The organism is Actinomadura chokoriensis (genome assembly GCF_041463665.1).
Lineage (GTDB): Bacteria > Actinomycetota > Actinomycetes > Streptosporangiales > Streptosporangiaceae > Spirillospora > Spirillospora chokoriensis_A.
On sequence record NZ_JAXCEJ010000001.1, the window covers coordinates 338,585 to 392,807 of the forward strand.

Genomic DNA, 54,223 nt, shown 5'->3' on the forward strand with positions numbered 1-54,223 from the left:
CCGTCTGCCTGGACGCTCCCGCAGCGGCGGCGCCGGCCGTGGCCGCCGAACACACCCATGACGGGAACTATCCAGAGGAAGTGGTGGGCGATCCGTTCCTGCGCTTCATCTGGGACGCACCGGAATCGCTCGCCGACGACGAGGACAAATGGGCGGCGGTGACGGGCGTCCTGCTCAAACGCATGCGTCCCGCGCCGAGGTCTCTTGACGAGCGGTCGGACGCTCAGCAGAAGGCCGACTCCCTATAGCGTCGGTGGCTGGATCGCAGGCGAATCTGCAATCCAGTGCTTCTGTCTGAGTGGTCGTACTGCCGGGGGCGCGGTCGACGCGGATGACGCGATCGGGAGACGTCATGGATTTTCCTGATGAACAGCGCCTCAAAGAGACCATCGAACGTCTGACCCGGGAGAACGCCAAACTGCGCACCCAACTGGCGGTCGCGCAGCAGTGGAACCCGCCCCTCGACCTGGAACAGGCGTTCCGGTCGGTCCGGGGCTGGCAGTGTCTCACGGTACCCCTCATGCCCGACCAATCGACGCTCATTCTGATCAGCGGGATCAGGCCCGGAAATGACCAGGAGGAGGACGGGCAGGCGGCCGGCGAAGTGTGGCGCCACCTGCAGACCGCGGCGGCGCCGGGCGGCCGGATCGGCCCGTTCGCGCGAGCCCGGATGCCGCAGCGCCTGCTCGGCTACCTGCGCGAACAGAGCGGCCGGAGCATCATCGTGCTCAACCGGGACCTGCGCCGCGGTCAGGTGTCGCGGGCCGCGCGAATGCTCCGGGAGAGTGCCAAGAGAGGACGTCCCACGACCCGGCTCCTGGAGCTTTCCGCCATTCCGCTGCTGAGCCTCTGCACACTGTTCCACGGAGACATCGCGAAAAGCGCGGTGGGAATCTCAGCCGCCGCGGCGGCACCGGCCGTCACCATCATCCTGCCGGCGGCGGTCGCGTCCGCGATAGGCCCGAACAACCTGGACACTCAGACGATAACCCTCCGGCAGCATCCTCCGTCTCACACGAGATCGGTCGACGTACCACCACCCACCTGGCCGCCCGGCCCCGTATCCACGCACGGTAAGAATCCGCTGCGCTGACGTAAAGAAGCCGTTCTGCCGGGGTGTTCGCTTCTTTCATTTGATGAGAAATCCGGGGCGGACACCCCATCACTCATTCGAAATCGTCGGGGCTCAGATCCTCCATCCGTCCGCCGCGCCCTTCGGGGGAGTCGGGCCGGAACCCCTCCGCCCTGCGCTGGTCCTCCGCGGCCGCCGGCATCGGCCAGGCGCCGCTCACCTGCTCGTCCGGCTCCCGCCGGCCTTCCTCGGCACTGCCCTCGTCAGGCATCCACTCGGTCATGTCCCGTCCCCCTTCCGGGATGTACAGGAAGCCCTACCCGGCCACACGACCCCCACACGAAACGTCACCAATGCGTGAAACGTGCGATTTCTCACCTACCGGCCCGGGCCAGACCGCGGACGCCCGGCAGGTCACTCGGCGGCGGCCTCCCCGGCTCCGGCCTGGGCGCGGGCCTCGATGATCTCCTGCTCGGCGCGGGTGTGGCCCTCGACGATGATCCGGACGACCTCCTCGGGGTCGTCGGTGAGATGGACGAGGTCGATGTCCTGCGAGGAGATCTTGGCGCTGGGCAGCATGGACGTCTTGACCCAGTCGAGCAGGCCGCCCCAGAACTGCGTCCCGACGAGGACGATCGGGAAGCGGGTGATCTTCCCGGTCTGGACGAGTGTGATCGCCTCGAACAGCTCGTCGAGGGTGCCGAACCCGCCCGGCAGCACCACGAAGGCCTGCGAGTACTTGACGAACATCGTCTTGCGGACGAAGAAGTAGCGGAACTCGATGCCGATGTCGACGTGGTCGTTGAGCCGCTGCTCGAACGGCAGCTCGATGCCGAGGCCGACGGACAGGCCGCCGCTCTCGTCGCAGCCCCGGTTGGCCGCCTCCATGATCCCCGGACCGCCGCCGGTGACGACGGCGTACCCCGCCTCGTGCAGGCGCGCGCCGATGTCGACGGCGAGCTCGTACTCCGCCGAGCCGGGCTTGGTGCGGGCGCTGCCGAACACGCTGACCGCCTTCGGCAGCTCGGCGAGGAGGCCGAACCCCTCGACGAACTCCGCCTGGATCCGCAGGACGCGCCACGGGTCGGCGTGGACCCAGTCGACCGGGCCGCGGCCGTCGAGCAGCCGCTGGTCGGTGGTGGTCTTCGGGACGGCCCGCCCGCGCAGCGTGGCCGGCCCCTGGCGCCGGGACGGGGAACTGGCATCCAAAGTCATGGGGACACGGTAGTGGGACCCGCCAGCCACGTCCGCATGCGTTGCTCGCACTCGCTGATCAGACGGGTCTCGACGTACTCGTCCCTGGTGTGCGCGAGGGTGGGCTCGCCGGGCCCGTAGTTGACGGCCGGGACGCCGAGCTCGGCGAAGCGGGCGACGTCCGTCCAGCCGAGCTTGGCGCGGACCGCGACCCCGCTGGAGGCGACGAACGCGGCGGCGGCCGGGTGCGTCAGCCCGGGCCGGGCGGCGGACGCGGCGTCGGTGACCGTCACGTCGAAGCCCGCGAAGAGCTCCCGGACGTAGGCCTCCGCGTCGGCCGGCGACTTGTCGGGCGCGAACCGGTAGTTCACGGTGACGACGCATTCGTCCGGGATGACGTTCCCGGCGACGCCGCCCGAGATGAACACCGCGTTCAGGCCCTCGTGGTATTCGAGGCCGTCCACGACCGGCCGCGCCGGCTCGTACGCGCGCAGGACGTCGAGGATCCGCCCGGCCGTGTGGATGGCGTTCGACCCCATCCAGGCGCGCGCGCTGTGCGCCCGCTCGCCCTTCGCCGTGACCTCCACCCGCAGCGTGCCCTGGCAGCCGCCCTCGATCTGCGCGCCCGTCGGCTCCATCAGCACCGCGAAGTCGCCGGCGAGCAGTTCGGGACGCGTCGCCGCGAGCTTGCGCAGCCCATTGCGCTCGGCCTCGATCTCCTCGCACTCGTAGAAGACGTAGGTGACGTCGCGGTTCGGCTCGGGGACGGTGGCGGCGAGCCGCAGCGCGACCGCGACGCCGCTCTTCATGTCCGTGGTGCCGCACCCGTAGAGCCGGTCGCCCTCCACGCGGGACGGGAGGTTGGCGTTCAGCGGGACGGTGTCGAGGTGCCCGGCCAGCACGACCCGCTCGGCGCGTCCCAGCTCGGTGCGGGCGACGACGTTGTTCCCTGCGCGCTCCACCGCCAGGTGCGGGAGCGCCCGCAGCGCCTCCTCGACGGCGTCGGCGAGGGCCTCCTCCGCGCCGCTCACCGACTCGACGTCGACGATCGCCGCCGTCAGCTCCACGACGTCCGAGAACAGATCAAGCCCCATGCTCAAGTCCTATCATCACGGTGTGGAGATGCTGGAATGCGCCGTCCGCTGGGCGGTCCCCGTGGACGAGCCCCAGATGCGCGCCCTGCTGGACGGCAGGGAACGCGACCGCTACGACCGGTTCCTGCGCCCCGAGGACAAGGCCCGCTTCGTCACCGGCCGCTTCCTCGCCCGCACCGTACTCGCCGAGGCGGCCGGCCTCGCCCCGGAGAGCATCCGCTTCACCACCGACTGCCCGCACTGCGGCGGCACGCACGGCAAGCCCCGCCTCCCTGGCAGCGACCTCGACTTCTCCCTCTCCCACTCCGGCGACCGCGTCGTCCTCGTCCTCGCCGAGGGCGCCGAGGTCGGGGTGGACGTGGAGCGGGAGAGCGACCGCGACATCGACAGCCTCGCCAAGATGGTGCTCACCGCCGCCGAGCGGGAGGCCCTCGCCGCCATGGACGACCGGAGACGCGGCTTCCACGCCTACTGGAGCCGCAAGGAGGCCCTCCTGAAGGCCACCGGCCACGGCCTCGCGGCCCCCATGACGTCCATCCACGTGTCCGCCCCCGACGATCCGGCGGCGGTGCTCGCCTGGGACGGCGAGGCGGCGGTCTCCCCCGTCCGCCTCGCCGACCTGACGCCGGGCCCCGGCTACGCCGCCTCCGCCGCCGTCCTCACCGACCGCCCACTCAAGATCACCGAGACCTTCTTCGAGTGACGGCGGGCGGACCGGGCTCAGGTGTTGATGCCGTGGTCGCGCAGGATGTCGTTCAGGGACGCCTTGTCGTGCCGCTGCCCCTCTTCCAGGCGCTTCAGGATGAGCACGGCCGGGAGGCCGAAGGTGCCGCCCTTGAACTCCTTGTAGCGGGTGCCGCCGACGGCGACGCACCAGTCGGGGATGCGGCCGCGGCTGATCTCCTCGCCGGTCTCGACGTCGATGACCGGCATGGACGCCGACAGGTTGGTGCCGGAGCCGACGACGGCGCCCTTCCCGACCCGGGCGCCCTCGACGATCATCGAGCGGCTGCCGATCATGGCCTCGTCCTCGATGACGACGGGCTTGGCGTTCGGGGGCTCCAGGACGCCGCCGATGCCGACGCCGCCGGACAGGTGGACGTTCTTGCCGACCTGCGCGCAGGAACCCACGGTGGCCCAGGTGTCGACCATGGTGCCGGAGTCGACGTAGGCGCCGATGTTGGTGAACGACGGCATGAGCACGACGCCCGGGGCCAGGTAGGCGCCCCAGCGGGCGATGGCGCCGGGGACGACGCGGACGCCGTCCAGCCGGCTCTTCAGCGGGATGCGGTCGTGGTAGCGGAAGTCGCCCACCTGCCCGCGCGCCATGCCGAGGACCTTGAAGCTCAGCAGGATCGCCCGCTTGGCCCGCTCGTCGACGACCACCTCGTCGGTCGCGGGGTCGATGCGGGCGACGCGGGCCTCGCCCGTGTCGATCTGGTCGACGGCGGCCACGATGGCGGCGCGGGCGTCGGCGTCGTCCGGGGTGAGGTCGGCGCGCCGCTCCCACAGCTCGTCGATGCCGCCGGAGATCGGGCTGGTGAACGTTTCGGTCATGCCTCATGAGCTTACTGGGACCCATCTCCCGGTACCTTCTTCGCGTGGCTGTTTGGGCGAGGTTGAAGGAGCGTCCCGAGGAGGGGGCGAACGGCGGCGGGCGCCGCCGGGGCCTGCGCTGGGCGGTGGGCCTGGCGGTCGTCGTCATGCTGCTGGCCGTGGGCGGGTTCGTGCTGCTGGACCGGGCGCGCCCGTACCTGCACGGGTCCGGGTGCGAGGTGCGGACGGCCCAGGGGACGATGCCGCTCGACCTGGAGCAGGGCGCGAACGCGGCGACCATCGCGGCGGTCGCGTTCCGCAAGCAGCTGCCCGAGCGGGCGGCGGTGATCGCCTACGCGACGGCGATCCAGGAGTCGCACATCCGCAACCTGCCGGGCGGCGACCGCGACTCGGTGGGCATGTTCCAGCAGCGTCCCTCGCAGGGCTGGGGCTCCCCGGACAAGCTCCGCGACCCCGTCCTCGCGACGAGCAAGTTCTTCGACGCCCTCGTGAAGGTCAGGGACTACCTCGACCGCGACCTGCACGACGCGGCGCAGCTCGTGCAGCGCAGCGCGGACGGCACCGCCTACGCCCAGCACGAGCCGGACGGCAAGCTCCTCGCGGCGGCGTTCACCGGCCGGGAGCCCGCCACGGCGCGCTGCTGGTTCCCGCCCGACAAGAAGACCGAGTCCCGCCGCCCGGCGGCGATCCGCGAGATGCGCCGCGCGTTCGGCGGCCGCCTGAAGGTCGGCGGCCCGAGCCCGCTGACCGACGGCGCGCCGTCCCGTCCGGACTCCTGGAACGCGGTGCAGGTGACGAACCCGCGGGCGGGCTGGGCGGTGGCGTCCTGGGCGGTGACCCACGCGCAGGCGTACGGCCTCACCGAGGTCCGCCACGCCGGCAAGCGCTGGGAGGCCGACGCGGGCCACGACGGCTGGACCGAGGACCGCGAAGCCCCGAAGGACGCCGTCATCGTCAGGTAGCCGCCGGGGCCATGGCAGGCCCGGGTGTTGGTTGGGGCGCGGCTGGGCGGGAATTCGTGCACATATGGACATCCCGCGGACCCTGGTGCTGACCGGGCATTTTCCCCCGGAGCCCGGCGGTGTGCAGACGTTCACCTGGGAGCTCGTGCGGCGGCTGCCCGCGGACCGGCTGGTCGTGGTGGCGCCGGCGCAGCCGGGGGCGGCGGAGTTCGACGCCGGGCTCGGCTTCCCAGTGGTGCGGCGGCACGGGTACCTGCTGTTCCGCGGGCTGCGGGGCCTCGTGGCGCGGCACCGCGCCGAGGCCGGGTGGGTCACGGCGGCGGCGCCGTTCGGGATGTACGCGCCGCTCGTGCGGGCGGCGGGGGTGCGGCGGCTCGTCGGGTCCGCCCACGGGCAGGAGCGGGGCTGGTTCCGGGTGCCGCCGACGCGGGCGGCGCTGGCGGCGGCGGCCCGGTCGTTCGACGCGCTGACCTACCTGTGCGAGGCGACGCTGCCGGAACTGGCGAGCGCGGTCGGGGACCGGACGCGGCTGGTCCGGCTCGCGGGAGCGGTCGACACGGTGCGGTTCCGGCCCGGCCTGGACGGGACGGCGGTCCGCCGGCGGCACGGGCTCGGCCAGGGGCCGGTGGTGCTGAGCGTGGCGCGGCTCGTCCGCCGCAAGGGCCACGACATGCTGATCCGCGCGTGGGGCGACGTGGTGCGGCGGAGCCCGGACGCGCGGCTCGTCATCGTCGGGGACGGCCCGATGCGGCAGCGGCTGGCCGAGCTGGCCGACCGGTTCGGACCGGGCACGGTCACGCTGACCGGGCCCGTCTCGGCGGCCGACCTGCCCCGCTACTACGCCGCCGCCGACGTGTTCGCGCTGCCGTGCCGCGACGACCGCCGGGGGCTCCAGACGGAGGGGCTCGGCCTGTCGGTGCTGGAGGCGTCCGCGGCGGGGCTGCCGGTCGTGGTCGGCCGGTCCGGCGGCAGCCCGGCGTCGCTGGTCGACGGGCGGACGGGCGTTCTGCTGGACGCGACCGCCCCGGACGAGCTGGCGCTCACCCTGCACCGGCTGCTCGCCTCCCCCGGGTGGGCCGCCGCGCTGGGCGCGGCCGGGCGCCGCTGGACGCGGGAGAACTGGAGCTGGGACGCGGCCGCCGCCCGGCTCGCCGGCCTGCTGTCGGACTCCCCCCGCCTCGACCCGCCGCCGCGGTCCGCGGTGCCGGGGATGGAGCCGGTATGGGACTCAAGGAGCAGCTGAGCCGCCGGGACTTCCGGCGGCTCATCGCCGGGCAGACCGTCTCCTCCTTCGGCGACTGGATGGGCACGCTAGCGCTGATGTACTTCGTCCTGGAGCTGAGCGGCTCCACGACGGCGGTGGGCGGGGTGCTGGTGCTGCGGCTGCTCCCGTCCGCGGTGGGCGCGCCGCTCGCGGCGCGGGTGGTGACGCGGTGGCGGCGGCGCAGCGTGATGCTGTGGTCGGACATGATCAGGACGGGCATGGCGTTCGCGCTGCCGCTCGTGCCGTGGCTGTGGTGGGTGTACGTCTGGGCCTTCCTCATCGAGGTCGTCGGGCTGATGTTCCTGCCGGCCCGGGACGCCGCGATCCCCTTCCTCATCGAGGACGAGGAGGACGAGCACGACACCGGCACGCTGGAGATGGCCAACGGCATCACGATGGCGACGTCCTACGGCATGATCCCGATCGGCGCGGGCGCCTTCGGGCTGCTGCTGTGGCTGTCGAACACGGCCGGCTGGGAGGGGCACTGGCGGTACGTCGTGGTGTTCTGGCTGAACGCGGCGACCTACGTGGTGTCCTACTTCGCCATCCGCTCGATTCCCGATCTCGGGCCGGGCCCGGTCGAGCGGCGGCGGATGGAGCACAGCGAGCGGGAGGTGCAGGGCGGCTTCTTCCGGGCGCTGCGGCTGCCGGTGGTGCGCGGCGTCCTGCCGGGGGTGGCGGTGGTCGCGCTCGGGCTGGGCGCGCTGTTCTCGCTGGGCGTGGTGTTCGTGCGGAACACCCTGAGCGCGGGCCCGGTCGGGTTCGGCGCCCTGGTGGTGCTGTTCGGGGTGGGCGCCCTCGCGGGCCTGCTGCTGATCCACCGCAAGGCGGGCCGGCTGATGACGCAGATCAAGGTGGGGACGGCCGTGCAGGGTCTGGTGATCGCGTCGATGGGCGCGGTGGGCTCGATCGCGTGGTCGCTCGCCGGGGCCATGGTGTTCGGCGCCGCCGCGACGAGTGCCCTGGTGGGCGGCATCACCTACCTCCAGGAGTCGCTGAGCGGGGTGGAGCGCAACCTGGCGCTGACCGCGTTCCACGCCGTGCTGAGGTTCGGGCTGGCGCTCGCGGCGCTGGTGTCGGGGGCGGCGGCCGACCTCCTGAAGGAGGCCGGCGCGTCCCCGTTCGGCCTGGAGCCGGGACAGTTCGTGCTGGCGGTGTCGGGCGTGGTGGTGCTGGCGGGCACGTTCCTGATCCGGCCGCCCGGCGGGGCGAGGGCGTCCCCGGGCTGAGCGGATCAGTCCTTCACGATGGTGATGCGGGTGTTCGGGCCGCCGGCGTCGCGCGCCATCCCGGCGAGGGCCTGCACATGGGCGGGCAGGCGGCGGCGGGTGAGGTCCTCCAGGGTCGTCTCGTCCAGCACCCAGCGGAGGGCGGTGTCGGCGGCGTGCCACAGCTCCTGGAGGTGCGGCGCGGCGTCGGCCGGCCGCCCGGCCTCCTCTCGCGGGGACGCGAAGCTCGTGTCCATGGCCCGGACGACCTCGCCGACGGTGATCTCGGTCGCCGGTCTGGCCAGCCGGTACCCGCCGTCGTTGCCCCGCTGGCTGACCACCAGCCGAGCCCGCCGCAGGTCGCCGAGCACGGTCTGCAGGAAGTTGAACGGCATCCGCTCGGCCTCGGCCAGCGCGGGGGCGCTGACCGTGGCCGGCCCGGCCGCCGCCATGGCGACCAGGGCGCGCATCGCATAGGTGGTGCGGGCGGTGACGTACATCAGGAGGCGGGAGCGGTGGCGGCCTCGACCGCGGGCCGGACGTGCACCTCGGCGCCCGCCTCGACCGCCAGCCGCCCGGCCGCCTCCCGGGTCATCTGCGCCCAGGAGACGTCCTCCTCGCCCGCGCCGCGTATCCGGAACTCGACCCGCACCTCGAACCCGAGCCGCACCACGCGGGTCACCTCGGCCGGGGTCGTCCCCGGCCCCGGCTCCGCCGAGACCTCGACGTCGTGGGGCCGCAGCAGCCGGCCGTCGATCTCGGTCACCGGCCCGAGAAAGCGCATCACGAAGGGGCTGGCCGGGTTGTCGTAGATGTCGCCGGGCGCCCCGACCTGCTGGACGGCGCCGTCGGCCAGCACCACGATCGAGTCGGCGACCTCGATCGCCTCCTCCTGGTCGTGGGTGACGAAGACGGTGGTGACGTGGACCTCGTCGTGCAGGCGGCGCAGCCAGGCCCGCAGTTCCTTGCGGACCTGGGCGTCGAGCGCGCCGAACGGCTCGTCCAGCAGCAGGACCTCGGGGTCGACGGCGAGGGCCCGGGCGAGGGCCATGCGCTGCCGCTGCCCGCCCGACAACTGCGCCGGGTACCGCTTGGCGAACTGGTCGAGGTGGACGAGTTCCAGCAGTTCCCCGACCCGCCGCCGGATCTCCTCCTTGGGCCGCTTGCGGATCTTCAGGCCGAACGCGACGTTGTCGAACACCGTCAGGTGCTTGAACGCGGCGTAGTGCTGGAAGACGAACCCGACGCCGCGGCGCTGCGGCGGGGTCAGCGTCGCGTCCTTGCCGGAGATCAGCACCTTCCCCGAGTCGGGCGTCTCCAGGCCCGCGATGACGCGGAGCAGGGTCGACTTGCCGCCGCCGCTCGGCCCGAGCAGCGCGGTCAGCGAGCCGGAGGCGATGTCGACCGACACGTCGCGCAGCACCGGCGCCTCACCGAACGATTTGTTCACACCACGGATCTCGATCGCCATCAGGAGCCGTCCTTGGGTCGCAGGAGCCGGGTCGCCAGCAGGCTGGCGACCGCGATCGCCGCCAGCGCGAGCGAGGCGGCGTACGAGGCGTGCACGTCGAAGTTCTCGAAGCGCTCCTCGACGAACAGGGTCAGGGTCTGGGTCTCGTCGACGGTCCGGCCGGAGACCACGGCGACCGCACCGTACTCGCCGAGCGCGCGGGCCAGCGAGAGGACGATGCCGTAGCCGAGGGCGGCGCGGATGCCGGGCAGGGTGATGCGGCGGAAGGTCTGCCAGCCGCCGGCGCCGAGGGTCCGCGCGGCCTGCTCCTGCTCGTCGCCCAGTTCCTCCAGGACGGGGACGATCGCCCGCACCACGAGCGGCAGGCACACGAACACCGTCGCCAGCACCATCCCGGGGGTGGAGAAGATGATCTGGATGCCGCGGCCTTCGAGCCAGCCGCCCACGGGGGTGAAGCTGCCGTACACGAGGACCAGCGCCAGCCCGACCACGACCGGAGAGACCGACAGCGGCAGGTCGATCAGCGCGCTGAGCAGCCGCCTGCCCGGGAACCGGTGCCGGACGAGCAGCAGCGCGGACAGGATCCCGAACAGGGTGTTGAGGACGATGGCCCAGCCCGCGACGATGAGCGTGACCTTGAAGGCGTGCAGGGCGGAGTGGGTCGTGAGGGCGTCCACGAACGGGCCGAGGCCGTCCTCGAACGTCCGCCAGCCGATCAGCCCCACCGGGATGATCAGCAGGAGGGCCAGATAGGCCAGCGCGGTCAGGCGCAGCGCGTACTTAGCCATGGCGGGCCCCCCAGCGGCGGACGAGGTCGATCCCGAGCAGGAACAGCAGCGACAGCGCCAGCAGCGCGGTGGACGTGGCGGCCGCGGCGGCGGTGTTGTCGCTCTCGATCTGGCCGAAGATGTGGACGGCGGCGACCTGCGTCTTGAACGGGACGTTCCCGGAGATCAGCACGGTCGACCCGAACTCGGAGATGGCGCGGGTGAAGGCCAGCGCCGTCCCCGCCAGCATCGCGGGCACGAGGTTCGGCAGGATGATCCGCCGGAAGATCGTCCAGTTGCCGGCGCCGAGCGAGGCGGCGGCCAGCTCCATCTCCCGGTCCAGTTCCAGCAGCACCGGCTGGACGGTCCGGACCACGAACGGCAGGGTCACGAACAGCAGCGCGACGACCACGCCGGCCCGGGTGTAGGCCAGCGAGACGCCGAGCGGGCTGTCGGTCCCGTACAGGGCGAGCAGGACCAGGCCCGCCACGATGGTCGGCAGCGCGAACGGGAGGTCGATCAGCAGGTCGACCAGGCGCTTGCCGGGGAAGTCGTCACGGACGAGCATCCAGGCGATCAGCGTGCCCATGACCAGGTTGATCAGCGCCACCACCAGCGAGGCGAGGACGGTCAGCTTCAGCGCGGCCCACGCGTCCGGGGTGGTGATCGCGTCCCAGAAGGCTGCGGGCCCCTGCGAGGTCCCCTTCCAGAGCACCGCGCCCAGCGGGATCAGCACCACCGCGCTCAGGAAGATGGTCGCCGTGCCCACGCCGACCGCCGTGCCACCCCACGTGGGCGGGGTGAAACGGCGGCCGGGCGCGGGGGACGGCGCGTCCCTCGTCTTCTCGATCGTCGGCAAGGGGCTAGCCGTCCACCGAGACGCCGATGCTCTTCTCGACGTCGGCCATGATGCTGCCCTTGGGGTCGAAGAACTCCTTCTTGACCTTGGGCCAGCCGCCGAGGTCGGTGATGGTGAAGAGCCCGGGCGGGTTCGGGAACTTCTCGGCGCCGGGGACGCCGTCCGTGGTGGGCCGGTACCCGTTCTTGACGAAGATCTCCTGCGCCTTCTTGCCGTGCAGGAACTTCAGGAACGCCTGGGCCTCCGCCTGGTTCTGGCTCTTCTTGGTCACCGCGACCGGGTTCTCGATCAGGATGGTCGAGTCGGGCACCGTGTAGTCGAGCGGCTGGTTGTTCTGCTGGGCGAAGATGGCCTCGTTCTCGTAGGCGAGGAGGACGTCGCCCTTGCCTCCGGAGAAGGTCTGCAGCGACTTGCGCGCGCTGGAGTCCTGCACGGGGACGTTCTTGAACAGCGAGCGCAGGTACGCGGTGCCGGCGGCCTTGTCGGCGCCCTTGTTCGCCTTGGCTCCGTAGCCCGCCATGATGTTCCACTGCGCCCCGCCGGAGGTGAACGGGTTCGGGGTGATGACCTGGACGCCGGGCTTGAGCAGGTCGTCCCAGGTCTTGACGTTCTTCGGGTTGCCCTTGCGGGTGGCGAGGACGACGACGGAGTCGGTGACCATCCCCTTCTCCGGCCCGGAGTTCCAGCTCGCGTCGACCAGGCCGGCGTCCACCAGCCGCGTCATGTCGGGCTCCAGGGAGAACGCGACGATGTCGGCCTTCAGGCCGGAGGCGACCGCCCGGCTCTGCTCGCCGGAGGCGCCGAAGGACTTGGTGAACGTGACGTTCTTGCCCTCGGACGTCTTCTGGTACTCCTTGATGATCGCCTCGTACGCGGCCTGGGGCGTGGAGTAGGCCACCAGCGAGAGCCGGACCTTGCCGCCGGAGTCCCCCGAGCCGCCGCAGGCCGCCGCCCCCAGGGTGACGGCGGCCAGTCCCAGCACGACCCCGGTCTTGCGTGCGCGCATCATCTCTCCCACACTTTCCCTATATGTTTGATCGACTTAGAATGTTACATCGGCGCGGTTACGTCAAGACCAGGTAAAGCTTTGGCCGGAACGTGACAAGCGCCTCGTCCGGCCGGCCGGGCAGGATCAGGCGGCGGGGCGGGGCAGGCCGTAGTGCTCGCGGAGCGTCCGGCCCGTGTACTCGGTGCGGAAGAGACCGCGGCGCTGCAGGATCGGCACGACGTGGTCGACGAAGTCCTCCAGCCCGGTCGGCAGGACGGGCGGCATGACGTTGAAGCCGTCGGCCGCGCCGCCCTCGAACCACTCCTGGAGCTGGTCGGCGACCTGCTCGGGAGTGCCGACGAAGACCCGGTGGCCGCGCCCCCCGCCGAGCCGGGCGATGATCTCCCGGACGGTGAGCCGCTCGCGCAGCGCCAGCTCCGCGACCAGCGTGAACCGGCTCTTGTTGCCGTTCACCTCGTCCTCGGCGGGCAGCAGCTCCGGCGGCAGCGGCTCGTCCAGCGGGAGGCGCGACACGTCCACGTCGAGCATCCCCGACAGCTGCGCGATGCCGTAGTCGACGACCTGGAGGTCGGTCAGCTCCCGGTCCAGCCGGCGCGCCTCGGCCTCGGTGCCGCCGAGGACCGGGCAGATGCCGGGCAGGATCTTCAGGCCGCCGGGATCCCGGCCGAGCCGCTCGGCACGGGTCTTGACGTCCTTGTAGAACGCCTGGCCGTCGGAGAGCGTCTGCTGCGCCGTGAAGACCGCCTCGGCGTAGCGGGCGGCGAACTCGCGGCCGTCCTCCGACGACCCCGCCTGGACGAGCAGCGGCCACCCCTGCGGCGAGCGCTGCACGTTCAGCGGCCCGCGGACCCTGAAGAACAGCCCCCGGTGCCCCAGCTCGCGGACCTTGCCGGGGTCGGCGTAGCGCCCGGCGGCGGCGTCCAGCAGCACCGCGTCGTCGGCCCAGCTGTCCCACAGCCCCCGGGCCACCTCGACGAACTCGGCCGCGCGCTCGTACCGGAGATGGTGGTCGAGGTGCTCGTCGAGACCGAAGTTGCGCGCCTCGGCGTCCGTCCCCGAGGTGACGATGTTCCAGCCGGCCCGCCCGCCGGAGATGTGGTCGAGGGAGGCGAAGGCGCGGGCCAGCGCGTACGGCTCGTTGAACGTGGTCGACGCCGTCGAGATCAGCCCGATGCGCTCGGTCGCGACGGCGATCGCCGCCAGCAGCGTGATCGGCTCCAGCCCGCCCGACAGATTGCCCTCGACCCGGTCGCCCCGGATCGCGAGCCCGTCGGCGAAGAAGATCGAGTCGAGTCTGCCGCGCTCGGCCGTCCGCGCCAGCTCCTGGAAGTATCCGACGTCCAGGGCGCGGTCGGGGCGGCTGAGCGGGTGCCGCCAGGCGGCGTCGTGGTGGCCGGGGGCCATCAGGAAGGCGTTGAGGTGGAGGCTGCGTGCAGTCATCTGGATGCTCCCGTCGGGTCAGCGTGCGTCGGTGCGCCAGCGGGTGAACCGGCGTTCGAGCAGGATGAGGAGGTAGTTGAACACCAGCCCGAGGGCCGAGATGGTGAGGATCCCCGCGTACATGTCGGTGATCGCGAAGTTCTGCTGCGCGGAGCCGATCAGGAAGCCGAGGCCCTCCTTGGCGCCCACCATCTCCGCGACGATCATCACCAGCACCGAGATCCCGCCGGCCAGCCGGATGCCGGTGAAGACCGACGGCACCGCGGCGGGCAGGATCACCTTCTGGAAGATGCGCACGGCGGGCAGCCCGAGCGACCGGGCGGACTTGACGAGCGTCGCGTCCACCGTGCGGACCGCGCTGATGGTGTTGAGCAGGATCGGCCACGTGCACGCGTACAGCACGATCGCGATCTTGGACGTCTCGCCGATGCCGAGGACCAGGATGAAGACCGGCAGCAGCGCGATCGCGGCGGTGTTGCGGAACAGCTCCAGCAGCGGGTTCAGCAGGTCCGAGACCGGCCGGTACCAGCCGATCAGCAGGCCGAGCGGGACGGCGAGGACGATCGCCAGCCCGAAGCCCGCCAGTGCCCTGATCAGGCTGGCCTCCGTGTTGGACCAGAGCTGACCGCTCCTGGCCAGGTCTCCGAGGGCCGGGAGGACCTCCGACACCGGCGGCAGGAAGACCGGGTCGACCAGCTGCGCGCGCGGGGCCAGCTCCCAGAGGGCGAAGAACGCGACGATCGCGATCGTCCGGCGGGCGGCGACGGCCGCGAGCGCGGCCGCCCGCCGGCCGGTGCGGCGCGGCGCGGACGCCGGCGCCTCGCGCCGGGCGAGCGCGGGCTCCTCCACGGTGCCGGGCGCCTCGGGGCTGGTCACGGTGCTGGTCACTGGGCTGGTCACTGAGCTGGTCACGGTGCTAGCCACGGCGGATCGCCTCCTTGCGCGGCGCCGGGACGGTCAGCCGCTGGGCCGCCTGCACCTCGTCCTTCAGCAGCGACCACACCCGGTGCCGGTGCGCCGCGAACTCGGGGCTGGAGCGCAGGTCCTCCCGCTCGTCGCGGTCGCCGAGGTCGATGTCGACGATCTCCTTCACCCGGCCGGGCCGCGAGGTCAGCACCGCCACGCGTTCGCCCAGGTAGACGGCCTCGTCGATGCCGTGGGTGATGAACACGACGGTCTTGCCGGTCCGCGCCCAGATGCGCAGCAGTTCGTCCTGGAGGGAGTCGCGGGTCTGCGCGTCGAGCGCCGCGAACGGCTCGTCCATGAGCAGCACGCCGGGGTCGTAGGCGAGGCTGCGGGCGATCGCGACGCGCTGCTTCATGCCGCCGGACAGCTCGTGCGGGTAGCGGTCCTCGAAGCCGGACAGGCCGACGAGGTCCAGGTGACGGCGGGCGATCTCGGCGCGCTCGCGGCGCCCGAGCCCCTTCGCCTCCAGCCCGAACTCGACGTTGCGCAGCGCCGTCCGCCACGGGAACAGGGCGTACTGCTGGAAGACGATGGCCCGGTCGAGGGCCGGGCCCCGCACCTCGGCCCCGTCGATCGCGACGCTGCCGGTGGTCGGCCGCGCCAGCCCGCCGATCAGGTCCAGCAGGGTCGACTTGCCGCAGCCGGACGGGCCGACCACGACGAGGAACTCGCCCTCCGCGACGTCCAGGTCGATGCCGCTGAGCGCGGTGAACTCGTCGCCGCCCCGGACCGGGAACGTCTTGCCGACACCGGAAAGGCTGATCTTGGCGTGCTCGGCGGGTCTGGCGGGATCGGCGTACTTGGCGGGGTGCTCTACGGAGTGCTCGGCGGGGTCGGGAGTCTTCTCGGTCATCGCGGGTTCCCTCCGTTCGCGTACGGGTTGAACTCGTTGGTGTAGAGATCCTTGGGCGCGACCTTGACCTCGCTGATCTGGCCGACGTCCTTCAGCCAGCGGCTCCAGACCGTGAACTCGCGGTCGGTCATCAGTCCGCCCTTGCCTGCGACGCCCGTCGACTTCCAGTACTTGAGGGCGTCGGCGTTCTCGTTGCGGCCCCGCGCCGTGAGGATCTTCGTCAGCCGGGCGATGACCTCCTCGCGCGGTGTGGTGCGCGACCACTCGATCGCCTTGGCGACCCCGGCGGTGAAGGCCCGCACGGTGCCCGGGTTCCGCTCGATGAAGTCGTCGCGGAAGACGTAGGAGCCGGCGGTGAAGGCGCCGAGGAAGTCGTAGTCGCGGAAGACCTGGCGGATCCCGCCGGCGGCGACCGCCTTGTCCTGGAAGATGCCGCTGAGCGCGGCGACCTCGATCTGCCCCTGGCGCAGCGACTGCTCCAGGGAGACCGGCGGCACGGCGAGGGCCTCGACCTTCGCGATGTCGTCCGCGCCGATCCCGTTGCGCCGCAGGTAGAGGTCCAGGACGGCCTGGGCGTGGCCGCCCAGCGTGTTCATCCCGATCTTCTTGCCGATGAGGTCCTTCGGCCCCCTGATCGGGCTGTCGTCCAGGACGAAGAAGCCGTTGTAGTACTTCTGGTCGGTGCCGTAGTAGCCGATCACGGACGTCAGCGGCGCGCCGGACTCCTGCAGCTTGACCGACGCGGCGTTGAAGGCGCCGCCGAACTCGATCTGGCCGGTCGCCGCGCTCTGCACGTCCTGGGGGCCGCTGGCGGTGTTGCCGATCCATTCCAGCTTGACCTCGCCGAGATAGCCGAGGTCCTGGGCGAGTTCCGGCAGGATCACCTGGCCGGTCCAGCCCTGGTAGCGCAGGGTGGCGGTGCGCTTCGCCCCGCCGCCGACCGCGCGGCCGCAGGACGCGGCGAGCGGCACCGCCGCCGCCGACACCGCGAGTGTGGAGAGGAACCGTCGTCTTGTGGTCGTCGTTCTGCTGATGCCCGTCGCGCTCAACGCGATCTCCCTGGGTCGATGTTCTGGACGCTGCCTGTCCTGCTGGACGCGGCCTGTTCGGGACGCTGTCTCAGACCTCAGGGGCGACACAGGGCGCTGGCCTGGCGACGAAGGTCGACGTGGAGGCGCGCCACGAGCGGGGGGACGGAGGACACGTCGGTGACTATGGCCGGAGATTCCCTACTAAGTCAATAGGAATAGTTGAATTCTCGCCGCGTCCGTGATTCGCTACGGCTCAGTGGCCTCCCCCCGAGAAGAGGTGGGCAATGACCGTGTTCGACATCCGCAAGATCGGCGGCCGCATCGGCGCCGAGGTCGTCGGCGTCGACGTGCGCGACCTGACCGACGGGCTCTTCCGCGAGATCCAGGACGCCCTGCTGGACCACAAGGTCCTGGGCTTTCGCGGCCAGGACCTGACCGACGACGACCAGATCGCGTTCGCCTCCCGGTTCGGCCCGCTCACCGGCGCGCACCCGACCGTCCCGTCCCTCGACGGGCGGCGGGAGGTCCTGCCGGTGGACAGCGAGTCGGGACGGGCCAACCACTGGCACACCGACGTCACCTTCGTCCGGACGCCGCCCAAGGTCAGCACCCTGCGCGGTCTCGTCATCCCGCCCTACGGCGGCGACACCCTGATCGCCAACACCGGCGCCGCGTACCGCGACCTGCCGGACGAGCTGCGCGAACTGGCCGACCGGCTGTGGGCCGTGCACACCAACGACTACGACTACGTCAAGCCGCGCAGCAGCGGGGCCGACCCGGAGAAGTCGGCCGAGCACCGCAGGGCGTTCGTGTCCCGCACGTGGAAGACCGCGCACCCGGTCGTGCGGGTGCACCCCGAGTCGGGCGAGCGCAACCTGTTCATCGGCGGGTTCGCGCAGAGCCTCGTCGGGCTGTCCCCGCGGGAGGGCCGCACCCTGCTCGACGTCTTCCAGGCGTACGTCACCCGGCCGGAGAACATCCTCCGCTGGTCCTGGGCGCCGGGCGACCTCGTCGTCTTCGACAACCGGATCACCCAGCACTACGCGTCGGACGACTACGGCGACCTGCCGCGGCTGCTGCACCGCGTCACCGTCGCCGGCGACGTCCCGGCCGGCGTGGACGGACGGGAGAGCTACCGCGTCGAGGGCGACGACGCCACGCACTACACGCCGTCCGCGGCCTGACCCGTCACCGACCAGGGCCCGGGGTTGGGGTGGCCCCGGGCCCTCCCCTACGGCTTCACAGCCCTACGGCTTCACAGCGCTACGGCTTCACAGCCCTACGGCTTCACAGCCCTACAGCTTCACGGCTTGGGCAGCACGCACATGGCGTCGAGGCCGAGGACGTGGTTGAGGCGGCCGAAGGCCAGCCAGGAGCCGATGCACATGCTCAGTTCGACGATCTCGCGCTGGGTGTAGTGCGCGGTCATCCGCTCCCAGAACTCCTCGTCCAGCCCGTGGTGGTCGAGGGCGTAGCGCTCGGCGTACTCGGCGGCGAGTCGGGTGCGGTCGTCGAAACGGCCGGTGGTGCGCCATTCGGCGACCGCGTCGGCGAACTCGTCCTCGACCTTCCGGCCGTCGCGCTCCGTCCGCCAGTCGAGGCAGAAGACGCACCCGTTGATCTGCGCGATGCGCAGCCGCGCCGCCTCGAACTCGCGGAGGCCGAGGGTGGTGTGCGCGTACACCGCGAGCGACAGGTTGGACGCGGCCGGGCCGATGCCGGGCACCAGCTCGCCCCACGCGTACTGGATCGGGTCCTTGCCGTCCGGGATGTCGAGGTTCATGAGCGAGTGCCTCCGAGCCTGCCCACGGCGGGGCGCAGCGGGACGTCGAGCGCGTCGTAGAGTCCCGGTTCGGCGTCGACGAGCCAGTCGACGGCGCCGACCAGGCGTCCGACGGCGGTCGCGTTGCCGCCCGCCGCCCGGTTGCCGTGCTCGTCGGTCGCCTCGACGGTGACCTCGATGCGTGGGACTCCCTCGATGATCACGCGGTGGGCGCCGTCGCCGTCCGGCGGCACGGGCCAGTCGGGCGCGCAGGACGGGTGGATGCGGGTGACGTGCTCGACGACGATGCGTGCCTCACCGCCGACGATGCCCTGGACCTCGAACCGGACCGCGCCCTGCGTGCCCTTCTCGAAGTCGCCCATGGACGCGGTGGTGATGGTGTCGTCCAGCGGACGCCGGTCCACGGTCTCGCGGATCTCGTCCAGCTCGGCGCCGAGCGCGCGCGCCATCAGCCGGACCTGCCCGCCCCACACCATGGTCGGGACGGTCGCCGCGAGCATGGGCGGCTCGTAGTCCATGGGCTGGCCCATGCCGACCAGGTAGCGGACCGAGTCGGGCTGGTCGTAGGTGGAGTAGTCGAAGATCTCCTGGCAGCGGACGGCGTCGATGACGCCGCCGAGCCCGCTGATCATCAGCGGCAGGACGTCGTTGCCCCAGCCGGGGTCGACGCCGGAGACGAACAGCGAGCCGCCTCCCTCGGCGATGGCGTCCAACACCGCCTCCCGCATCTCGGGGGGCGCGTTGAGCTGGTCGTACAGCGGATATAGCGCGGGCGTGACGACCACGGCCCCGGCGCGGACGGCTTTGAGGATGTCGGCGAGCGCCTCGTCCGGGCGGATGTCGCCGGACGCCGCGTAGACGACGGCCTGCGGGCCCGTGCCGAGGACGGCGTCGATGTCGGTGGTCGCCGCGACGCCGAGGTCGCGGCCGAGACCGGCGAGGTCGCCCGCGTCCCGTCCGGCCTTGCCCGGGTCGTGGACGATCACGCCGGTGAGGTCCAGCGCCGGATGGGCGTCGACGGCGCGGAGGGCGAGCCGGCCGACGTTGCCCGTGCCCCAGACGATCGCGGAGATCATGCGCGGAATGTAACAAAGGCCGGGCCCGCTTGCCAAGCAAGCACTTGGTCAAAGTTACTAATGAGTAGCTAGTGACTTCCCTCCCTGCTCCAGATAGAACCTGTTCCAATCTCAATGAGAGTGAGGGAGGTCACATGACGGACTCTATCAAGGCCATCGGGGGACCTGGCGGTCTATCCCGCCGCGGGTTCATCGTTGGAACCGGTTCCATTCTGGGGATGGGGCTGATGGGCGGCACCGGCGCGTCCGCCGCCCCCGCGGCCGGTCCGATCGGCGACGGCGCGCACGTCCCCGTCCTGATCATCGGCACCGGCTACGGCGGCTCCGTCGCCGCCCTGCGGCTCGCCCAGGCGGGCGTCGACGTGCACATGGTCGAGATGGGCATGGCCTGGGACACCCCCGGCTCGGACGGCAAGATCTTCGCCAACACGAAGTCGCCCGACGTCCGGTCCTACTGGACGCGGACCCGGACGAAGCAGCCGCTCAGCAACTTCCTCGGCTTCCCGCTCGACAAGGACGTCCCCCGCTACACCGGCATCCTGGACGCCGAGGAGTTCGCCGGCATCACCGTGTACCAGGGTCGCGGCGTCGGCGGCGGGTCGCTCGTCAACGGCGGCATGGCGGTGACGCCGAAGCGGTCGCGGTTCAGCGGCGTCCTCCCGTCGGTGAACGCCGACGAGATGTACGACGTGTACTACCCGCGCGCCAACGCCGGTCTCGGCGTCAACGAGATCGACCGGGCCTGGTTCGACACGACCGCCTGCTACCAGTTCGCGCGGGTCGGGCGGAAGCACGCGGAGCGCTCCGGGTTCGAGTTCGTCTACGTCCCCAACGTGTACGACTTCGAGTACATGAAGCAGGAGGCCGCGGGCACGGTGCCGAAGTCGGCGCTCGCGGCGGAGATCCTCTACGGGAACAACTACGGCAAGAAGTCCCTGCAGAAGACCTACCTCGCGCAGGCCAAGGCCACCGGCAGGGTCTCCATCTCGCCGCTGCACCGGGTGACCTCGGTGTCGCCCGCGTCCGGCGGCGGCTACACGATCGTCATCGAGCAGCTCAACACGTCCGGCGACACGACCGGGACCAAGACGGTGAAGGCCGATCGGGTGTTCTTCGCGGCCGGGAGCGTCGGCACCAGCAAGCTCCTGGTCAAGCTCAAGGCGACCGGCGCGCTGCCCGGCCTGAACGGCGAGATCGGCAAGGGCTGGGGCGACAACGGCAACGTCATGTGCGGCCGGGCCAACCACATGTGGGACGCGACCGGCGCCCTCCAGTCGTCGATGCCCACCGGCGGCATCGACAACTGGGACGCCGGCGGGGCGTTCGCCGAGGTCGCGCCGCTGCCCACCGGGATCGAGACGTACGCCTCGTTCTACCTGTCGATCACCAACACCCCGAAGCGGGCCGAGTTCTCCTGGAACGCGGCGACCGGACGGGTCGACCTGAGCTGGCAGACCGCCTGGAAGCAGACCAGCATCGACATGGCCAAGACGATCTTCGACAAGATCAACAGCATGGAGGGGACGGTCTACCGGTCCGACCTCTTCGGCGCCTACAAGATCTGGGGCGACCACCTGACCTACCACCCGCTCGGCGGCGCCGTCCTGAACAAGGCGACCGACAACTACGGCCGGCTGCGCGGCTACTCCGGCCTGTACGCCATCGACGGCTCGCTCATCCCCGGCAACACCAGCGTCAACCCGTTCGTCACCATCACGGCCCTCGCCGAACGGAACATCGAGAAGATCATCGCCACCGACCTGTAGCGGCGCGCCGACGGGATCCGGCCACGGGCGCGTGTGGCCGGACTTCACTATTTACCGAACTTTCACGATTTCCGACTTCGCAGACGGACCTCGCTTTTCCCACGAACGCGCCTTCCCGCACGGATTGGACTTTCGGCGGCGGTGACCGAAAAGCCCATCCGATTGCGTGCGTCCGCCCTGGGTAGGTGCGGTCCGGACGAATCGGTCGGGGGGAAAACGTGGATTCGGATGAACATTCTCGGCATGGGCATCGCCGTGGTGGCGGCGGCCTTCATCGGGCTCGGGTTCGTGGCGCAGCAGCACGCGGCCTACCGGGAGCCGCTGGAGGAGATCCTGCACCCGCGGCTCCTGCTGGACCTGCTGCGCAGCCGGCTGTGGCTGGCCGGCATCGGCTCCATGATCACCGGCCAGCTCATCTTCGCGGTCGCGCTGGACATGGCCGACGTCGCCCAGGTCACGCCGGTCCTCACCGTCAACCTCATCTTCGCGCTGGTCGCCGCGCACGTGATCTACCGGGAGCCGCTCGGCCGCCACGAATGGCTGGGTTCGCTGCTGCTGACCGGCGGTGTCGCCCTCTTCCTCGGGGTGGGGCTCCCGCACGGCGGCTCCGCGCCCGGCGCGTACTCGCTGCGCTGGCTGGCCGGGGCCGCCGTGCTGGCGCTCGTCGGCCTGTGCGCCTTCGGCGGCCTGCACCGGGACCTGCGCGTCCGCGCGATGCTGCTCGCCTGCGGCGCCGGGCTGCTCTACGGGCTCCAGGACACGATGACCCGCAGCGTCCTGCTGCACGCCGACTTCGGCATCAAGCACTCGCTGGCGACCTGGCAGCCCTACGGCCTGGTCTTCGTCGGGGCGCTCGGGCTGCTGTTCGCGCAGAGCGCGTTCGACGCGGCGCCGCTGCGGATCTCGCTGCCCGCCACCACGGCGGCCGAGCCGCTCACCGGCATCGCGCTGAGCATCCTGATCTTCGGGGAGGAGGTGCAGCTGTCGGTCGCCGGCCTCGCCCTGGAGTCGCTCGGGCTCGCGGCGATGGTCGGCGGGATCATCCTGCTCGGCCAGTCCCCCTACCTCGGCAAGCCCGGCGAGCACCCGTCGGTGCCCTCTGACGGGGTGAAGTACCCTTGATCGCCGTCGCGCTCGGGTTGCTGGCCGCCGCCGCCAACGCCCTCGCTTCCGTGCTCCAGCGGCGCGCCAGCAAGAACGCGCCCGCCGGGACGTTCGGCCCGACCCTCATCCTGGACATGGTCCGCCAGCCGCTGTGGCTCGGCGGCATCGCCGCCCTCATCGCCGCGTTCGGACTCCAGGCGGCGGCGCTGTCGGAGGCGGGGCTCGCGCTGATCCAGCCGATCCTGGCGGCCGAGTTGCCGTTCACCATGATCCTCATCGCCTGGCTGCCGCCGCGCGGGTTCCGGCGCGTGCCGTGGACGGCGGTCACCCTGCTCAGCGTGGGGCTGGCCGTGCTGCTGATCGCCGCCTCGCCGGCCCAGGGCGGCGGCAAGCCCGCACCCAGCGACTGGGTCTTCGCGGTGATCGCGACGGTGGGCTGCGCAGCCGGGCTGGTGACGATCGCCTGGCTCATCGGCGGGCCCGTCCGCGCCGTCCTGCTGGGCGTGACCACCTCCCTCGGGTTCGCGCTGACCGCCGCGTTCATGAAGGAGGTCACCGAGGACTTCGCGGACGGGGTCCTCGCAGTCCTGACGACCTGGTCGCTGTACGCCATGGCCCTGACGGGCCTCGCCAGCCTCCTGCTGCTGCAGGGCGCGCTGCACGCCGGCAGCCTCGTCGTGGTGCAGCCCGCGCTCACGGTGACCGACCCCGTGGCCAGCATCCTGCTCGGCGTCGCCCTGTTCGACGAACGCCTCCGCGGCGGCTCGTGGATCGTGCTGGAGATCGCCGGCGTCGCGCTGATCCTCGCCGGCAGCATCGGCATCGCCCGGTCCCCGCTGCTGCACGAGGAGCACATCGCCACCCGAGGCGACGGCGTCACCCGAGCACCGAACCGATGACCCGCTCGGCGGGGACGGCGTCGAACAGCGCGGCCGCCCTGCGCGCCCGGACCCGCCGCGCCGCCTCGTCCTTCAGCCGGTCGAGGGCCCGGATCAGCTCGCCGGGCGTCCGCGCGTAGCAGCTCAGCCCGGCGCTCTCCATCGCCGCGGCGCCGTCGCGGCCGTGCCCCGGGATGGGCCGGTAGGAGATCACCGGCAGGCCGCACGCGAACGCCTCCCGGCAGGTCAGCCCCGCCGCGTTGTCGATCAGCGCGTAGGCGCCCGCCATCAGCTTCGGCATGTCGTCCCGCCAGCCGAGGGCGGGCCCGTACACCCGTTCCCGGAGCCGCTCGTTCCGCCCGCACAGCACCACGGGCACGTACCGGCCGGACGCCGCGAGGCCCTGCGCCGTCTCCTCGACCCGCCCGACCCCCCAGGCGCCCGCCGAGATCAGCACGATCCGGTCGTCCGGCCGCGCCCCGGCCGCGTCCCGCAGCACGCTCCCCGGAACCCGCCTCCTGCGGAACTCGGGCCGGACCACGGGCGCGTGCCCGGACGCGGGACGTCCCGTCCGCTCCATCACGGTCCGCGCGGCCCGGTCGTCCGGGCACAGGTAGCGGTCGTTGCCCGCGTGCAACCACATCCGGTGGACGGCGAAGTCGGTCACCAGCACCACCGACGGCACGATCAGCCGCCCCGAGTCGCGCAGCCTCCCGGTGGCCTGCGCCGCGATGTGGAACGTCGACACGACCGCGTCCGGCGGCAGCTCCCGCATCCGCGCGTCCAGCCGGTTCGCGAGCAGCTCCGTGAGCGGCGACGAGGGCGGCGGGCGGCGGGACACGAAGAACGCCTGGTAGATCCCCTCGTACAGCCACGGCGCGGACCGGACCATCTCCTCGTACATCCGCCGCATCCCGTGCCCGAGCCGCAGCGGAAGCAGGTCCAGCACGTCCACGACGGACGTCTCCACGTCCCGCCGCGCCATCCGGCGCGCCAGCTCCGCCGCGACCGCGTCATGCCCGGCCCCCATGCCCGCCGTCAGAATTAAGAGTCGCTTGCCCATGCCTTGAGCTCCCCCCGGTGAAACTGTCTGCATGTCCCGCCGCGCCGTCCTGACCGCCGCCCTGCTGGGCCCCGCCTTGCTCGGCCACGCCCTGCCCGCGGCGACCTGGCTGGCCCCGGTCCGCCGCCTGACCCCCCGCATCGCCGGCCGCGGCGGCCCCCGCCACGTCGCGCTCACCTTCGACGACGGCCCGGGCGCCCGCTCCACACCCCGGTTCCTGGACGAACTCGCCCGCCTGGACTGCCGCGCGACCTTCTTCGTCCTCGGGACGATGCTCCACCGCAACCCCTCGCTCGGCCGCCGCATCGTCGCCGACGGCCACGAGATCGCCGTCCACGGCTGGCACCACGACAACACCCTGACGACCCGCCCCGGCCGCACCTTCACCGGCATACGGGACACGGTGCGCCTCATCGAGGACGTCTGCGACGTGACCCCGTCCTGGTACCGCCCGCCATACGGCGCCCTGAGCGCCGAGGCCCTCCTAGGGGCCCGCCACAACAAACTGAACCCCGTCCTGTGGACGGCCTGGGGCAAGGACTGGACGACGACGTCCACCCCTGAATCCGTCCTGGCCGCCCTCACCCCGGACCTCAAAGGCGGCGCGACACTCCTCCTGCACGACAGCGATGTCACTTCGGCACCCGGCGCCTGGGAGTCGACCCTCGGCGCCCTGCCCGAGGTCGTCCGCGAATGCCGCGCAGCCGACCTGGCCGTGGGTCCCCTACGCGACCACGGGTTCCCCCCGTAACGCCCCCTGTCACACGCCTACTACTCCCCCACCATCCGCCCTCTATGTAGAACCGCCTCAAGGTTCACAGGGTGCGTTGACTTGCGGCATGTTGTTGTTATGAGCACGTCAGAAGCAACAACACGCCGCAAGTCAACGAACAGCGCGGAGGAACGTCTGATCGCGGAGCGTGCCGGCACGCAGGAGCTCATCGCGTCGCTGAGCGGCGATTGGGACGGTGTCGTCGATGCGTCGGCGCACACGGGGGTGGACGACGAGCACGATCCGGAGGGCGCCACCATCGCGTTCGAACGCGCCCGGATTGAGGCGTCCCTGAGCCGGGCCCGCGCGCGTCTGGCCGACATCGACGACGCGCTGCGCCGGCTCGGCGAAGGCACCTACGGCGTCTGCGAGCAGTGCGGCGGCCCAGTCGGGGACGACCGCCTGGCCGCACGTCCGGCCGCCCGTACCTGCATCGCCTGCGCCGGCACCTGACCCACCCCGCACACCGGGTCCAGGGTTGTCACGGGCGTGGCGCTGGTCCTGTCGGCCTGCGGAGCGGAGCATGGAGCCATGCGGATTTCCGACAACCCGAGCGACGTTCCTGATGAGAAGCCGGAGCCTCCAGCCGCCACACCGGAGGTGGATGAGAGCTTGGTGGAGGAGCATCCCGGTGCCGAACCCGTCGAGGAGCTTGCCGAGTTCGTGCCGTTGGACGAGGTCCCGGACGAGGAGCCGGAGACCGAACCCGGAGGCACACCACCGCCCGACGATGTCTTCCCGGCTGAGGACGGCGAAGACGACCTGACAACAAACAAGCTGGTCATGCCTACCGAGGCGGCCGAGGACGAGGTCATCGGCGGTGAACCCGGTGTCACCCGCGAAGGCGCGCCTTCGCCCGTCGTGGTGCCCGCAGAGCCGCGCGAGGAGCCTCTTGACGCCCCCGAGGAGCCCCCTGGACCGCCCGACGCCCCGACCCGGACACCGCCGCCGGTCGAAGATGATCCGCTGACGGCTCAGGACACCGAGGACGAAGGCAAACCGACACCCGGTGACGTGAAGCCAGCGGATGAGGAGACGCCCGAGGACGCGGCTGGCGAGGAGTGGGCGGAAGAAGAGACGCCCGACGACGCGCCGACGGTGCACGTGGAACAGGAACCCGAGCGTGAGCTGTCCATCCCGCAGGACGTGCCGGCGGAGCGGGTGGTGCCTATCGAGTCAGTGATTCACCAGAGCCTCATCAACGAGATCGCCTTTCAGGTGGACGGCCTGATCGGTTCATCGGAGGCCCTGGAGGCCACGGGCTTCGACTTCTTCGTCGTACTGGTCAAGGGACGGCTCGACCCGCATTGGGTCACCGTCAAGCTGATCAAGTTGACGGTGACCGGCCTCGCGGCCGGTGCGGGCATGCCCTTTCCGCACCTGGTCGGCGAACTCGCCGGCAATCTGACCCGCGAACTCCTGCCAACCGAAGACTGGAAGGCCGCCACCGTAAGCACCATCCAGCTCGCCGACATCGGGCTCGACGCCCGCGACGGCCGCCTCGATTCTCCGATCTCCCGGGCTTTCGTTATCGAAGAGGCCCAGAATGCGGGCGGCAGGCTCACCGATCCGGAGAACCCCCACCCGCCGATGCGGTAGGCCGCGTGGGCAGCCCGAAACCGGCACATGTGGAGTGCGAAGACGCTGGGGCGGCCACGGCCTCGCACGCTGCCGAGGGACGTCTACCGGTCGAATCTTCCTGCACGGATGTCGTTGGCCAGCGTGCTGAACGCCGCGCGCCCGAACGCCAGCTTCGGCCCCTCCGGGTCCTTCGAGTCCCGGACGGCGACTCCCGAGATGAGGTTGGCCACCTCCACGCAGTTGCCACCTTCTTGATCGCTGTGAGAGCTCTTGCGCCAAGACGCAGGCGACAGGTCGGACATGCTCACGCGCCTTCCATGTGGGTCCGGATGAGGGCCATGGACTCCTCAGCGGACAGTGCCTCGGATCTTGCCAAGTTGAAGAGTACGGCAAGCTTGCGCACTGCCTCCGGGATTGTGAGCGTCTGACCATGCTCGCCTGTTCCTTCCATGTACGCGATGGAACCTTCCCGGGGGAAGCCCAGAATCTGGAACCCCGCCGGGTGGAACAAGCGAGCCCTCGTCGGGACGATCTGAACTGAGATCGTGGGCCGTTCTGCCAGGTCAAGTAGCCGCTTGCATTGCCCGAGAATGACATCCGGGTGTAGATCGCGGATGACGGCCTCCCGGATCAAAAGGAAGATCAACGGCGGGGAAGCTTTGTCGAGGACGGCCTGGCGTTCGAGGCGAATCGAAACCAGCTCTTCCAGCTTGTCCGGGCGCCTGTTAGCACTGAGCACGAGTCGGGCATAGTCCTCTGTCTGGAACAGACCCGGGATTAGAAGCGGCTCGTAAATGTTGACTTGGTCTGTCTCCTTCTCAGCCTCGATGAGCGGTCGGAATCCGCTGGGGATCAAACCACGCTTCCGCACCTCGGCGTGCTTCTCCCACATGCGGCGGAACGTGCCGTCCGCCTGGAAGTAGGTGTCAAGGTCGTCGGCGAGGCCCTCGGACGGGGGCTTCTCGAAGCTCTCGACCTTGGAGATCCACTGGGGAGTGCAACCCAGCGCCGCCGCGAGCTTGTTCCGGGAGAGGCCGGACGACTCCCGCCGCGCACGCAGCTCCGTGACGAACATTTCCTGGTAGGCGGAGGGGTTGGTGTCACGCGAGGGTGTCATCGGGTGTCTCCCGGGTGTCAGATGTGCGCTCGGGGGGGTCGCCTGACGCGGTCGGGTGCCTGTCGGGGGGTGAGTGGTTCGTAGCTCACGGTAACCGTTCCCTGCTTGGCTCTCTCTCGAAACGCCGAACCAAGTCCGTAGGGAACCCCGACCGTGAACGATCAAGAACGCGAACGACTCCAGGAGCAATATCCCGCGTGGCACATCCGCCGGCCCCGGACGATGGAATGCCTCGTGGCCACCCGCCTCGGGCGGCCGTTGACGCAGCGGGAGATCTACTACGGCCTGTGCGCCACCCTCGTCGAGGACACCTTCCAGTCGCTCAGCGAAGCCCTCGCCGAACAGCGCGAGATCGAGGGCACGCTGTGATCTCCGCGTTGGTGATCACGAGCACCGCACTTCTGGCGATCTTCGCGGTATGGATGCTGATCCTCTTCATCAGCATGGCGATCGCCGACCACGGCTACGTCGGCAAACACCGATGAACTCCCGGAGCGGCCGACGGGCAGGTGTCTGCGCTCCCCCGGCTCTACGCGCAGACCACCGACGATCCCCCGGGTCCGGCGGCCGCTCCGGGTCACCGTCCGCCACGAGCATCCGCGCACTCGCGGGCCACGGACGCCCCCGCCCAGGCGGTGGACGCCTGGGCGGGATACGGCACTCGGTCAGAGGCGCTGCTTGAGGAGTTCCTTGCCCTGCTCGGCGCCCTTGCGGCTCTCTCCCTGCGCACGGCGGAAGAAGTCGGCCAACTGGACGTCGCCGTCGCGCTCGGCGTCCTGGATGTAGGTGTCCAGTCTGAGGGCGTTGCTCAGGCACTGCTCGACGAACCAGGTGATGTCGTACGCCTTGTCCTTGGTCCCCGTGACGTGACCGGTCTCTTGAGGCATGAGTCCTCCCCCCGATGATGCTTACTTTTCCGGCGAATACCCATAAGTCCGCAGATGAACCCCGGTCCGGGCCCGCACACCCTCTCGACACTTAGCCCTTGCGCTAACCATCGCGCGAGCGCAATACTTAGCCGCATGGCACAGTATTCGGCGGAGCTGGACGGCGTGTTCGTGGCCCTCGCCGACCCCACCCGCCGGGCCGTCGTCCGGCGGCTCGGCCGCGGTCCCACGAGCGTCGGCGACCTCGCCCGCGAGTTCCCGATGACCCTCCCCTCGTTCATGAAGCACGTGCGGACGCTCGAATCGAACGGGCTCATCCGCACGGTCAAGTCCGGCCGGGTGCGCACCTGCGCGCTCAACCGCGAACGGCTCGCCCTCGTGGACGACTGGCTCGCCGAGCAGCGCCGGATCTGGGAGGAGCGCACCGACCGCCTCGAGCAGTTCGTCACCGACCCGGAGGAGGACAGGCAGTGAATCCCGATCTCGATCTCGCCCTGGAGCGGATCATCCGCGCCCCGCGCGCCACCGTCTGGAGCGCGTGGACCGACCCTTCACGGCTGGAGCGGTGGTGGGTCCCGGCTCCGTCCCGCTGCCGGGTGGACCGCCTCGACCTGCGGCCCGGCGGAGCGTTCGTCACGCGGCTGAGCGACGACGGGGCCGAGTTCGTCCCGCACCTGGACGCGTGCTTCCTCGACGTCGACGAGCAACGGCGGATCGTGTTCACCAACGCGGTCGACAGCACGTGGCGTCCGGCGCGGCCCGCCCCGGTCGCGATGACGGCGACGATCACGCTGGACGACCACCCGGACGGCACGGACTACCGGATGCTCGTCCGGCACGGCGACCCGGACGCCCGAGCCCGGCACGACAAGCTCGGCTTCGCCGACGGCTGGGGCACGGTCTCCGCCCAGCTGGCCGACCTCGCCGAGGGGATGGCGCCACGATGAAGATCACCCTTACCGAGTTCGTCACGCTCGACGGGGTCAGCCAGGGGCCCGGCTCGCCGGACGAGGACACCAGCGACGGTTTCACCCGCGGCGGATGGCTCGTCCCCCACATCGAGGGGACGTTCGTCCAGCGCGTCTCCGGCTGGCTCGACCTCGCCGACGGCCTGCTCCTCGGCAGGCGCACCTACGAGGCGTTCGCGCGGGACTGGCCGCGGATCACCGACCCGGCCGACCCGTTCGCCGAACGGATGAACACGCTGCCGAAGTACGTCGTGTCGAACACCCTCACCGAGGGAGCCTGGCACCCGACGACCGTCCTCAAGGGCGACCCGGTCCAGACGATCGGCGAGCTCAAGGCGCGGCCGGGACGGGAACTCCAGGTGCACGGCAGCGCGCGCCTGGGCGGCGCACTCCTGGAGGCGGGCCTGGTCGACACGCTCCGCCTCGTGGTCGCGCCCACCGTGCTCCGGACCGGCCGGCGCCTGCTGTCCGGCCCGGGCGCGCCGTCCGGTCTCCGCCTGACCCACCACGAGGCGACGCCGAACGGCCTGCTCCTGCTCGAATACGAAGCGGCGGGCCGGGCGCTCCACGCCGAGTACGAGGGCGTCACCGCGTTCATCTGATCTCCTCGCGGGTCAGGCGTCGCGGTCGGGGAGGTCGGCCTCGTCCCGGGGATCGGACGTGGGGCCGGACGGGGGCCGGGGGCCGCGGTCGCGGGTGAGCCATACCGTCAGCAACGCCGCCACGAGCGGCATCGCGTCTCTGATGATCGTGTGGGCGAGATGCGCGTTCATCGGGGGCTCCCTCAGGGGCTCGGGATCTGGCACCTCCGACGATCCCCGCTGCACTGCGTCGTGTGCCGCACCGGGAACGCCCAGGATCGGGAAAAGTCGTCGACATGCGTCAAGGGCCGCACTTCGGGCGCGGAGCCGTACGTAGCATCGCGGCGAGGCGATTGCGAGACGACGATGAGTGCTGCCGCGACCCCTGACCCCCCGGAACGCTGGATCAAGGCCCTGAAGGCGCTGATCACTCCCGGGCTCTACGGAGCGAACCTGGAGGACTCCCCACTGCTCGACCATCCCGTGGTGCGCGAACGCGCCGGGGACGGAGCCACGACCGCCGCCCGCGTCCAGGCCCTCATCGCGGTCCTCGAGGACGCCGTCGAGAACCGGCTGCGGCACGACGACCAGGCCGTCGCGCGGATGCTGCTCGGCATCGGCCGGTATTCGGGCCGTCCGGTCACCGACCGGCACTGGGACGCCGCCAAGCGCCGGAACCCGAGCTGGACCTGGGAGCGGCACTACCGCAAGGAACCGCTGAACCGCGACCTCAAGAAGATCGCGCTGGCGCTCATGCGGAGCGGCTCCGAGCGCGCGGCGGAGCCCGCCCCAACGGCACCCGCCCCAACGGCGGCGGGCGGGGCTGCGGCGCTGTCCGGGACGCTGGTGCGCGACCTCGGGCGCCGGCGCACGGCCTACCCCCTCGACATGAGCCTGCACCAGCTCCACAACGCTTCGGTGCTCATCGGGACGCGGGTCGTCCGCTACCACGAGCGCGGGCGCGGCGGGCAGGAGCTCACCCTGGAACCCGTCCTGCGGGGACTCGGCGAGGGGCGGTCGGCGCTGCTGCTCGGCGAACCCGGCGGGGGCAAGAGCGTCGCGCTGTACGACGCCGTCCAGCAGAGCCTGGACATGGGCCTGCTGCCCTTCCCCGTGCGGGCCCGCGACCGCGCCGAGCTGCTCGGCGACCCGGCCTGGCCGGAGCTGAAGGACCTGCCGGAGGCGGTGCTGTTCCTGGACGGCCTGGACGAGGCCGCGGGCGACGGCAAGGACCTGGCGGACGACCTCACCGAGCTTCTCCGGGCACGTCCCGCCCTCGTCACGTCGCGGCTGCGCGAGTACGAGCACGCCTTGTCGCCGCTGCTGGCCGACGCGGGGTTCGACGAGGTGTACGTCGTCCTCCCCTGGCGGCAGGAGGTCGAGTTCCCGGCCTTCCTCGGACGGCTGCACGGCACCGGGCTCCTGGACGAGCCGAACCTGCTGTTCACCACGGTCTCCGACAGGGAGGACCTGCGCCGCATCGTGGAGCGGCCGCTCTACGCGCGCATGCTGACGTTCATCGGCGAGCAGGGCGCCCACAACGTGGACGATCCCGTGACCCTGTACGGGGAGTACCTGTCCAAGCTGGCGCGCGTCGCCGAGTCGTCCGCCGGTGGCGGCGCGGGCGATGCGCAGGACGCGCTCGGGCTCTGGCAGGCGGCGGCCTGGGCGGCGCACTCGTCGGGGGCCCGCGCCGGGGACAGCGTCGTCCTCGCCGACCTCGTGGGCGCGCTGCCCGCCGGCCTCGACCCCCGGCCCGTCCGCCGGATGCTCGACCTCATCCTCAACATCCGGACCGTCCGGAACCGCGAGGTCGGCGAGTTCATCCACTACACGTTCTTCGAGTACCTGGTCGCCACGCACGTCTACGACGCGCTCCTCGCGCGACCGGACGCCAGGAGCATCCACGAGCTGTTCCGCCGCGACCTCACCCGCGAGATCCGGCACCACCTGGCCGCGCTGCTCAGGTCGACGCCGCCGCCCGGCCTGCGGGAGAGCCTGGCGGAGGCGTACCGGGCGGCCCAGGCCGAGGGCCGCACCCCCGAGGTGCTGGCCATCTGCAACCTGCTCGTCTACCTGCTGTCGCGGACGGTCGAGCAGAGCGCTCCGGTGCTCAAGGACATGCTGGCGCGGGAGGACGATCCGTTCCTGTCGGCCGCCCTCCTGTCGGCGCTCTGCCACCGCGGGATGCGCGGCGTCGACCGCCGGTTCCTGGAGCGGCTGGACGCGGAGCCGACCTTCCGGGCCCTTTGCCGCGGTTATGTGCTGTATTACTACGGCGACATCGACCGCGACGACGGCCCGCCTTATCTGGACAATCCTCCCTACCGTCCATGCACGAACACGCTTCGCACGATTTTGGACGCATTCGAGCGTTCCACATCGACCGAGAAGGTCGCCGCACTGCGCCGCGGAATCGATCTCCTAATCTTCCTCGACATCCTGGCGGTGCGCGATCAGGCCATCCCGAAAGAGGGGATCGACCGGCTGCGGAAACTCCACGAGGCACTCCAGGGCGAACAGATCGATGCTAGGCTGTTGGCTCGCTTGGCGGAGATGCTGGAAATGCTCCGCTCGCGGTGACGATCCGCTGCGCACCGACCCGAGGTGGTCCTCATGGGGAAGCTGTTCGTCTGGGATCTGCATGGGACGCTTGAACGGGGCAATCACCGAGCGGTCATCAATATCTCCAACCAGATCCTGGAACGCTTCGGGCACTCTGAACGCTTCAGTCACGCGGACGGCATCACCCTCTATGGCAAGAAGTGGTACGAGTACTTCACCTGGCTCCTCGGTGATGACGCGTACGCGCGGGCGATGGAACTCCAGGAAGCCTGCTTCGAATTATCGGAGAGCAACCCCAACACGCAGTGCAACGGCATCGAGCCGACCCCGCACGCGCCCGAGGTGCTGTCCGCCGTGCGGCGCCGGCACGACCAGATCCTGATCTCCAACACCCGGCCCGCCACGCTGGCGATCTTTCTGAAGGTGCTGCGGCTGGAGGAGTTCTTTCCGGGCGGCACCGCGTTCGCGGTCGACCAGCACGTCCGGGACGCCGAGCGCACCAAGGCGCACGTCCTGGCCGAGTACCTCGCCGGCCGGGGGCGCTACGAGGAGATAGTGATCATCGGCGACTCGCCCGGCGACATGCGGCTCGCGGAGGTCGGCGGCGGCAGCCGATACCTGTTCACCCATCCGGGTTTCCGGTTCCGCGACTGCGAGGCCGACCACCGGATCAGGGATCTCAGGAAACTGCTGCCGGCCCTGTGAGCGCGCTCGTCCGCAGTTCCTCGTCCCGGACGCGCCGCGCGAACTCCGGCCGCCACGCCGGCGCGTTCCAGTCGTAGCAGTAGGCCCACGGAGCGATGCCGCGCAGCTCGACCTCGGGCGGCGGGCGCAGTGCCAGCGGTGAACCGCGGACGATCTCCAGCAGGTTCAGCGACCCGTCCACCATGCCGGGCGCCCGGTCGCGCCGCGCCGCGAACCATTCGAGCTGGCGCTCGGCGTCGTCCGGCGTCTCCCCCGGAAGCCCGAAGATCAGGTTGAGCACGACCGCGATGCCGCTGTCCGTGCAGGCCGCGATGACCTCCTCGACGATCTCGGGGTCGGTCACCTTGTCGAACAGCCGCTGCCCCCGCCGGTGGATGGTCTCCACCCCGAACTCCAGTGTCGCGAGGCCCGCGTCCGCCAGCGTGCGCGCGTGGACGGCCAGGCTCCGGGTGACCTTCGTCGTCGCGCTCCACCGGGCCCGGACGCCGGCCGCCTCCAGCGCCGCGGCGAGGTCCAGCATCATCGGGACCGTGAGCAGCGAGTCCTTCACCGAGAACCGGGTGGCCCCGTGCTCGCGCGAGAGCGCGCCCATCGCCGCCGCGGCGCGCGCCGCGTCCAGCCGCGTCGCGACCGGCTCCACCACCGGATACGTGCAGTAGGTGCAGCGTCCGTAGGAGCAGCCGCGGGTGAACTGCAGCGGCAGGGTCAGCGTTGACGGCTCGTAGAGGGCGAGCTGCCGGGGCGCCGCCAGCGGGTGGTAGTCGAAGCGTTCCCCGGCGGGCGGGGCCGCCGCGATGCGCGGCACGGACGGGTGCCCGGCGCGGGCCCGCCCCACCAGCTCCGCGAAGCCCTCCTCGGCGTGTCCGGGCATGACGTGGTCGACGAACTCCAGGTACCGCGGCTCGGCGGCCATCTCCGCCGCCAGCAGCGTGACGTGGCTGCCGCCGAGCACGGTGACCGACTCCGGCCAGTACCGCCGGACGAGCCGCGCGATGACCAGGGCGAGAAAGACCTGGGACGGCCCCATGATGGAGATCCCGACGACGGGCGGCGGTTCCGGAAGCGTCCCGAAGACCCGTTCTTCCAGCCATTTCCCCCAGAAGGCGCCCGGTGCGGCGGCGCGTGCGGTGGCCCGGCGCAGCGTCTCGAAATCGAAATGCATTCCCGCCCGCGCGTCGGCGGTGTCCGGAAGGTGCACGGCCTCGCCGGGGCACAGCCCGGTGCTCGCGAAGAACCGTCCCGCCGCGGTGGCGAGCAGCGCGCGGTTCTTTCCGTGGTCACCGAGAACGCCGCCGGGAACGCCGCCGGCCGGGGCTCGCGCGATCCCGGTGAATTGCCGGATATATTCGATGTTGAGGTCGCGGACCTCGATGTTCAGGCCGTGCCGGGCCGCGGCCCTGGCCAGGATCATCGGGCCGAGCGGGGGATTGGTCTCCGACGGAGAGGGCGGCGGCACAAGGACCAGTGCGTCGGTCACCTCGTCGAAAGCCATGATCTCCCGACCCCGCTCGTAGGGGAGGGATTCCTCCCGCTCCCCGGCACTGTAACCCAGCGGGCGAGTCGCGACCATACGCCATTCACGAGCACTTTTTGGATGTTTGCAACTTGGAATTGATCAAAGCCATAACTCGCACGGTCAAGGCGCGTCCGGCCGCCCACGCCCGGTGTCAGCGCCCCGGCCCGCGCCGGCGGCCGTTCACCTTCGCCTTATCACCGGTGTGCGGGAATGGGAGGATGCGGATTCTTGTGGCCGAGGACGAGCGGTTCCTCGCCGATCTGGTGGCCGAGGGGCTGCGGAAGCGGGCGATGGCCGTGGACGTGGCCTATGCCGGGGACGGGGCGCTGGAGCGGCTCTCGGTCAACGACTATGACGTCCTCGTGCTGGACCGAGATCTGCCGGGCGTGCACGGCGACGACATCTGCCGGGAGCTGGCGCGGCAGGGCGCGGCGGTGCGGATCCTGATGCTGACCGCGTCGGGCGCGGTGCACGAGCGCGTCGACGGGCTGAACCTCGGGGCCGACGACTACCTGGCCAAGCCCTTCGCGTTCGACGAGCTGGTGGCGCGGGTCATGGCGCTGGCCCGGCGGAACGTCCCGCCGCTGCCGCCGGTGCTGGAGCACGGCGGGATCACCCTGGACGCGGCACGGCGCAAGGTCTTCCGGGAGGGCCGTCCAGTGCCGCTGTCCCCCAAGGAGTACGCGGTGCTGGAGGTGCTGATGCAGGCACGGGGCATGATCGTCAGCACCGAGACGCTCCTGGAGCGGGCCTGGGACGAGAACACCGACCCGTTCACCACGGTCGTCAAGGTGACCATGAGCAAGCTGCGGGCCAAGCTCGGTGAACCGGCCGTCATCGTCACCGTGCCCGGAAGCGGATACCGGCTGTGAAGCCGATGACGGTCCGGGCGCGGATGACGCTGCTGTACGGCGGGCTCTTCACCGTGATCACGCTGGGGGTTCTCGGCGCGGTCCTGTGGATCCAGAAGCGGATCGTGGACGACAAGGTGCAGGACGTGACCTTCCCCGCCGACAGCGACCCCATGGTGTTCACCCCGAATGACCCCCGGAAGCGGGTCGTAGGGCCGGAGCACCTTCAGGAGAGCCTGGCGGGGTCGCAGCGGCTCGTCATCCTGGCCGCCATCGTGGTGATCGTGGTGCTGGCGTTCGCGGTGTCGTGGTGGCTGACCGGGCGGCTGCTGCGGCCGCTGCACCGGATCACCGGAACCGCACGCCGGTTGTCGCTGTCCACCCTGCACGAGCGCATCGCCCTGGACGGCCCGCAGGACGAGTTGAAGCAGCTCGCCGACACCTTCGACGCCATGCTCGACCGGCTGGAGCGGGCGCTCGCCAGCCAGCGCCGGTTCGTCGCCAACGCCTCGCATGAGCTGCGCACACCGCTCGCCGTCCAGCGGACCGCCATCGAGGTCGGCCTGGCGGATCCGTCGCCCGAGCGGCTCGCCGTGGTCCGGGACGAGATGCTGCGCAACACCCACCGGTCCGAGCGGCTCATCGAGGGGCTGCTCGTCCTCGCGCAGGGTGAGCGCGGCCTCGACGTCCGGGCCCCGGTCGATCTCGAAGCCGTCGTCGAGCAGGTCGTCGACGACCACCTGCCGCTCGCCGAACGCGGAAAGGTCGCCGTGAAGACCGCCACGGAACCCGTCACCGTCACCGGGGACGAGGTTCTGCTCACCCGGATGGTCGCGAACCTGGTGCAGAACGCGATCCGGCACAACCACTCCGGCGGGCACGTCGTGGTCGAGCTGTCGGGAGGAGGACTGGTCGTCCGCAACACCGGCCCGATCGTCCCGCCCGGAGTGGTGGACGAGCTGTTCGAGCCGTTCCGGAGGCTGGCCGGCGAGCGGACGGGGTCGAGTGACGGCGCGGGGCTCGGCCTGTCGATCGTCACCGCCATCGTCCACGCCCATGACGGCGCCGTGAGGGCCACGGCCGATCCGGACGGCGGGCTGTCCGTGGCCGTGGCCCTCACCTGATCATTCGCTGCGGAGCACGGTCGCGGTGCGGGTGGCGGCGGCGCGGACGGCGGGCCCCCACGCGCCGAGGACCGCGACGAGCAGCCCGGCGCAGGCGGGCGGCAGCAGCAGGGTCCAGGTGTAGACGTGGATCCACGACTGCGCCATCCCGCTGTTGAGCATCTCTCCGGTCAGCGCCATGACGCCGCGGTGGGCCAGGACGCCCAGCGGGGCCCCGAGCGCGCCGGCGACGACGCCGAGGGCGGCCATCGACGTCACCATCATGAGGACGACCTGCCGCGGCGCCATGCCGATCGCCTTGAGGACGCCCAGGTCCCGGCTGCGTTCCCGGGCGCTGAGCAGCACGCTGTTGAGCACGCCGAGACCCGCGGCCGTGCAGATGATCAGCGAGAACAGCGCGGACAGGCCCCCGAAGACGGCGCCGTTGGAGAGATCGGGCTCGGTGGCCTCGGCGAACAGCCCGCTGGACGCGGCGGACGCGTTGATCCGGCCGGCGTAGGCGGCCGGGTCGGTGCCCGGCTTCACGATCACCGAGAACGGCCGCTGATCGAGCCCGCCCGCGCTACTCGGCAGGCTCGCGGCGTCCAGCATCAGCCTGGTGGTGTCGGAGTGCGCGAACGCGCCCACGATCCGGACGGTGGCCTGTCCCCCGTCCGTCTGGAGGGTGAGGGTGGCGCCCACGTCCAGGCTGTTGCGCCGCAGGAACGCCTCCGTCACCACCAGCTCGCCGCGACCCGCGAACCAGCGCCCGCGGACGAGGTTGTCGCCGAGGAACGGCCGGTAGTCCCCGCTGTAGGTCTCGGCTGACAGCCCCGAGGGGAGCCCGGAGATCCGCACGGGCAGCGAACGGAACGACATCACGTGCGCGGTGCCCGGCTGGGCGCGCAGCAACGCCAGCATCTGCTGCTCTGACAGGCCCGATCCCTGGCTGCGCGGGTCGATGCCCACGTTGACGGACGTATGGCCCTCGGTGTCCGCCGTGAGGATCTTCGAGACCGTCTGCTGGAGGCCGAACCCCATGGTCACCGCGGTCACGCCGAGGCAGAGCCCCGCGAGGGTGAGCGCCGTCCTGGCCGGCCGGGCGATGGGCAGGCTCAGCCCGAGGAAAGCCGGGACGGGCAGCCGGGTGCGGGCCAGCCACCGCTGCACCCGCCGGCCGCGGCCCCGGCGCGACACGGTCCCGGCGCTGATCGCCTGGACCGCTGGCAGCCGTCCGGCCCGCAGCGCGGGGACGAGCGCGGCCAGTGCCACGAGCACGAGGACGCAGCCGCCCGCCAGGACTTCCAGCCCGAGGCCGGTCCCGCCGGCGGAGGGCAGCTCGAATCCGGCGGCCAGGCCCGCCGCCACCCGCCCGGCGAGCAGGTGCCCGGCGAGCAGGCCCGCCGCGCAGCCGAGGAGCGCGGGCGGCGCGATCATCCCGACGAACACGGCGACGACCTGCGTCGGGGTGAAGCCGAGCGCCTTCATCACGCCGATGCGCCGGAACCCGGAGACCACCGCGCCGCTGACCACGTTGCCGATGATGAACGCCGAGACGGTTATGGCGAGCGCCCCGAAGACCGTGACGAACGGGATCAGCGCGTTGAAGTCCTCCTCGAATGACTTCTTGACGTCGACGTAGGAGGCGTAGTCCCGCGTCGGCAGCCCGGCCGTCGCCGCGGACAGGCTCGCGCGCACGTCGGACGCGTCGCCCGCGCGGGCGAAACGGTAGAGCATCCGCAGTCCGTCCGGCCGGAGCGCACCGATCTGGCCCGGCGTCACCCAGCCGTCCGTCCCGCCGGTCACGGAGGCGGCGAAGCCCACGATCTTGAGGGTCGGGAGTCCCGGGGACGTCACGGTGCCGCCCAGCCTCACCGGCCCGGCCGGGAGCGGGTCACCCCGGAGCACGATCTCACCCGGCGCGCGGACCCAGCGTCCGGAGGTGACCGTCAGCCTGTCCACCGGGCCGCCGGGGTCGGCCCGCCCGGCGACGAGGAGGCCGTCGCCGCCGACCAGTTTCGGGCCCATCCCCGGCTCGCGGGGCAGCACGGCCGTCTGGAACGGGCCCGCGGCGGCGGTGACCCCGGAGGCGTGCGCGGTGGCCGCGGCCTGCGCGGCGGTCACCTTGCCGGAGTCGAAGGACACCGTCGCGTGCGCCCCGCGCGCCTTGGCGAACGCGTCGTCGAACAGCGAGTTCGAGGCGGCCAGCAGGCCGAGCCCGAACACGAGGGTGGCCGTGGACAGCGCCACGACGACGGCGATGCTGACCGCCTGCACCCGGCGCCGCCGCACCCCGGCCCGCGACGCCGCCCAGACCGCGCTCAGCGGGCGATCCACGGCTCGCTCCTCTCCCGCGCGGTCTCGCCGACGATGCCGCCGTCCCGGAACTCGATCAGCCGGGTCGCGCACCGGGCCGCCAGCCGCTCGTCGTGAGTGACGAGCAGCAGGGTCTGGCCCTTCCGGTTGAGGTCGAGCAGCAGGTCGATGACCTGCTCGCCGGTCGCGCTGTCGAGGGCGCCGGTCGGCTCGTCCGCGAGCAGCAGCGCCGGGCGGTTCATCAGCGCCCGCGCCACGCCGACCCGCTGGCGCTCGCCCCCGCTCAGCACCGCCGGGTAGGCGTCGCCGCGGTCGGCGATGCCCAGCTCGTCCAGCAGCTCCAGCGCGCGGGCCCGCGCCTTGCGGGCCGGGACGCCGACGAGCCGACCGGCCAGCGCCACGTTCTCCAGCGCCGGCAGGTCGTCGAGGAGGTTGAAGAACTGGAAGACCATCCCGATCCGGCGGCGCCGGAACCGGGCCAGCGCCGCCTCGCCCATCCCGCTGATGTCCTCGCCGTCCACCTCCACCTTCCCGGACGCCGGACGGTCCAGGCCCGCGACCATGTTGAGCAGCGTCGACTTGCCGCTGCCGGAAGGGCCCATCACCGCGACGGCCTCCCCTTCGCGGATCTCCAGGCTCACCCCGTCCAGCGCGGTGAGATCACCGAATGTCTTGCGTACGGAGCCGAGCCGTACGACCTTCTTCTCAGATGCGTTCACGCGGCCAACGTGGCAGCCGGGAGGTTTCCGCGAGGTGAGCGCCGGCGCCCGCCGCTGGAGAACCGCTCGGCTGGGCGTGGCCTTCACGCCTCCATGGGCCCCTGATCGTTCCCTTCCTGCGCCTGCGCCCAGGTGATCGCCCATTCGTCGAGCGGGCGGAGGGCCTGACAGAGTGCCGTCCCCAGCCGAGTGAGCTCGTAGCCATCGGCCGAGCGGGCGATGATCCCGCTCGAGGTGAGTTCGCGGAGCCGCTGGTAGAGGACGCTGGACGACAGACCTTCGCTCCGTGCCAGGAGCGCGCGGGCGCCGAGCGGGCCCGCACGCAGCTCCCAGAGAATCCGCAGCGCCCACCGGCGGCCGAGCAGGTCCAGCGCGGCCATGATGGGACGCCCGGTCGTCGAACCGCGAACCGGTGTTCCTGGGCGCGGTGTCGGCATGCCTCTCCTTGCGTTTCGTTATTCGAAACACTAGCATCTACCAGCGTTTCTAATTTCGAAACAACCTGACGGGAGGCCCGATGCCGCGGATAGCCCTGCTGGAACCGCCTTACACCGACGAGGCCGGCGCATTGCTCGCGCACATGATGCCCGGGAAAGCCCCGCCGATCGGGCTGTTCCGGATGTTCGCCAGAAACCTCCCGATGGCCAGCGCCATGCACGGGTGGGGTCGCTACGAGCTGGGCAGGCAGCTGACCCTGTCCATGAGGGAACGCGAAATCGTCATCGACCGGACGTGCGCGCTGTGCGGCTGTGAGTACGAATGGGCCGTGCACATGATGACGTTCGCCGAGCGGGTCGGCCTCACCCACGAGCAGGCGACGTCCCTGGTGCACGGCGGCTCCGCCGACGAGTGCTGGACGTCCGAGCCGGAACGGCTGCTGATCCTCGCCGTCGACGCGCTGCACGAGCGTTCCGACATCGATGACGCGCTGTGGGCACGGCTCGCTTCGGTCTTCGACGACGTCCAACTACTCGACGTGCTTCTGCTGTGCGGGTGGTACCACGCCGTCAGCTTCGCCGCGCGTGCCGCACGCGTGCCGCACGAACCCGGCGCGCCGCGCTTCGCCGACTTCCTTCCCCGCGTTCCATGACTCTCCCCTCCTCCTCCGGCCGACCACGACGGCCTACCCGCCACGATCGTTCACGCGCGCCTGCGCGAGGGTCGTGGAGGCCGTCCGACAGCGGTCGTGGACGAGGCGTCCTGGGGCCGGGGCCGGCAGCCCGTTGACCGATGACGAGCGCCGCCTCGTGCCCGCCCTGGTCGGCGCCTCGCGCGCCGTCCGCCTGTCGGAGGATCGGGATCCGGCCCGCGAGGGGGAACGAACGGGCCGTGCTCTCGGTGTGCTTCTTCGCCGACGCACCTGGACGAATCGAACACGCATGCAACGACGGCACAGCACCAACTCCGCGGAGGAGTGCTGCCGACCCATCGCTGAAGGGATCAGTGCCAGACCAGGCCCTTGCCATCGGGCCCGTCACAGTACAAGATCGATTTTTCCCTGCGTTGCGGTGTAGCACCATCAAGAGATGAGGCTTACCGGTAAAGATCCTTATCGTTGGTCTTCACACGAGCCAGCAACCCGGCGAATGCCTCCCGCTCGAACGCCAGCCGATCACCGTCCGGATCTTTTGAGTCCCGCACCCAAACGCTATTGACCGACCTCGCCAACTCCACGCAGGCGGGATCACTGTCACCGCCGCTGCGGGAACTCTTACGCCACTGGGTCACTGGTGTACGTCCTCATCGTTTGCTCGATCAGGCTCCGGGAGTCGTTCTTCGAGAGTGCGACGGCTCCGATCTTCGCGAATCGAAGCGCGAGAGCGGCAGTCTCGTCACCACCCTCGATGAGCCGCCCGCCGAGCTGCGCTCCGACATATGCCACATATCGAGAGCCTACCCGTAGGATCTGAATCGCCCCATCATGTCCGGGATGCCGTCCCACCGACCTGGGAACAACACGTACAGCCGCCCTTGAAAGCCTGCCGACCTGGACCAGGTAACCGAGCTGCTCGCGCATCACGCCGGGGCCACCAACAGTGCACTCAAGAACCTCCTGGTCAAGAAGAACCCAGAGGTGCGGCGGGTCGGGCTTGGCAAGTATCTCCTGCCGCTTCAGCCGTGCCTCAGCCTCAGCGGAAACGTCCAACTCGTGCTCGCTGTCAGCGACCAGAGCCCGCATGTACGACTCGGTTTGCAGGAGAGCCGGGACGGTCTTCCCGTGGTACACCTCGATGTTTCTCGCTGCCTGCTCGTACTGCAGATACTGCTTGTACCAGTCCGGATCGTGCCCGTTACAGGCGAACATGTACAGCCGCTCGAAGTGACCACCGGTGTTCCACGCCTCGTCCAGACGCTTCAGGTAGCTATCGCGGGGTCGCAAACGCCCCGCTTCCCAGTTGGATACAGTCCCTCGCGTCACTCGGACGATCATGGCGGTCTGAGCCAGCGAAAGACCTCGCCGAGTACGGTAAAACCACAGGTCAAAGGCCAACCAAGCCCACAGCGAAGAACTCGGGTCGATCGACTCGCGGACGCTCATCGCTCACCTACAAGTGTATTTTCCCGACCTATATCCACGGTAGGTTAACGAGCAGGCGCAGAGAGTGAGGGCAAGTTTCGACAACTCGCAGGACGGCCCTCCATGAACGATCAAGACATGACCATTCCCGCTCCGCCCACCCCCGAGATCCGGCTGACGGTCCTGGCCGTGCCGTCCTCGGTCGTCCTGGCCCGCGAACTGGTCCGCTACGCTCTCACCAACTGGGGCTTTGAGCGCAATCTCATCCACGACTCCATGCTCGTGATGAGCGAGATCGTGTCCAATGCCGTCACCGCCGCCCCAGGCCACCACATCCGCCTCCGCTGCACGCTCCAGGAGGAGGCCCCGCTTCTGGAGTGCTGGGATCCCTCCCCTGCACTCCCAAGGTCACGCAACATCTCCGGGACCGCCGAAAACGGACGCGGTCTCATGATCATCACTGCTTTCGCTGAAGGGGCCGGAACCCGCCCTTCTGCCACGGGCGAGGGCAAAATCGTCTGGGCCCTGATGCCCGCGTGACCGGTATTGGCCTGATGTATTGATCAGGTAAGAACCACTCTCAGCCTTGCGAGGACACGCCTAACGTTGACGTCGAGAGTCGGGTCGTCATCGACGGGTGGGATAAATGGCGAGAAGTCAGGGTTTGATGGCCACGGTCGCGCGGATGCAGCGCGAAGCCGAGCGGGCGGCAGCGGCAAGACAACGGGCTGACGCGGCCGCGCAGCGTGAGGCGGCGCGGGCCCAAGCCGCTTACGCGCGGGCGCGGGCCGCTGACGAGAAGGAACGCAAGCGCCTTTACGCCGAGTCTCGATCAGCTGAGGTCGCCGCGATGAACGAGAACCTCGCTCAGCGGCTGGAGGACCTGGATTCCATCCTGGTCTCTGGGCTTCGCATCGATACCCGGTTCAAGCTTCATCGACTCCAGGAGAAGGCGGATGTCACGCCTTTCGATCCCGGCCCGGCAGGCCGCCCGGAACCAGCGCCCCGTGCCGAAGCGTTTCTGCCTCCCCCGCCGACCGGCCTGTCCAGGCTGGTCGGCGGGGCGCGGCATGAGGAGCAGGTCCGCCAGGGGCAGTTGAACTACCAGCAGGCGTGCGCAGAGCACGCGCAGCGGGAGCAGGCCCGGCAAGCAACGTTGAATCGCCTCCAGCATGAGCACGCGCAGCGGACGAGCGAAGCAGAGGAACAGGCCCGGCGACAGAACGCCGAGATCGAGTCATTCAAGCGGGAACTCGCCGAGGGGCGGCCCGACGCTGTCGTCACGTATTTCGACCTGGTCCTGAACGCCATCTCCTATCCTGACGGCTTCCCCTCGAAGTGGCGGATGGCATACGTACCCGAGTCCGCACAACTGGTGGTCGAGTACGAGCTGCCGACAATAAGCGTCGTCCCCACGGTCAAGACCTACAGGTACCTCAAGACATCTGACTCGATCACCGAGACCAAGCGTCCGGTCACGCAGGTCAAGGGCCAATACACATCCGTCGTCGGCCAGATGGCGTTGCGAGTGGTGCGGGACCTGTTCGAAGGCGATGCCGCCAGTCACATCTCGGCCATCGTCTTCAATGGCATGGTCGACACCGTCGACGCGGCCACGGGACGGCCCGTCCGCCCGTGCCTGCTGACGCTGCGGACGACCAAGGAGACGTTCGCCGAACTCGACCTCGCCCGGGTCGACCCCGCCGCGTGCTTGAAGCATCTGGGCGCGGGCGTCTCCCGAAACACCGCCGAACTCTCGCCCGTGCGCCCGGTACTGGAGTTCAGCATGGTCGACCCGCGGTTCGTCGAGGAGACCGACATCCTCGGCGACCTGGACGACCGGCCGAACCTGCTCGACATGAGCCCGACAGAGTTCGAGGGGCTGATCCAGAACTTGTTCACCCGGATGGGGTTGGAGGCCCGGCAGACCAGGCCGTCCAGGGACGGCGGCGTCGACTGTGTCGCCTACGACCCACGGCCGATCATGGGCGGCAAGGTCGTCATCCAGGCGAAGCGCTACCGCAACACCGTTGGGGTCTCGGCGGTCCGCGACCTTTACGGGACGCTGCAGAACGAGGGCGCGTCCAAGGGCATCCTCGTCACGACCAGCGGCTACGGCCAGGCTTCCTTCGACTTCGCGAAGAACAAGCCCATCGAACTTCTCGACGGCGCGAACCTGCTCTTCCTCCTTAAGGAACACGCGGGAGTGGACGCCCGTATCGAGGCGCCGGACGGCTGGCGCGACCCTGGCCTCGACCGGGCCGACTCCGATGCCCCCGCGTCCCCGCTCCGCATGGGTGAGAACGTCAGACTCTCCTCGCCGACGCTCCTTTGCGCCTTCGCGCTGCCCTCCACCGAGCACGATCCGTGCGCCCTGCTTCTGGGAGCCGACCGCAAGGTCCGGTCCGACGCCGACTTCGTCTTTTACAACCAGCCGGTCTCTGCGGACGGGGCGATCAATCTGGATACCGCGACGCACCAGGTCAAGGTGAACCTCGCCCGACTGGCCACCGACGTGTCGACCGTCCTGCTAGTGGCGAGCGGGCCGCCGGGGGCCATCGGGCTCACCGTGACCGAGCAGAACGGCACTGCCCACTCCCTGACACTGGACACCACGACCGAGACCGTCTTGATCTGCACTGAGATCTACCGCCGCCAAGGCGGCTGGAGAATGCGCGCTGTGGGTCAGGGGTATGCGGACGGCCTTGCCGGTCTGGCTCGGGACCACGGCGTCGTCATCGAATAGCCCTGCCGCCGGCACGGTCGGCTCGTCCTGCTCTCGCCGAACGTCTTGCGCACGGAGCCGAGCCGTACGACCTTCTTCTCAGATGCGTTCACGCGGCCAACGTGGCAGCCGGGAGGTTTCCGCGAGGTGAGCGCCGGGACTTTCGGCCCGCAAGTCGAGGCCGGAGGTCACACGCCGCCGGTGCGCGGCGGCGTCAGACTTGCCGGACCGGGCCCCTGGGAGGAAAGCCATGGCAGATGTTGCGACGGCGCTGGCGAACGTCGTCGGCGAGGAGCATGTGCTGGCGGGCGACGAGGTGCCCCCCGAGTACGGGCGGGACGAGTCGCTCGGCGTCGCGGCGGAGCGGCCGGGCATGGTGGTGCGGCCCGCGGACGTCGAGCAGGTCGCGGCGGTCCTCGGGGTCGCCGCCGAGCACGGGCTGCCGGTCACGGCGCGCGGTTCGGGGACGGGCCTGTCCGGTGCGGCGGTGCCGCGTCCGGGCGGGCTGGTGGTGTCGTTCGAGCGGATGAACCGGATCCTGGAGATCGACACGGACGGCCAGGTCGCCGTGGTCCAGCCGGGCGTCACCCTCGCCGAGCTCGACCAGGCGACCGCCGGGAAGGGGCTCGTGTACCCGATCTTCCCGGGCGAGGACGGCGCCAGCATCGGTGGGACGGTCGCCACCAACGCGGGCGGCATGCACGCGGTGAAGGAAGGGGTCACCCGGCATCACGTCCTCGGGCTGGAGGCGGTGCTGGCCACCGGCGAGATCATCCGGACGGGCGGCCGGTACGTGAAGACGTCCACCGGCTACGACCTGACGCAGCTCATCGTGGGGTCGGAGGGCACGCTCGCGCTGGTGACGGAGGTGACGCTGCGGCTGCGGCCCCGCCTCGCGCATCGGGCCGGGGTGCTGGCGCCCTTCCCCGGCACGGAGGCGGTCACGGCGGCCGTGCCCCGGCTGACCGGCGGCGGGCTCGACCCGCTCGTGCTGGAGTACGTCGACGTCCTCGCCATGGCGGCGATCACGGAGAACGCGGGGCTTGACCTCGGGGTGCCGCAGGAGGTCCGCGACGCCGCCGGCGCCTATCTGCTGGTGATACTGGAGAACCGCTCGGCCGAGCGCCTGGACGAGGACGTCCAGACCCTCGGTGAAGAGCTGGCGGGCCTCGGCGCCGCCGACGCCTACGTCCTCGCGGGCGACCGCCTCCAGAAGCTCGTCACGGCCCGGGAGCAGGCGTTCTGGGCGGCGCGCCACGCCGGGGCGAACGCGATCGTGGACGCCGTCGTGCCCCGCGCCGAGCTGGCCCGGTTCTTCGCCGCCGTCCCGGCGATCGCAGGGCGGCACGGGGCGCTGATCGGCGGCTGCGGGCACGCGGGCGACGGCAACGTGCACCTGTCGGTGTTCCAGCCGGACGCGGACGCGCTGGCCCGACTGATGGACGAACTTCTCGCCGCGGCCGCCGGGCTGGGTGGCACGATCAGCGGGGAGCACGGCATCGGACGGGAGAAGACCCACCACTTCCGCGCGCTGGAGGATCCGGCCAAGGTGGAGCTGATGGGTCGGATCAAGAAAGCCTTCGATCCGGACGGGATACTCAATCCTGGTGTCCTGTTCGGCTGAGTTTGGGAGATGCGAATGAACGGCGCGCAGGCCATGGTGCGCACGCTGGCGGACGCCGGCGTCGGCGTGTGGTTCGCCAATCCGGGCACGTCAGAGCTGCACCTCGTGGCGGCGCTGGACGGAGAGCCGCGCGCGAGGGGCGTGCTGTGCCTGTTCGAGGGCGTCGCGACGGGCGCCGCCGACGGGTACGGGCGGATGGCGCAGGCGCCCGCCGCCGTCCTGCTGCACCTCGGCCCCGGGCTCGGGAACGGGCTCGCCAACCTGCACAACGCGCGGCGGGGCGGGACGCCGGTCATCACGGTCGTCGGCGACCACGCCACGGCCCATGAGCGCTACGACGCGCCGCTGCAGTCGGACATCGCGGCGGTCGCCGGGTCGGTCTCGGCCTGGGCGCGGCGGCCGGTGGACGTGGCGGACGCCGGCCCGGCGGCGGCCGAGGCCGTCACGGCGGCCCTGGCCGGGGGCGTCGCCACGCTGATCGTGCCCGCCGACGTCGCCTGGTCGGAGGGCGGCGACGTGGCGGCGGCGCTCCCGGCCCCCGTGCCCGAGCCGGTGGCCGGCGACGCGCTGGAGGCGGCCGTCGCCGCGCTGACCGGCGGCGAGCCGTGCGTCCTGCTGATCGGCGGCGACGCGACCCGGCGCGAGGGGCTGGACGCCGCCGGGCGCATCGCGGCGGCGACCGGCGCGCGGGTGCTGAGCGAGACGTTCCCGGCCCGGCTGGAGCGCGGCGCCGGCGTCCCGGCGGTGGAGCGGCTGGCCTACCTGGGCGAGATGGCGTCGGCGCAGCTGGAGGGCGTCCGGCACATCGTCCTGGCGGGCGCGCGCCGCCCGGTGACGTTCTTCGCCTACCCCGGCAAGCCCGGCGACCTCGTCCCGGACGGCTGCCAGGTGCACGACCTCGGGCCCGGCGCAACCGGCGCGCTGACCGCGCTCGCCGACACGATCGCCAAGCAGGCCCGCCCCGCGCTGCAAGTGGCGGGGCGGCCCGAGATCCCGCCCGGGGCGCTCACCGGGGAGACCGCCGCCGCCGTCATTGGCGCGCTGCTGCCCGAGGGCGCGATCGTGTCGGACGAGGCGAACACCTCCGGGCTGTGGCTCCCGGGCGCCACCGCCGGAGCGCCGCCGCACGACTGGCTCTCGCTGACCGGCGGCGCGATCGGCCAGGGCCTGCCCGTCGCGACCGGCGCCGCGGTCGCCTGCCCGGACCGTCCGGTCGTCTGCCTGGAGGCGGACGGCAGCGCCATGTACACGATCTCCGCGCTGTGGACGCAGGCGCGCGAGGGCCTCGACGTCACGACCGTCGTCTTCAACAACGGGTCCTACGCGATCCTGTCGATGGAGACGACGCGGGTCGGCGCCGTCCCGGCGCCGCCCGAGCCGGGCACCATCACCCGGGACATGGTCGACCTGTCGCGCCCGGCCCTCGACTTCGTCGCGCTGGCGTCCGGCATGGGCGTCCCGGCGTCCAGGGCCCGCACGACCGGGGAGTTCGCGGCCCAGCTCGGCAAGGCGCTGGCCGAACCCGGCCCGCACCTCATCGAGGCCGTGGTGCCGCCGCTCGGCTGACGGGCGCCCGGCCGCACGGCCGGGCGCCTCGCCGGGGCGGGTCAGACGCCGAGGCCGCGGCCGATGATCTCCTTCATGATCTCCGTGGTGCCGCCGAAGATCGTCTGGATGCGGACGTCCTGGTAAGCCTTGGCGATCGGGTACTCGGTCATGTAGCCGTAGCCGCCGTGGAGCTGGACGCAGCGGTCGACGACCCGCTTGAGCAGCTCGGTGTTCCACCACTTGAGCATCGCGGCCTCGTCGGCGGTCAGCTCGTTCTCGCTCTCCTTGAGGATGCACTCGTCGGTGAACGAGCGGGCGACGGTCAGCTCCGTCTTCATCTCGGCGAGCGTGAAGCGGTTGTACTGGAACTTGCCGATGGGGCGGCCGAACGCCTCGCGCGTCTTGCAGTACTCCAGGGTCTGCCCGAACGCGTCCTCGGCCGCGGCCATCGCGGTTGCGCCGATGGACAGGCGCTCGCGGGCCAGGTTCGTCATCAGGTAGATGAAGCCCATGCCCTCCTCGCCGAGGAGGTTCTCCTTCGGGACGCGGACGTTGTCGAAGAAGAGCTCGGCGGTGTCCTGGGCGTGCATGCCGACCTTGTCGAGGTTGCGTCCGCGCTCGAAGCCCGCCATGCCGCGCTCGACGACGAGGAGGCTGACGCCCTTCGCGCCCGCGGACGGGTCGGTCTTCGCGACGACGATGACGAGGTCGGCGAGGATGCCGTTGGAGATGAACGTCTTCGAGCCGTTCAGGACGTAGTCGTCGCCGTCCTTGACCGCGGTGGTCTTGATGCCCTGGAGGTCGGAGCCCGCGGCGGGCTCGGTCATCGCGATCGCGGTGACGATCTCGCCGGAGCAGTAGCCGGGGAACCAGCGGGCCTGCTGCTCGGGAGTGCAGAGCTGGCGGAGGTAGCCGCCGTTGATGTCGTTGTGGACGGCGAACCCCGGGCCGTGGATCCCGGCCTTCGCCAGCTCCTCGTTGAAGATCACGTAGTAGCGGTAGTCGGAGTTGCCGCCGCCCCCGTGCTCCTCCGGCATGTCGATGCCGAGCAGGCCCGCGCGGCCGGCCGCCAGCCACACCTCGCGCGAGACGACGCCGTCCTTCTCCCACTGCTCGTGGTGGGGGGCGGCCTCCTTCTCGATGAAGGAGCGCACCATGTCGCGGAAGGCGTCGTGCTCGTCGGTGTAGATGTCCCGTCCCATCCGGCGGTCTCCTTCAAGTAAGTGCGTGCTGATACACCGTTAATGTAACACTGGCACTGTCACATAGAGGGAGGCGGGATGGAACTCACCGTCGACGAGCTGGCCTCGCGTGCCGGGGTCACCGTCCGGACCGTCCGGTTCTACGCCGGGCGCGGCCTCCTCCCGCCCCCCAGGCTGCGCGGACGGACCGGCCTCTACGGCGCCGACCACCTCGCGCGGCTCGAACTCGTCCGCGAGCTCCAGTCGCTCGGGCTCACGCTGGCCTCGATCGAGAAGCACCTCCAGAAGATCCCCCTGGACGCCCCGGCCGAAGACCTCGCGCTCCAGCGGGCGCTGCTGTCCCCGTGGGCGCCGGAGCGGCCCGAGGACCTCGACCGGCACGAACTCGACCGGCGGGCCGGGCGCCACCTCGACGACGAGACGATCAAGCGGCTGGCGGCGCTCGGCGTCGTCGAGCACGCCTCGGCGGACGTCATCCGGGTGCTCAGCCCGGCGCTGCTCGGGATCAGCGCCGAGCTGGCCGCGCTGCCGATGCCGCTGGACACGCTGATCGCCTCGCACGAGGCCGTCGACCGGCACACGACCGCGCTGGCCGCCGAACTCCAGCAGGTCTTCCAGGACACCGTCGTCCGGCCCTACCGGGAGGGCGGCCGGGCGCCGCAGGAGCGCGAACGGCTCATGGAGATGGCGGGAAAGCTCAAGCCGCTGATGATCCAGTCGCTGGTGACATCGTTCCAGCGGGCCGTCGACAAGGCCATCCGCCGGTCGGTGCCCGACTGATCAGACCGGTGCCCGGCCGATCAGGTCGGCGGCCGATCAGGTCGTGCCCGGCCGGTCAGGAGTTCTTCCACTCCTCGCCCTCGTACTCGACGAGCCGCGGGTGGACGAGCGTGTTGACCTCGACGTCCCGGCTGCGGCGGTCCTTGGGGAAGACCGTCGACGCCTGGAGGACAGCACCGTCGAGGAAGCGGAGCCCGGTGGGGACGCCGGCGGCGAGCCGCAGCGCCGGGGCCTCCCCTGCCGGGGCCGCCAGGACGAACCCCCAGTCGCCGAAGCTCGGCACGTCCACGTGGTACGGGGTCGTCGCGAAACCGGCCGCGGCGATGGACTTCTCGATGCTCCAGAACGACTTGGGCGCGAAGTACGGCGAGCCCGACTGGACGACCATCCGGCCGCCCGGGGCGAGGATCCGCTTCACCATGCCGTAGAACTCGACCGAGTACAGCTTGGCCGTGGACACGTCGTCGGGGTCGGGCATGTCCACGATGATCGCGTCGAACCGCTCGTTCAGGCCGCGCAGCCACGAGAACGCGTCGGCGGACACGGTCCGCACCCGGGGGTCCTCGAACGAGCGGTGGTTCAGCGACTCGATCGGCTTGTACGTGCGGGCCAGGTGCAGCATCTCCGGGTCCAGCTCGACCAGCGTCGCGCTCTGGACGTCCTTGTAGCGCAGCACCTCGCGCAGCGCCAGACCGTCCCCGCCGCCGAGGACGAGCACCCGGCCGTGCGGGCCCGACATCAGCGGATGGACGAGCGACTCGTGGTACCGGTACTCGTCCACCGACGAGAACTGGAGGTCGCCGTTGAGGAACAGCCGCAGGTCGGACGGCCCGAGCCCGGCCTGCCGCGTGATGACGATCTCCTGGTACCGGGTGCGCTCGGAGATCGCGATCGGGTCGCTGTAGAGCGCCTGCCGCGCCGACACCTCGAAGCCGTCCGCCAGCGCGTACGTCCCGCCGAGGACGCCGAGGACGGCGACCATGCCGAACGCGAGCGCGCCCCGCGCGACGCGTCCGACCTGGCGGCGAAAGAGCCACAGCACGACCGCCATCCCGGCGACGGCGTTCACGACCCCGACGAGCAGCGCGCCCTTGATGTGCCCGAACACCGGCAGCAGCAGGAACGGGAACGCGAGCCCGCCGACCAGCGCGCCCACGTAGTCGGCCGCGAACAGGTCGGCGACCGCCGATCCCGCGTCCTGCTTCCTGATCCGCTGCAGCAGCGTCATCAGCAGCGGGATCTCCGCGCCGATCAGCGCGCCGACCGCGAACGACACCACGACCAGCGCCGGGACGTACAGGTCGAGCCACGCGAACGCCGCGTACAGCGCGAGGACCGACACGCCGCCGATCAGCGCGAGCGCGCCCTCGACGACCGCGAACGCCACGACCGCGCGGCCCTGCAGCGGCTTCGCGGCGAGCGACCCGACGCCCATCGCGAACACCATCACCGACAGGACGATCGACGCCTGCGTGACGGAGTTGCCGACGAGGTAGCTGCCGAGCGCGACCAGCGCCAGCTCGTACACCAGCCCGCACGCCGCGCACGTGAACACGGCCGCGAGGACGAGCGCGCGCGCCGGCCGGGCCAGGTCGCTCAGGAGACCGCCCCGGCCACGATCGCGGCGACGCCGAGGTCGGCCGCGGCGACGACCCACCCGGCCGGGTGGATGGCGGTGCCGCCGCCCTCGGCGTCGACCAGGGTCGCGCCGAGCTTGCCCGGCGTGATCACGTCCAGCAGGAAGAACGCGACGATCATCAGCACGATGCCGCACCCGCCGAACACGGCGGTGTCGAGCAGGCCGTCGGTGAGGTCGCTGTCGCTGGTGACGATCGCGGTCGTGACGATCGCGCCGATGCCGAGGAGCTTGGCCGACAGCAGCAGCGCGGCGCCGCGGTTGCCCTCGGTCCAGATCTGCTTGCCGAGCCTGCCGGGCGTCGTCACCTCCACCACCAGGTAGCCGAGCGCCATCAGCGCGATGCCGATCGCCCCGTAGGCGAACGTCGCGCCGACCTCGTCAAGGATGTCGTTCATCTCTCGCTCCTCATTTGCCCGCCCCTGGGCCGCCGCCCCGGAAGGACGCGACGCCTCTGCTGTTCCATCCGTTGCTGCCGGGGCTCGCCCAGCGCCCGCCGACGTGGGAGTAGTAGCGGTTGTAGCCGGAGCGGGGCTGGTCGACCGTGATCCGGCTGCCCGAGCCGTTCGGCAGGACGCCGACGACGAGCTTCGGGTAGCGCAGGAAGATGCCGCCCGCGGCGCCCTTCACCGCCATGTCGTCCACCCGGTCGATCGGCTTGAACTTGCGGCCGATCTCCGAGGCGACCGTCTGCGGCGCCTTCGAGGAGCGGTAGGTGTCCCCGCCCATGCTGGTGTACTTGTCGCCGATCCACGACGCCTGCGACTGCCCGCAGCCGCCGAGCGCCACGATGGTCAGGGCGGCGGCGGCCACCGCGCCCGCCACCCGGTGTCCGCCGTTGCCGTGCCTGCCGTTCACGAGGGCCTCACCAACCGGCTTCGGGTCATCACGATCTCCCGGGTCTGGGGGTAGGCGTGCCAGGTCCGCCAGCCGAACCCGGGGTCTTGCGTCTCTTCCAGGGCCAGTGCGGTGACGGCGTGCGGGAGGCCGGGGAACGCCCCGGTCAGCGCGTCACCGCGGTCCGCGAGCCGCGCGCACACCGCCTCGACGGCACGGGCGAACGCCGTGCCGTCGCTGTGCGCGGCGGTCGTCGCGGCGAACTCGTACGCCCAGCCGGGCACGCTCGTCGCGGCGCGTCCGGGCAGCGGGTCGGCGCGGCCCGGCAGGCACGCCACCGTCTCGCTCAGCGGACCGGCGATGACCTGATGGGACGCGCCGAGCAGGCGCATCTCCACGGCCAGGCCTGCGCGCTCCACCGGGAGGACGGCGAGCGCGTCCAGCGGCGGCAGGCCGAGCACGAAGGAGAGCCCGTCCGCGCGCGCGTCCGCGTAGGGGGTGTCGAGGGTGGCGCGCACTCAGCTACCGCCACCCGGGTAGATCGTCATCGAGCCGGTGGGAACGCGCTCGCCGAGCCCCGCCTCCCACGGGCCGCCGCCGTACTGCTCGAACGAGAGGTACCTGCCGCGTGGGCCCTCGTAGTCGACGTACTCGACGCGGCCCTGGACGCCGACGCCGGTCGTGCCCTCGCTGGTGTAGTCGGCGGTGCCGTGCTCGTCGCGGCGGTACTCCACGCCGTCCACGACGACGGTCTTCTCGCCGGGCGTCAGGTCGCCGGGGTCGTGCTCGGTCCACCAGACGACCTCCAGGTCGGGGTCCTCCTCGACGGAGACCCACACCTTGGTGCCCTCGATGGTGTCGGCGTCGAGCAGGTGCTCGCTCCAGGTGAAGCCGCCCTCCTTCAACCGCAGCGAGCCGCGCACGAAGTAGCGGGTGCCGAGGTACTCGACCATGTCGCCCGCCTTGAGCGTCCGCGGGTCGCCGGCCACCTGGTCGTCGGGGGCGAACGGGTCGCGCGGGACCGCCGGGGCGGGAGCGGGGGCACTCGAACGACGTCCCAGCAGGAGGACGATGAGCACGATCAACGCGACCAGGATCAGCGCCAGAAGGATCACAATCGCCGTTCCGCCCACGGACACCTCCATCGTTTCGCCAACATCACGGGCGCAGACCAGCGGATCCTACCGACTGTGCCGTCTCCGGCCCATACCGCGATGAGACGTATCAAATGATCCTCGGGTTGCATGCGCGAACC

60 protein-coding genes (1 of these 60 only partly in view) are annotated in these 54,223 nt (G+C 71.0%); 27 read left to right on the forward strand and 33 right to left on the reverse strand.

The genetic code is table 11. The annotated features are described in order from the left end of the window. Together SM418_RS01655 and SM418_RS01660 are read left to right on the forward strand one after the other, a co-directional pair. Window positions 1-248, forward strand: partial view of a helix-turn-helix domain-containing protein gene (locus SM418_RS01655; protein ID WP_371938683.1) — the end only. Its footprint begins 265 nt before the window's first position; only the last 248 of its 513 coding nucleotides appear in the window; its start codon lies off the left edge, out of view; its stop codon occupies window positions 246-248. Between the two features lie 83 nt (window positions 249-331). Further along, window positions 332-1,093, forward strand: a complete 762-nt coding sequence (locus SM418_RS01660; protein ID WP_371938682.1) for a hypothetical protein — start codon at window positions 332-334, stop codon at window positions 1,091-1,093. A 73-nt stretch (window positions 1,094-1,166) separates the two neighbouring features. Here SM418_RS01660 and SM418_RS01665 read toward each other — a convergent pair whose 3' ends face one another. The 3 genes from SM418_RS01665 to dapE all read right to left on the reverse strand — a co-directional run bounded on the left by SM418_RS01665 (window position 1,167) and on the right by dapE (window position 3,360). After that, window positions 1,167-1,355 carry a hypothetical protein gene (locus SM418_RS01665; RefSeq protein ID WP_371938681.1) on the reverse strand — a complete coding sequence of 63 codons (189 nt, stop codon included), beginning with the start codon at window positions 1,353-1,355 and terminating at the stop codon, window positions 1,167-1,169. Between the two features lie 131 nt (window positions 1,356-1,486). Then, a complete protein-coding gene (locus tag SM418_RS01670; protein ID WP_371938680.1) occupies window positions 1,487-2,287 on the reverse strand; it encodes an LOG family protein in 801 nt (266 codons plus the stop codon). After that, entirely contained in the window at window positions 2,284-3,360 is a 1,077-nt protein-coding gene (gene dapE / locus SM418_RS01675) for a succinyl-diaminopimelate desuccinylase (protein ID WP_371938679.1), read from the reverse strand. The genes SM418_RS01670 and dapE overlap by 4 nt, the downstream gene beginning before the upstream one ends. Before the next feature lie 28 nt (window positions 3,361-3,388). Between dapE and SM418_RS01680 the strand changes: the two genes are divergently transcribed. After that, complete coding sequence (locus SM418_RS01680) at window positions 3,389-4,063, forward strand: 4'-phosphopantetheinyl transferase family protein (RefSeq protein WP_371939012.1); 675 nt, start codon at window positions 3,389-3,391, stop codon at window positions 4,061-4,063. Window positions 4,064-4,080: 17 nt separating this feature from the next. On the opposite strand, the gene SM418_RS01685 is transcribed toward SM418_RS01680, so the two are convergent. After that, the gene (locus SM418_RS01685) at window positions 4,081-4,917 is read right to left on the reverse strand and encodes a 2,3,4,5-tetrahydropyridine-2,6-dicarboxylate N-succinyltransferase (protein ID WP_371938678.1); all 837 of its coding nucleotides are present in this window, start codon (window positions 4,915-4,917) and stop codon (window positions 4,081-4,083) included. A gap of 44 nt (window positions 4,918-4,961) precedes the next feature. Here SM418_RS01685 and SM418_RS01690 point away from each other — a divergent pair, with 44 nt between their 5' ends. The 3 genes from SM418_RS01690 to SM418_RS01700 all read left to right on the forward strand — a co-directional run bounded on the left by SM418_RS01690 (window position 4,962) and on the right by SM418_RS01700 (window position 8,372). Then, window positions 4,962-5,879 carry a hypothetical protein gene (locus SM418_RS01690; RefSeq protein WP_371938677.1) on the forward strand — a complete coding sequence of 306 codons (918 nt, stop codon included), beginning with the start codon at window positions 4,962-4,964 and terminating at the stop codon, window positions 5,877-5,879. A gap of 64 nt (window positions 5,880-5,943) precedes the next feature. After that, window positions 5,944-7,122 (forward strand): glycosyltransferase family 4 protein, encoded by a 1,179-nt coding sequence (locus SM418_RS01695; protein ID WP_371938676.1) that lies wholly within the window; start codon window positions 5,944-5,946, stop codon window positions 7,120-7,122. Then, window positions 7,101-8,372, forward strand: a complete 1,272-nt coding sequence (locus SM418_RS01700) for an MFS transporter (protein ID WP_371938675.1) — start codon at window positions 7,101-7,103, stop codon at window positions 8,370-8,372. Before SM418_RS01695 ends, SM418_RS01700 begins: the two co-directional genes overlap by 22 nt. 5 nt (window positions 8,373-8,377) lie before the next feature. Here SM418_RS01700 and SM418_RS01705 read toward each other — a convergent pair whose 3' ends face one another. The 10 genes from SM418_RS01705 to SM418_RS01750 form a co-directional block, all read right to left on the reverse strand. Beyond that, entirely contained in the window at window positions 8,378-8,851 is a 474-nt protein-coding gene (locus tag SM418_RS01705; RefSeq protein ID WP_371938674.1) for an RrF2 family transcriptional regulator, read from the reverse strand. Then, the gene (locus SM418_RS01710) at window positions 8,851-9,822 is read right to left on the reverse strand and encodes a sulfate/molybdate ABC transporter ATP-binding protein (protein WP_371938673.1); all 972 of its coding nucleotides are present in this window, start codon (window positions 9,820-9,822) and stop codon (window positions 8,851-8,853) included. The genes SM418_RS01705 and SM418_RS01710 overlap by 1 nt, the downstream gene beginning before the upstream one ends. Then, window positions 9,822-10,610, reverse strand: coding sequence for a sulfate ABC transporter permease subunit (locus SM418_RS01715; RefSeq protein WP_371938672.1), 789 nt, complete (start codon window positions 10,608-10,610; stop codon window positions 9,822-9,824). Before SM418_RS01715 ends, SM418_RS01710 begins: the two co-directional genes overlap by 1 nt. Beyond that, a complete protein-coding gene (gene cysT / locus SM418_RS01720; protein ID WP_371938671.1) occupies window positions 10,603-11,448 on the reverse strand; it encodes a sulfate ABC transporter permease subunit CysT in 846 nt (281 codons plus the stop codon). Before cysT ends, SM418_RS01715 begins: the two co-directional genes overlap by 8 nt. A 4-nt stretch (window positions 11,449-11,452) precedes the next feature. Next, window positions 11,453-12,457, reverse strand: a complete 1,005-nt coding sequence (locus SM418_RS01725; RefSeq protein ID WP_371938670.1) for a sulfate ABC transporter substrate-binding protein — start codon at window positions 12,455-12,457, stop codon at window positions 11,453-11,455. A 123-nt stretch (window positions 12,458-12,580) separates the two neighbouring features. Further along, window positions 12,581-13,897, reverse strand: coding sequence for an LLM class flavin-dependent oxidoreductase (locus SM418_RS01730; RefSeq protein WP_371938669.1), 1,317 nt, complete (start codon window positions 13,895-13,897; stop codon window positions 12,581-12,583). A gap of 18 nt (window positions 13,898-13,915) precedes the next feature. Continuing rightward, window positions 13,916-14,821 carry an ABC transporter permease gene (locus tag SM418_RS01735; protein ID WP_371938668.1) on the reverse strand — a complete coding sequence of 302 codons (906 nt, stop codon included), beginning with the start codon at window positions 14,819-14,821 and terminating at the stop codon, window positions 13,916-13,918. Beyond that, entirely contained in the window at window positions 14,814-15,716 is a 903-nt protein-coding gene (locus SM418_RS01740; protein WP_371938667.1) for an ABC transporter ATP-binding protein, read from the reverse strand. Before SM418_RS01740 ends, SM418_RS01735 begins: the two co-directional genes overlap by 8 nt. Next, entirely contained in the window at window positions 15,713-16,765 is a 1,053-nt protein-coding gene (locus SM418_RS01745) for an ABC transporter substrate-binding protein (protein ID WP_371938666.1), read from the reverse strand. Before SM418_RS01745 ends, SM418_RS01740 begins: the two co-directional genes overlap by 4 nt. Window positions 16,766-16,842: 77 nt before the next feature. Then, window positions 16,843-16,920 (reverse strand): putative leader peptide, encoded by a 78-nt coding sequence (locus tag SM418_RS01750; RefSeq protein WP_371939011.1) that lies wholly within the window; start codon window positions 16,918-16,920, stop codon window positions 16,843-16,845. A 111-nt stretch (window positions 16,921-17,031) separates the two neighbouring features. Between SM418_RS01750 and SM418_RS01755 the strand changes: the two genes are divergently transcribed. Continuing rightward, on the forward strand, window positions 17,032-17,931 hold the full coding sequence (locus SM418_RS01755; RefSeq protein ID WP_371938665.1) for a TauD/TfdA dioxygenase family protein: 900 nt from the start codon (window positions 17,032-17,034) through the stop codon (window positions 17,929-17,931). A gap of 119 nt (window positions 17,932-18,050) precedes the next feature. Here SM418_RS01755 and SM418_RS01760 read toward each other — a convergent pair whose 3' ends face one another. Both SM418_RS01760 and SM418_RS01765 read right to left on the reverse strand, forming a co-directional pair. Next, entirely contained in the window at window positions 18,051-18,530 is a 480-nt protein-coding gene (locus tag SM418_RS01760) for a carboxymuconolactone decarboxylase family protein (RefSeq protein WP_371938664.1), read from the reverse strand. Then, window positions 18,527-19,606, reverse strand: coding sequence for an NAD(P)H-dependent amine dehydrogenase family protein (locus SM418_RS01765; protein ID WP_371938663.1), 1,080 nt, complete (start codon window positions 19,604-19,606; stop codon window positions 18,527-18,529). The genes SM418_RS01760 and SM418_RS01765 overlap by 4 nt, the downstream gene beginning before the upstream one ends. Window positions 19,607-19,740: 134 nt before the next feature. Here SM418_RS01765 and SM418_RS01770 point away from each other — a divergent pair, with 134 nt between their 5' ends. The 3 genes from SM418_RS01770 to SM418_RS01780 all read left to right on the forward strand — a co-directional run bounded on the left by SM418_RS01770 (window position 19,741) and on the right by SM418_RS01780 (window position 23,375). Beyond that, window positions 19,741-21,372 carry a GMC oxidoreductase gene (locus SM418_RS01770; RefSeq protein ID WP_371938662.1) on the forward strand — a complete coding sequence of 544 codons (1,632 nt, stop codon included), beginning with the start codon at window positions 19,741-19,743 and terminating at the stop codon, window positions 21,370-21,372. 228 nt (window positions 21,373-21,600) lie between these two features. Continuing rightward, a complete protein-coding gene (locus tag SM418_RS01775) occupies window positions 21,601-22,494 on the forward strand; it encodes a DMT family transporter (RefSeq protein ID WP_371938661.1) in 894 nt (297 codons plus the stop codon). After that, a complete protein-coding gene (locus tag SM418_RS01780) occupies window positions 22,491-23,375 on the forward strand; it encodes a DMT family transporter (protein WP_371938660.1) in 885 nt (294 codons plus the stop codon). Before SM418_RS01775 ends, SM418_RS01780 begins: the two co-directional genes overlap by 4 nt. On the opposite strand, the gene SM418_RS01785 is transcribed toward SM418_RS01780, so the two are convergent. Further along, on the reverse strand, window positions 23,353-24,417 hold the full coding sequence (locus tag SM418_RS01785) for an MGDG synthase family glycosyltransferase (RefSeq protein ID WP_371938659.1): 1,065 nt from the start codon (window positions 24,415-24,417) through the stop codon (window positions 23,353-23,355). The two genes, SM418_RS01780 and SM418_RS01785, sit on opposite strands and share 23 nt — an antisense overlap. A gap of 31 nt (window positions 24,418-24,448) precedes the next feature. On the opposite strand from SM418_RS01785, the gene SM418_RS01790 reads away from it, so the two are divergent. The 3 genes from SM418_RS01790 to SM418_RS01800 all read left to right on the forward strand — a co-directional run bounded on the left by SM418_RS01790 (window position 24,449) and on the right by SM418_RS01800 (window position 26,788). After that, window positions 24,449-25,168: a polysaccharide deacetylase family protein gene (locus SM418_RS01790; protein WP_371938658.1), complete on the forward strand. Its 720-nt coding sequence runs from the start codon at window positions 24,449-24,451 to the stop codon at window positions 25,166-25,168. 99 nt (window positions 25,169-25,267) lie between these two features. Further along, window positions 25,268-25,642, forward strand: a complete 375-nt coding sequence (locus SM418_RS01795; protein WP_371938657.1) for a TraR/DksA family transcriptional regulator — start codon at window positions 25,268-25,270, stop codon at window positions 25,640-25,642. A 78-nt stretch (window positions 25,643-25,720) separates the two neighbouring features. Then, on the forward strand, window positions 25,721-26,788 hold the full coding sequence (locus tag SM418_RS01800; RefSeq protein ID WP_371938656.1) for a hypothetical protein: 1,068 nt from the start codon (window positions 25,721-25,723) through the stop codon (window positions 26,786-26,788). An 83-nt stretch (window positions 26,789-26,871) separates the two neighbouring features. On the opposite strand, the gene SM418_RS01805 is transcribed toward SM418_RS01800, so the two are convergent. Next, the gene (locus tag SM418_RS01805; protein WP_371939010.1) at window positions 26,872-27,072 is read right to left on the reverse strand and encodes a DUF397 domain-containing protein; all 201 of its coding nucleotides are present in this window, start codon (window positions 27,070-27,072) and stop codon (window positions 26,872-26,874) included. 2 nt (window positions 27,073-27,074) lie between these two features. Then, complete coding sequence (locus SM418_RS01810; RefSeq protein WP_371938655.1) at window positions 27,075-27,887, reverse strand: helix-turn-helix domain-containing protein; 813 nt, start codon at window positions 27,885-27,887, stop codon at window positions 27,075-27,077. 153 nt (window positions 27,888-28,040) lie between these two features. Between SM418_RS01810 and SM418_RS01815 the strand changes: the two genes are divergently transcribed. Continuing rightward, window positions 28,041-28,256 (forward strand): hypothetical protein, encoded by a 216-nt coding sequence (locus SM418_RS01815; RefSeq protein ID WP_371938654.1) that lies wholly within the window; start codon window positions 28,041-28,043, stop codon window positions 28,254-28,256. 296 nt (window positions 28,257-28,552) lie between these two features. On the opposite strand, the gene SM418_RS01820 is transcribed toward SM418_RS01815, so the two are convergent. Further along, complete coding sequence (locus SM418_RS01820; protein ID WP_371938653.1) at window positions 28,553-28,774, reverse strand: hypothetical protein; 222 nt, start codon at window positions 28,772-28,774, stop codon at window positions 28,553-28,555. A 135-nt stretch (window positions 28,775-28,909) separates the two neighbouring features. Here SM418_RS01820 and SM418_RS01825 point away from each other — a divergent pair, with 135 nt between their 5' ends. From SM418_RS01825 to SM418_RS01835, 3 genes are read left to right on the forward strand one after another with little or no spacing between them, the layout of a single operon-like run. Further along, window positions 28,910-29,248 (forward strand): ArsR/SmtB family transcription factor, encoded by a 339-nt coding sequence (locus SM418_RS01825; protein WP_371938652.1) that lies wholly within the window; start codon window positions 28,910-28,912, stop codon window positions 29,246-29,248. Further along, window positions 29,245-29,721: an SRPBCC domain-containing protein gene (locus SM418_RS01830; protein ID WP_371938651.1), complete on the forward strand. Its 477-nt coding sequence runs from the start codon at window positions 29,245-29,247 to the stop codon at window positions 29,719-29,721. Before SM418_RS01825 ends, SM418_RS01830 begins: the two co-directional genes overlap by 4 nt. Further along, entirely contained in the window at window positions 29,718-30,344 is a 627-nt protein-coding gene (locus SM418_RS01835; RefSeq protein ID WP_371938650.1) for a dihydrofolate reductase family protein, read from the forward strand. Before SM418_RS01830 ends, SM418_RS01835 begins: the two co-directional genes overlap by 4 nt. Before the next feature lie 12 nt (window positions 30,345-30,356). Here the strand turns inward: SM418_RS01835 and SM418_RS01840 are convergent, their stop codons facing one another. Further along, a complete protein-coding gene (locus tag SM418_RS01840; RefSeq protein WP_371938649.1) occupies window positions 30,357-30,515 on the reverse strand; it encodes a hypothetical protein in 159 nt (52 codons plus the stop codon). Between the two features lie 174 nt (window positions 30,516-30,689). Between SM418_RS01840 and SM418_RS01845 the strand changes: the two genes are divergently transcribed. Continuing rightward, window positions 30,690-32,906: an NACHT domain-containing protein gene (locus SM418_RS01845; protein WP_371938648.1), complete on the forward strand. Its 2,217-nt coding sequence runs from the start codon at window positions 30,690-30,692 to the stop codon at window positions 32,904-32,906. Between the two features lie 33 nt (window positions 32,907-32,939). After that, the gene (locus SM418_RS01850; RefSeq protein WP_371938647.1) at window positions 32,940-33,593 is read left to right on the forward strand and encodes an HAD family hydrolase; all 654 of its coding nucleotides are present in this window, start codon (window positions 32,940-32,942) and stop codon (window positions 33,591-33,593) included. Here SM418_RS01850 and SM418_RS01855 read toward each other — a convergent pair. Beyond that, window positions 33,568-35,085: a B12-binding domain-containing radical SAM protein gene (locus SM418_RS01855; protein ID WP_371938646.1), complete on the reverse strand. Its 1,518-nt coding sequence runs from the start codon at window positions 35,083-35,085 to the stop codon at window positions 33,568-33,570. The two genes, SM418_RS01850 and SM418_RS01855, sit on opposite strands and share 26 nt — an antisense overlap. 242 nt (window positions 35,086-35,327) lie before the next feature. Here SM418_RS01855 and SM418_RS01860 point away from each other — a divergent pair, with 242 nt between their 5' ends. Continuing rightward, window positions 35,328-35,981 (forward strand): response regulator transcription factor, encoded by a 654-nt coding sequence (locus tag SM418_RS01860; protein ID WP_371938645.1) that lies wholly within the window; start codon window positions 35,328-35,330, stop codon window positions 35,979-35,981. A gap of 5 nt (window positions 35,982-35,986) precedes the next feature. After that, a complete protein-coding gene (locus SM418_RS01865; protein WP_371939009.1) occupies window positions 35,987-37,084 on the forward strand; it encodes a sensor histidine kinase in 1,098 nt (365 codons plus the stop codon). Here SM418_RS01865 and SM418_RS01870 read toward each other — a convergent pair whose 3' ends face one another. From SM418_RS01870 to SM418_RS01880, 3 genes are all read right to left on the reverse strand, one after another. Further along, window positions 37,085-39,400, reverse strand: coding sequence for an ABC transporter permease (locus tag SM418_RS01870; RefSeq protein WP_371938644.1), 2,316 nt, complete (start codon window positions 39,398-39,400; stop codon window positions 37,085-37,087). It lies immediately after the preceding gene. Further along, window positions 39,385-40,098: an ABC transporter ATP-binding protein gene (locus tag SM418_RS01875; protein ID WP_371938643.1), complete on the reverse strand. Its 714-nt coding sequence runs from the start codon at window positions 40,096-40,098 to the stop codon at window positions 39,385-39,387. The genes SM418_RS01870 and SM418_RS01875 overlap by 16 nt, the downstream gene beginning before the upstream one ends. Window positions 40,099-40,181: 83 nt before the next feature. Then, window positions 40,182-40,535 carry a winged helix-turn-helix transcriptional regulator gene (locus SM418_RS01880; RefSeq protein WP_371938642.1) on the reverse strand — a complete coding sequence of 118 codons (354 nt, stop codon included), beginning with the start codon at window positions 40,533-40,535 and terminating at the stop codon, window positions 40,182-40,184. Between the two features lie 80 nt (window positions 40,536-40,615). On the opposite strand from SM418_RS01880, the gene SM418_RS01885 reads away from it, so the two are divergent. After that, window positions 40,616-41,188 (forward strand): carboxymuconolactone decarboxylase family protein, encoded by a 573-nt coding sequence (locus tag SM418_RS01885; protein WP_371938641.1) that lies wholly within the window; start codon window positions 40,616-40,618, stop codon window positions 41,186-41,188. 443 nt (window positions 41,189-41,631) lie between these two features. On the opposite strand, the gene SM418_RS01890 is transcribed toward SM418_RS01885, so the two are convergent. Both SM418_RS01890 and SM418_RS01895 read right to left on the reverse strand, forming a co-directional pair. Further along, window positions 41,632-41,826, reverse strand: a complete 195-nt coding sequence (locus tag SM418_RS01890; RefSeq protein ID WP_371966037.1) for a DUF397 domain-containing protein — start codon at window positions 41,824-41,826, stop codon at window positions 41,632-41,634. Then, window positions 41,810-42,637, reverse strand: coding sequence for a helix-turn-helix domain-containing protein (locus SM418_RS01895; RefSeq protein ID WP_371938640.1), 828 nt, complete (start codon window positions 42,635-42,637; stop codon window positions 41,810-41,812). The genes SM418_RS01890 and SM418_RS01895 overlap by 17 nt, the downstream gene beginning before the upstream one ends. A 102-nt stretch (window positions 42,638-42,739) precedes the next feature. Here SM418_RS01895 and SM418_RS01900 point away from each other — a divergent pair, with 102 nt between their 5' ends. The 4 genes from SM418_RS01900 to SM418_RS01915 all read left to right on the forward strand — a co-directional run bounded on the left by SM418_RS01900 (window position 42,740) and on the right by SM418_RS01915 (window position 48,531). Continuing rightward, a complete protein-coding gene (locus SM418_RS01900) occupies window positions 42,740-43,156 on the forward strand; it encodes an ATP-binding protein (protein WP_371938639.1) in 417 nt (138 codons plus the stop codon). 127 nt (window positions 43,157-43,283) lie between these two features. Further along, window positions 43,284-45,362, forward strand: coding sequence for a restriction endonuclease (locus SM418_RS01905; protein ID WP_371938638.1), 2,079 nt, complete (start codon window positions 43,284-43,286; stop codon window positions 45,360-45,362). A 229-nt stretch (window positions 45,363-45,591) separates the two neighbouring features. Next, entirely contained in the window at window positions 45,592-46,965 is a 1,374-nt protein-coding gene (locus tag SM418_RS01910) for an FAD-binding oxidoreductase (protein ID WP_371938637.1), read from the forward strand. Between the two features lie 15 nt (window positions 46,966-46,980). Next, entirely contained in the window at window positions 46,981-48,531 is a 1,551-nt protein-coding gene (locus tag SM418_RS01915) for an acetolactate synthase large subunit (RefSeq protein WP_371938636.1), read from the forward strand. 41 nt (window positions 48,532-48,572) lie between these two features. Here the strand turns inward: SM418_RS01915 and SM418_RS01920 are convergent, their stop codons facing one another. Beyond that, complete coding sequence (locus SM418_RS01920) at window positions 48,573-49,715, reverse strand: acyl-CoA dehydrogenase family protein (RefSeq protein ID WP_371938635.1); 1,143 nt, start codon at window positions 49,713-49,715, stop codon at window positions 48,573-48,575. A gap of 78 nt (window positions 49,716-49,793) precedes the next feature. Here SM418_RS01920 and SM418_RS01925 point away from each other — a divergent pair, with 78 nt between their 5' ends. Then, window positions 49,794-50,495 carry a MerR family transcriptional regulator gene (locus SM418_RS01925; protein ID WP_371938634.1) on the forward strand — a complete coding sequence of 234 codons (702 nt, stop codon included), beginning with the start codon at window positions 49,794-49,796 and terminating at the stop codon, window positions 50,493-50,495. 55 nt (window positions 50,496-50,550) lie between these two features. On the opposite strand, the gene SM418_RS01930 is transcribed toward SM418_RS01925, so the two are convergent. The 5 genes from SM418_RS01930 to SM418_RS01950 are packed head-to-tail and all read right to left on the reverse strand — an operon-like array spanning window position 50,551 to window position 54,101. Beyond that, window positions 50,551-52,095: a polyamine aminopropyltransferase gene (locus SM418_RS01930; RefSeq protein WP_371939007.1), complete on the reverse strand. Its 1,545-nt coding sequence runs from the start codon at window positions 52,093-52,095 to the stop codon at window positions 50,551-50,553. Next, on the reverse strand, window positions 52,092-52,529 hold the full coding sequence (locus SM418_RS01935) for a DUF350 domain-containing protein (RefSeq protein ID WP_371938633.1): 438 nt from the start codon (window positions 52,527-52,529) through the stop codon (window positions 52,092-52,094). Before SM418_RS01935 ends, SM418_RS01930 begins: the two co-directional genes overlap by 4 nt. A 10-nt stretch (window positions 52,530-52,539) precedes the next feature. Beyond that, window positions 52,540-52,989 (reverse strand): DUF4247 domain-containing protein, encoded by a 450-nt coding sequence (locus SM418_RS01940; RefSeq protein WP_371938632.1) that lies wholly within the window; start codon window positions 52,987-52,989, stop codon window positions 52,540-52,542. Next, window positions 52,986-53,486 (reverse strand): DUF2617 family protein, encoded by a 501-nt coding sequence (locus tag SM418_RS01945; protein ID WP_371938631.1) that lies wholly within the window; start codon window positions 53,484-53,486, stop codon window positions 52,986-52,988. The genes SM418_RS01940 and SM418_RS01945 overlap by 4 nt, the downstream gene beginning before the upstream one ends. Then, on the reverse strand, window positions 53,487-54,101 hold the full coding sequence (locus tag SM418_RS01950; protein WP_371938630.1) for a DUF4178 domain-containing protein: 615 nt from the start codon (window positions 54,099-54,101) through the stop codon (window positions 53,487-53,489). Window positions 54,102-54,223 lie beyond the last annotated feature (122 nt).

Bases quoted from the DNA above. Each gene is read 5' to 3' on its own strand.
- SM418_RS01660 (WP_371938682.1), top strand. From the start codon at position 332: ATGACGCGATCGGGAGACGTCATGGATTTTCCTGATGAACAGCGCCTC.
- SM418_RS01665 (WP_371938681.1), bottom strand. From the start codon at position 1,355: ATGACCGAGTGGATGCCTGACGAGGGCAGTGCCGAGGAAGGCCGGCGG.
- SM418_RS01670 (WP_371938680.1), bottom strand. From the start codon at position 2,287: ATGACTTTGGATGCCAGTTCCCCGTCCCGGCGCCAGGGGCCGGCCACG.
- dapE (WP_371938679.1), bottom strand. From the start codon at position 3,360: ATGGGGCTTGATCTGTTCTCGGACGTCGTGGAGCTGACGGCGGCGATC.
- SM418_RS01680 (WP_371939012.1), top strand. From the start codon at position 3,389: ATGCTGGAATGCGCCGTCCGCTGGGCGGTCCCCGTGGACGAGCCCCAG.
- SM418_RS01685 (WP_371938678.1), bottom strand. From the start codon at position 4,917: ATGACCGAAACGTTCACCAGCCCGATCTCCGGCGGCATCGACGAGCTG.
- SM418_RS01695 (WP_371938676.1), top strand. From the start codon at position 5,944: ATGGACATCCCGCGGACCCTGGTGCTGACCGGGCATTTTCCCCCGGAG.
- SM418_RS01700 (WP_371938675.1), top strand. From the start codon at position 7,101: ATGGGACTCAAGGAGCAGCTGAGCCGCCGGGACTTCCGGCGGCTCATC.
- SM418_RS01705 (WP_371938674.1), bottom strand. From the start codon at position 8,851: ATGTACGTCACCGCCCGCACCACCTATGCGATGCGCGCCCTGGTCGCC.
- SM418_RS01710 (WP_371938673.1), bottom strand. From the start codon at position 9,822: ATGGCGATCGAGATCCGTGGTGTGAACAAATCGTTCGGTGAGGCGCCG.
- SM418_RS01715 (WP_371938672.1), bottom strand. From the start codon at position 10,610: ATGGCTAAGTACGCGCTGCGCCTGACCGCGCTGGCCTATCTGGCCCTC.
- SM418_RS01725 (WP_371938670.1), bottom strand. From the start codon at position 12,457: ATGATGCGCGCACGCAAGACCGGGGTCGTGCTGGGACTGGCCGCCGTC.
- SM418_RS01730 (WP_371938669.1), bottom strand. From the start codon at position 13,897: ATGACTGCACGCAGCCTCCACCTCAACGCCTTCCTGATGGCCCCCGGC.
- SM418_RS01740 (WP_371938667.1), bottom strand. From the start codon at position 15,716: ATGACCGAGAAGACTCCCGACCCCGCCGAGCACTCCGTAGAGCACCCC.
- SM418_RS01755 (WP_371938665.1), top strand. From the start codon at position 17,032: ATGACCGTGTTCGACATCCGCAAGATCGGCGGCCGCATCGGCGCCGAG.
- SM418_RS01760 (WP_371938664.1), bottom strand. From the start codon at position 18,530: ATGAACCTCGACATCCCGGACGGCAAGGACCCGATCCAGTACGCGTGG.
- SM418_RS01765 (WP_371938663.1), bottom strand. From the start codon at position 19,606: ATGATCTCCGCGATCGTCTGGGGCACGGGCAACGTCGGCCGGCTCGCC.
- SM418_RS01770 (WP_371938662.1), top strand. From the start codon at position 19,741: ATGACGGACTCTATCAAGGCCATCGGGGGACCTGGCGGTCTATCCCGC.
- SM418_RS01775 (WP_371938661.1), top strand. From the start codon at position 21,601: ATGAACATTCTCGGCATGGGCATCGCCGTGGTGGCGGCGGCCTTCATC.
- SM418_RS01785 (WP_371938659.1), bottom strand. From the start codon at position 24,417: ATGGGCAAGCGACTCTTAATTCTGACGGCGGGCATGGGGGCCGGGCAT.
- SM418_RS01790 (WP_371938658.1), top strand. From the start codon at position 24,449: ATGTCCCGCCGCGCCGTCCTGACCGCCGCCCTGCTGGGCCCCGCCTTG.
- SM418_RS01795 (WP_371938657.1), top strand. From the start codon at position 25,268: ATGAGCACGTCAGAAGCAACAACACGCCGCAAGTCAACGAACAGCGCG.
- SM418_RS01800 (WP_371938656.1), top strand. From the start codon at position 25,721: ATGCGGATTTCCGACAACCCGAGCGACGTTCCTGATGAGAAGCCGGAG.
- SM418_RS01805 (WP_371939010.1), bottom strand. From the start codon at position 27,072: ATGTCCGACCTGTCGCCTGCGTCTTGGCGCAAGAGCTCTCACAGCGAT.
- SM418_RS01810 (WP_371938655.1), bottom strand. From the start codon at position 27,887: ATGACACCCTCGCGTGACACCAACCCCTCCGCCTACCAGGAAATGTTC.
- SM418_RS01820 (WP_371938653.1), bottom strand. From the start codon at position 28,774: ATGCCTCAAGAGACCGGTCACGTCACGGGGACCAAGGACAAGGCGTAC.
- SM418_RS01825 (WP_371938652.1), top strand. From the start codon at position 28,910: ATGGCACAGTATTCGGCGGAGCTGGACGGCGTGTTCGTGGCCCTCGCC.
- SM418_RS01835 (WP_371938650.1), top strand. From the start codon at position 29,718: ATGAAGATCACCCTTACCGAGTTCGTCACGCTCGACGGGGTCAGCCAG.
- SM418_RS01840 (WP_371938649.1), bottom strand. From the start codon at position 30,515: ATGAACGCGCATCTCGCCCACACGATCATCAGAGACGCGATGCCGCTC.
- SM418_RS01845 (WP_371938648.1), top strand. From the start codon at position 30,690: ATGAGTGCTGCCGCGACCCCTGACCCCCCGGAACGCTGGATCAAGGCC.
- SM418_RS01850 (WP_371938647.1), top strand. From the start codon at position 32,940: ATGGGGAAGCTGTTCGTCTGGGATCTGCATGGGACGCTTGAACGGGGC.
- SM418_RS01855 (WP_371938646.1), bottom strand. From the start codon at position 35,085: ATGGCTTTCGACGAGGTGACCGACGCACTGGTCCTTGTGCCGCCGCCC.
- SM418_RS01860 (WP_371938645.1), top strand. From the start codon at position 35,328: ATGCGGATTCTTGTGGCCGAGGACGAGCGGTTCCTCGCCGATCTGGTG.
- SM418_RS01865 (WP_371939009.1), top strand. From the start codon at position 35,987: ATGACGGTCCGGGCGCGGATGACGCTGCTGTACGGCGGGCTCTTCACC.
- SM418_RS01880 (WP_371938642.1), bottom strand. From the start codon at position 40,535: ATGCCGACACCGCGCCCAGGAACACCGGTTCGCGGTTCGACGACCGGG.
- SM418_RS01885 (WP_371938641.1), top strand. From the start codon at position 40,616: ATGCCGCGGATAGCCCTGCTGGAACCGCCTTACACCGACGAGGCCGGC.
- SM418_RS01895 (WP_371938640.1), bottom strand. From the start codon at position 42,637: ATGAGCGTCCGCGAGTCGATCGACCCGAGTTCTTCGCTGTGGGCTTGG.
- SM418_RS01900 (WP_371938639.1), top strand. From the start codon at position 42,740: ATGAACGATCAAGACATGACCATTCCCGCTCCGCCCACCCCCGAGATC.
- SM418_RS01905 (WP_371938638.1), top strand. From the start codon at position 43,284: ATGGCCACGGTCGCGCGGATGCAGCGCGAAGCCGAGCGGGCGGCAGCG.
- SM418_RS01910 (WP_371938637.1), top strand. From the start codon at position 45,592: ATGGCAGATGTTGCGACGGCGCTGGCGAACGTCGTCGGCGAGGAGCAT.
- SM418_RS01915 (WP_371938636.1), top strand. From the start codon at position 46,981: ATGAACGGCGCGCAGGCCATGGTGCGCACGCTGGCGGACGCCGGCGTC.
- SM418_RS01920 (WP_371938635.1), bottom strand. From the start codon at position 49,715: ATGGGACGGGACATCTACACCGACGAGCACGACGCCTTCCGCGACATG.
- SM418_RS01925 (WP_371938634.1), top strand. From the start codon at position 49,794: ATGGAACTCACCGTCGACGAGCTGGCCTCGCGTGCCGGGGTCACCGTC.
- SM418_RS01935 (WP_371938633.1), bottom strand. From the start codon at position 52,529: ATGAACGACATCCTTGACGAGGTCGGCGCGACGTTCGCCTACGGGGCG.